Source organism: Psychrobacter sp. K31L, assembly GCF_017942195.1.
Taxonomy (GTDB): Bacteria; Pseudomonadota; Gammaproteobacteria; order Pseudomonadales; family Moraxellaceae; genus Psychrobacter; species Psychrobacter glaciei.
In genome coordinates this window covers 173,015-230,685 of record NZ_JAGKSC010000004.1, presented here as the reverse complement: position 1 = coordinate 230,685, position 57,671 = coordinate 173,015, and the positions used below count along the sequence as shown (strand labels likewise).

General features: G+C 43.4%; 53 protein-coding genes and 2 tRNA genes (1 of these 55 cut by a window edge). 26 read left to right on the top strand and 29 right to left on the bottom strand.

Annotated elements, in window-relative coordinates:
* Positions 1-70: 70 nt before the first annotated feature.
* From mpl to erpA, 5 genes are all read right to left on the bottom strand, one after another.
* On the bottom strand, positions 71-1,576 hold the full coding sequence (mpl, locus tag J5X94_RS08630; protein WP_210540963.1) for a UDP-N-acetylmuramate:L-alanyl-gamma-D-glutamyl-meso-diaminopimelate ligase: 1,506 nt from the start codon (positions 1,574-1,576) through the stop codon (positions 71-73).
* 371 nt (positions 1,577-1,947) lie between these two features.
* Positions 1,948-2,586, bottom strand: coding sequence for a copper resistance protein NlpE N-terminal domain-containing protein (locus J5X94_RS08625; protein WP_210540962.1), 639 nt, complete (start codon positions 2,584-2,586; stop codon positions 1,948-1,950).
* A gap of 504 nt (positions 2,587-3,090) precedes the next feature.
* The gene (locus J5X94_RS08620; protein ID WP_010197670.1) at positions 3,091-3,618 is read right to left on the bottom strand and encodes a disulfide bond formation protein B; all 528 of its coding nucleotides are present in this window, start codon (positions 3,616-3,618) and stop codon (positions 3,091-3,093) included.
* 58 nt (positions 3,619-3,676) lie between these two features.
* Complete coding sequence (gene gshA / locus J5X94_RS08615) at positions 3,677-5,251, bottom strand: glutamate--cysteine ligase (protein WP_210540961.1); 1,575 nt, start codon at positions 5,249-5,251, stop codon at positions 3,677-3,679.
* A gap of 322 nt (positions 5,252-5,573) precedes the next feature.
* A complete protein-coding gene (gene erpA / locus J5X94_RS08610) occupies positions 5,574-5,954 on the bottom strand; it encodes an iron-sulfur cluster insertion protein ErpA (protein ID WP_227669969.1) in 381 nt (126 codons plus the stop codon).
* A gap of 418 nt (positions 5,955-6,372) precedes the next feature.
* On the opposite strand from erpA, the gene J5X94_RS08605 reads away from it, so the two are divergent.
* Positions 6,373-8,394, top strand: a complete 2,022-nt coding sequence (locus J5X94_RS08605; protein WP_210540960.1) for an ABC-F family ATP-binding cassette domain-containing protein — start codon at positions 6,373-6,375, stop codon at positions 8,392-8,394.
* Between the two features lie 99 nt (positions 8,395-8,493).
* On the opposite strand, the gene J5X94_RS08600 is transcribed toward J5X94_RS08605, so the two are convergent.
* A complete protein-coding gene (locus J5X94_RS08600) occupies positions 8,494-8,856 on the bottom strand; it encodes a septal ring lytic transglycosylase RlpA family protein (RefSeq protein ID WP_189583719.1) in 363 nt (120 codons plus the stop codon).
* Positions 8,857-9,349: 493 nt separating this feature from the next.
* Here J5X94_RS08600 and J5X94_RS08595 point away from each other — a divergent pair, with 493 nt between their 5' ends.
* The 3 genes from J5X94_RS08595 (at position 9,350) to J5X94_RS08585 (ending at position 11,134) form a co-directional block, all read left to right on the top strand.
* Complete coding sequence (locus J5X94_RS08595; protein ID WP_210540959.1) at positions 9,350-9,622, top strand: hypothetical protein; 273 nt, start codon at positions 9,350-9,352, stop codon at positions 9,620-9,622.
* 72 nt (positions 9,623-9,694) lie between these two features.
* The gene (locus tag J5X94_RS08590; protein ID WP_210540958.1) at positions 9,695-10,717 is read left to right on the top strand and encodes a DnaJ C-terminal domain-containing protein; all 1,023 of its coding nucleotides are present in this window, start codon (positions 9,695-9,697) and stop codon (positions 10,715-10,717) included.
* An 84-nt stretch (positions 10,718-10,801) separates the two neighbouring features.
* Positions 10,802-11,134 carry a chaperone modulator CbpM gene (locus J5X94_RS08585; protein ID WP_201589179.1) on the top strand — a complete coding sequence of 111 codons (333 nt, stop codon included), beginning with the start codon at positions 10,802-10,804 and terminating at the stop codon, positions 11,132-11,134.
* A gap of 74 nt (positions 11,135-11,208) precedes the next feature.
* Here the strand turns inward: J5X94_RS08585 and sstT are convergent, their stop codons facing one another.
* From sstT to J5X94_RS08565, 4 genes are all read right to left on the bottom strand, one after another.
* The gene (gene sstT / locus J5X94_RS08580; RefSeq protein WP_189583694.1) at positions 11,209-12,411 is read right to left on the bottom strand and encodes a serine/threonine transporter SstT; all 1,203 of its coding nucleotides are present in this window, start codon (positions 12,409-12,411) and stop codon (positions 11,209-11,211) included.
* Between the two features lie 325 nt (positions 12,412-12,736).
* A complete protein-coding gene (locus J5X94_RS08575; protein WP_210540957.1) occupies positions 12,737-13,213 on the bottom strand; it encodes a DNA polymerase III subunit chi in 477 nt (158 codons plus the stop codon).
* 36 nt (positions 13,214-13,249) lie between these two features.
* Entirely contained in the window at positions 13,250-14,899 is a 1,650-nt protein-coding gene (locus tag J5X94_RS08570) for a leucyl aminopeptidase (protein WP_210540956.1), read from the bottom strand.
* A 317-nt stretch (positions 14,900-15,216) separates the two neighbouring features.
* Positions 15,217-15,822 (bottom strand): cysteine hydrolase family protein, encoded by a 606-nt coding sequence (locus J5X94_RS08565; RefSeq protein ID WP_210540955.1) that lies wholly within the window; start codon positions 15,820-15,822, stop codon positions 15,217-15,219.
* Between the two features lie 514 nt (positions 15,823-16,336).
* On the opposite strand from J5X94_RS08565, the gene J5X94_RS08560 reads away from it, so the two are divergent.
* The gene (locus J5X94_RS08560; protein WP_210540954.1) at positions 16,337-17,620 is read left to right on the top strand and encodes an LPS export ABC transporter permease LptF; all 1,284 of its coding nucleotides are present in this window, start codon (positions 16,337-16,339) and stop codon (positions 17,618-17,620) included.
* Positions 17,617-18,843 (top strand): LPS export ABC transporter permease LptG, encoded by a 1,227-nt coding sequence (gene lptG / locus J5X94_RS08555; RefSeq protein WP_210540953.1) that lies wholly within the window; start codon positions 17,617-17,619, stop codon positions 18,841-18,843. Before J5X94_RS08560 ends, lptG begins: the two co-directional genes overlap by 4 nt.
* A gap of 185 nt (positions 18,844-19,028) precedes the next feature.
* Here the strand turns inward: lptG and J5X94_RS08550 are convergent, their stop codons facing one another.
* Positions 19,029-19,637 carry a class I SAM-dependent methyltransferase gene (locus tag J5X94_RS08550; protein WP_210540952.1) on the bottom strand — a complete coding sequence of 203 codons (609 nt, stop codon included), beginning with the start codon at positions 19,635-19,637 and terminating at the stop codon, positions 19,029-19,031.
* A gap of 368 nt (positions 19,638-20,005) precedes the next feature.
* Between J5X94_RS08550 and J5X94_RS08545 the strand changes: the two genes are divergently transcribed.
* The 3 genes from J5X94_RS08545 (at position 20,006) to J5X94_RS08535 (ending at position 21,954) form a co-directional block, all read left to right on the top strand.
* Positions 20,006-20,368, top strand: a complete 363-nt coding sequence (locus tag J5X94_RS08545) for a helix-turn-helix domain-containing protein (RefSeq protein ID WP_210540951.1) — start codon at positions 20,006-20,008, stop codon at positions 20,366-20,368.
* A complete protein-coding gene (locus J5X94_RS08540) occupies positions 20,368-20,913 on the top strand; it encodes an ImmA/IrrE family metallo-endopeptidase (RefSeq protein WP_210540950.1) in 546 nt (181 codons plus the stop codon). The genes J5X94_RS08545 and J5X94_RS08540 overlap by 1 nt, the downstream gene beginning before the upstream one ends.
* Positions 20,914-21,063: 150 nt before the next feature.
* Positions 21,064-21,954 (top strand): hypothetical protein, encoded by an 891-nt coding sequence (locus tag J5X94_RS08535; protein ID WP_210540949.1) that lies wholly within the window; start codon positions 21,064-21,066, stop codon positions 21,952-21,954.
* A gap of 245 nt (positions 21,955-22,199) precedes the next feature.
* On the opposite strand, the gene J5X94_RS08530 is transcribed toward J5X94_RS08535, so the two are convergent.
* The 8 genes from J5X94_RS08530 to recN form a co-directional block, all read right to left on the bottom strand.
* Positions 22,200-22,544, bottom strand: a complete 345-nt coding sequence (locus J5X94_RS08530; RefSeq protein ID WP_210540948.1) for a DUF3817 domain-containing protein — start codon at positions 22,542-22,544, stop codon at positions 22,200-22,202.
* Positions 22,545-22,588: 44 nt separating this feature from the next.
* On the bottom strand, positions 22,589-23,527 hold the full coding sequence (gene xerD, locus J5X94_RS08525) for a site-specific tyrosine recombinase XerD (protein ID WP_210540947.1): 939 nt from the start codon (positions 23,525-23,527) through the stop codon (positions 22,589-22,591).
* Positions 23,528-23,565: 38 nt separating this feature from the next.
* Complete coding sequence (locus J5X94_RS08520; protein WP_210540946.1) at positions 23,566-24,786, bottom strand: methyltransferase; 1,221 nt, start codon at positions 24,784-24,786, stop codon at positions 23,566-23,568.
* A 111-nt stretch (positions 24,787-24,897) separates the two neighbouring features.
* On the bottom strand, positions 24,898-25,224 hold the full coding sequence (gene tusA / locus J5X94_RS08515; protein ID WP_025652600.1) for a sulfurtransferase TusA: 327 nt from the start codon (positions 25,222-25,224) through the stop codon (positions 24,898-24,900).
* Between the two features lie 82 nt (positions 25,225-25,306).
* Positions 25,307-25,783 carry a hypothetical protein gene (locus tag J5X94_RS08510; protein WP_025652599.1) on the bottom strand — a complete coding sequence of 159 codons (477 nt, stop codon included), beginning with the start codon at positions 25,781-25,783 and terminating at the stop codon, positions 25,307-25,309.
* A 78-nt stretch (positions 25,784-25,861) separates the two neighbouring features.
* Positions 25,862-26,392 (bottom strand): Holliday junction resolvase RuvX, encoded by a 531-nt coding sequence (gene ruvX / locus J5X94_RS08505; RefSeq protein WP_374189988.1) that lies wholly within the window; start codon positions 26,390-26,392, stop codon positions 25,862-25,864.
* Positions 26,393-26,432: 40 nt separating this feature from the next.
* A complete protein-coding gene (locus J5X94_RS08500) occupies positions 26,433-26,996 on the bottom strand; it encodes a YqgE/AlgH family protein (protein WP_025652597.1) in 564 nt (187 codons plus the stop codon).
* Positions 26,997-27,271: 275 nt separating this feature from the next.
* A complete protein-coding gene (gene recN, locus J5X94_RS08495) occupies positions 27,272-28,960 on the bottom strand; it encodes a DNA repair protein RecN (RefSeq protein WP_210540945.1) in 1,689 nt (562 codons plus the stop codon).
* 629 nt (positions 28,961-29,589) lie between these two features.
* Between recN and J5X94_RS08490 the strand changes: the two genes are divergently transcribed.
* Both J5X94_RS08490 and rlmB read left to right on the top strand, forming a co-directional pair.
* Positions 29,590-29,925 carry a pyrimidine/purine nucleoside phosphorylase gene (locus J5X94_RS08490; RefSeq protein WP_010197725.1) on the top strand — a complete coding sequence of 112 codons (336 nt, stop codon included), beginning with the start codon at positions 29,590-29,592 and terminating at the stop codon, positions 29,923-29,925.
* A 200-nt stretch (positions 29,926-30,125) separates the two neighbouring features.
* Complete coding sequence (gene rlmB / locus J5X94_RS08485) at positions 30,126-30,896, top strand: 23S rRNA (guanosine(2251)-2'-O)-methyltransferase RlmB (protein WP_210540944.1); 771 nt, start codon at positions 30,126-30,128, stop codon at positions 30,894-30,896.
* Here rlmB and coaE read toward each other — a convergent pair.
* The 4 genes from coaE to pilB all read right to left on the bottom strand — a co-directional run bounded on the left by coaE (position 30,859) and on the right by pilB (position 35,704).
* On the bottom strand, positions 30,859-31,551 hold the full coding sequence (gene coaE / locus J5X94_RS08480) for a dephospho-CoA kinase (RefSeq protein ID WP_025652594.1): 693 nt from the start codon (positions 31,549-31,551) through the stop codon (positions 30,859-30,861). The two genes, rlmB and coaE, sit on opposite strands and share 38 nt — an antisense overlap.
* 60 nt (positions 31,552-31,611) lie before the next feature.
* Entirely contained in the window at positions 31,612-32,511 is a 900-nt protein-coding gene (locus tag J5X94_RS08475; protein WP_210540943.1) for a prepilin peptidase, read from the bottom strand.
* 25 nt (positions 32,512-32,536) lie between these two features.
* Positions 32,537-33,760: a type II secretion system F family protein gene (locus J5X94_RS08470; RefSeq protein WP_210540942.1), complete on the bottom strand. Its 1,224-nt coding sequence runs from the start codon at positions 33,758-33,760 to the stop codon at positions 32,537-32,539.
* Between the two features lie 237 nt (positions 33,761-33,997).
* Complete coding sequence (gene pilB, locus J5X94_RS08465) at positions 33,998-35,704, bottom strand: type IV-A pilus assembly ATPase PilB (RefSeq protein ID WP_210540941.1); 1,707 nt, start codon at positions 35,702-35,704, stop codon at positions 33,998-34,000.
* A 463-nt stretch (positions 35,705-36,167) separates the two neighbouring features.
* Here pilB and tpiA point away from each other — a divergent pair, with 463 nt between their 5' ends.
* The 14 genes from tpiA (at position 36,168) to pnp (ending at position 49,966) form a co-directional block, all read left to right on the top strand.
* Positions 36,168-36,968 (top strand): triose-phosphate isomerase, encoded by an 801-nt coding sequence (gene tpiA, locus J5X94_RS08460; RefSeq protein ID WP_210540940.1) that lies wholly within the window; start codon positions 36,168-36,170, stop codon positions 36,966-36,968.
* A 214-nt stretch (positions 36,969-37,182) separates the two neighbouring features.
* A complete protein-coding gene (secG, locus tag J5X94_RS08455) occupies positions 37,183-37,491 on the top strand; it encodes a preprotein translocase subunit SecG (protein ID WP_010197739.1) in 309 nt (102 codons plus the stop codon).
* 142 nt (positions 37,492-37,633) lie between these two features.
* Positions 37,634-37,717 (top strand) — tRNA-Leu (locus tag J5X94_RS08450).
* Between the two features lie 126 nt (positions 37,718-37,843).
* Positions 37,844-37,920: transfer RNA gene (locus J5X94_RS08445), tRNA-Met, on the top strand.
* Positions 37,921-38,369: 449 nt separating this feature from the next.
* Complete coding sequence (gene rimP, locus J5X94_RS08440; protein ID WP_010197742.1) at positions 38,370-38,870, top strand: ribosome maturation factor RimP; 501 nt, start codon at positions 38,370-38,372, stop codon at positions 38,868-38,870.
* A 141-nt stretch (positions 38,871-39,011) separates the two neighbouring features.
* Complete coding sequence (gene nusA / locus J5X94_RS08435; protein WP_010197744.1) at positions 39,012-40,496, top strand: transcription termination factor NusA; 1,485 nt, start codon at positions 39,012-39,014, stop codon at positions 40,494-40,496.
* Between the two features lie 164 nt (positions 40,497-40,660).
* A complete protein-coding gene (infB, locus tag J5X94_RS08430; RefSeq protein ID WP_010197746.1) occupies positions 40,661-43,384 on the top strand; it encodes a translation initiation factor IF-2 in 2,724 nt (907 codons plus the stop codon).
* Positions 43,385-43,587: 203 nt separating this feature from the next.
* Entirely contained in the window at positions 43,588-43,998 is a 411-nt protein-coding gene (locus tag J5X94_RS08425; RefSeq protein ID WP_010197749.1) for a ribosome-binding factor A, read from the top strand.
* Positions 43,998-45,053 carry a tRNA pseudouridine(55) synthase TruB gene (gene truB / locus J5X94_RS08420; RefSeq protein ID WP_210540939.1) on the top strand — a complete coding sequence of 352 codons (1,056 nt, stop codon included), beginning with the start codon at positions 43,998-44,000 and terminating at the stop codon, positions 45,051-45,053. Before J5X94_RS08425 ends, truB begins: the two co-directional genes overlap by 1 nt.
* A 391-nt stretch (positions 45,054-45,444) precedes the next feature.
* The gene (locus J5X94_RS08415) at positions 45,445-45,969 is read left to right on the top strand and encodes a type 1 glutamine amidotransferase domain-containing protein (protein ID WP_210540938.1); all 525 of its coding nucleotides are present in this window, start codon (positions 45,445-45,447) and stop codon (positions 45,967-45,969) included.
* An 81-nt stretch (positions 45,970-46,050) separates the two neighbouring features.
* Entirely contained in the window at positions 46,051-46,212 is a 162-nt protein-coding gene (locus tag J5X94_RS08410; protein WP_194620586.1) for a hypothetical protein, read from the top strand.
* 108 nt (positions 46,213-46,320) lie between these two features.
* Complete coding sequence (locus tag J5X94_RS08405) at positions 46,321-46,497, top strand: hypothetical protein (RefSeq protein ID WP_010197755.1); 177 nt, start codon at positions 46,321-46,323, stop codon at positions 46,495-46,497.
* Positions 46,498-46,915: 418 nt separating this feature from the next.
* Positions 46,916-47,182 (top strand): 30S ribosomal protein S15, encoded by a 267-nt coding sequence (gene rpsO / locus J5X94_RS08400; protein WP_010197757.1) that lies wholly within the window; start codon positions 46,916-46,918, stop codon positions 47,180-47,182.
* 669 nt (positions 47,183-47,851) lie between these two features.
* Positions 47,852-49,966 carry a polyribonucleotide nucleotidyltransferase gene (gene pnp, locus J5X94_RS08395; protein ID WP_210541051.1) on the top strand — a complete coding sequence of 705 codons (2,115 nt, stop codon included), beginning with the start codon at positions 47,852-47,854 and terminating at the stop codon, positions 49,964-49,966.
* Positions 49,967-50,464: 498 nt separating this feature from the next.
* On the opposite strand, the gene J5X94_RS08390 is transcribed toward pnp, so the two are convergent.
* The 6 genes from J5X94_RS08390 to J5X94_RS08365 all read right to left on the bottom strand — a co-directional run bounded on the left by J5X94_RS08390 (position 50,465) and on the right by J5X94_RS08365 (position 56,151).
* On the bottom strand, positions 50,465-51,088 hold the full coding sequence (locus tag J5X94_RS08390) for a hypothetical protein (RefSeq protein ID WP_210540937.1): 624 nt from the start codon (positions 51,086-51,088) through the stop codon (positions 50,465-50,467).
* Between the two features lie 206 nt (positions 51,089-51,294).
* Positions 51,295-52,215, bottom strand: coding sequence for a haloalkane dehalogenase (locus J5X94_RS08385; RefSeq protein ID WP_210540936.1), 921 nt, complete (start codon positions 52,213-52,215; stop codon positions 51,295-51,297).
* A 143-nt stretch (positions 52,216-52,358) separates the two neighbouring features.
* Entirely contained in the window at positions 52,359-52,931 is a 573-nt protein-coding gene (locus J5X94_RS08380; protein WP_210540935.1) for a hypothetical protein, read from the bottom strand.
* 26 nt (positions 52,932-52,957) lie between these two features.
* The gene (locus J5X94_RS08375) at positions 52,958-53,539 is read right to left on the bottom strand and encodes a hypothetical protein (protein WP_210540934.1); all 582 of its coding nucleotides are present in this window, start codon (positions 53,537-53,539) and stop codon (positions 52,958-52,960) included.
* Between the two features lie 158 nt (positions 53,540-53,697).
* Complete coding sequence (locus J5X94_RS08370) at positions 53,698-53,955, bottom strand: YheV family putative metal-binding protein (protein ID WP_010200725.1); 258 nt, start codon at positions 53,953-53,955, stop codon at positions 53,698-53,700.
* Complete coding sequence (locus tag J5X94_RS08365; protein WP_210540933.1) at positions 53,956-56,151, bottom strand: M3 family metallopeptidase; 2,196 nt, start codon at positions 56,149-56,151, stop codon at positions 53,956-53,958.
* Positions 56,152-56,605: 454 nt separating this feature from the next.
* Between J5X94_RS08365 and J5X94_RS08360 the strand changes: the two genes are divergently transcribed.
* Positions 56,606-57,671 carry the 5' portion of a hypothetical protein gene (locus J5X94_RS08360; protein WP_210540932.1) on the top strand. The gene runs 47 nt beyond the window's last position, so only the first 1,066 of its 1,113 coding nucleotides appear in the window; the start codon lies at positions 56,606-56,608; its stop codon lies off the right edge, out of view.

The following is a 57,671-nucleotide window of genomic DNA, read 5'->3' as shown; positions in this document are numbered from 1 at the left end:
TTAGCACATTGATACATCTTACATAGCCTTGTTACGTGGCCTTGTTACGTGGCCTTTTTACATAGCTTTTTTACGTAGCCTTGTTATGTAGCGTAGTTAATAAGCGTTGATGAATACCTTCAAAACCACCATTAGACATAATCACAATGGCATCACCAGCTGTTGCATGCGTGTCGATATGTTCGATAATGGCATCGACCCTAGAGAGCACTTGTTGGTTGCCCATAGTAGAGTTTGTAGCAGTGGCCTTATCAATGACGTCTTTTAGACCCCATTCTAGTCCTGTCGGCTCATACCATAGGGTATAGTCGGCGAGAGCCGCGGACTCAGCCAAGCTGTCTTGATGAATGCCCATTTTCATGGTGTTACTACGTGGCTCAATGATGGCCCAAATACGTCTGTTCGCCAGTTTCTTTTTGGCACCATCTAACGTAGTGGTAATGGCAGTAGGGTGATGGGCGAAATCATCAAAGACTAAGATGTCATTTACCTCACCGATCAGCTCCATGCGACGTTTAATACCAGCAAAGGCAGACAATGCAGCACAAGCCGTTTTGACACACACACCAACATTATAAGCTGCCGCAACAGCCACCAGCGCATTATTCACGTTATGAATGCCGCTCATCGACCAGTCGACGACTCCCGTGGCGTCTTTATCAGCAGCGTCAGCAACAAAACTTACGCTAAACTGACCACCATCTTCGCTGATAAGCTCAGCCTGCCACTCGCTGTTATTGTCTAAATGCTCATCTTCTACATTGATAGTGTTTGCTGCTGAATCGAGCACGGTGGTTCGCCAAACGGGTGTCCAAACGCCTTTTGCCAATGTATCCTCTAAGCTAGCAGTCGCCGCGGGCATAATAATTTTACCAGTGCTCGGAATCATGCGCACCATATGATGAAATTGGGTCTGAATAGCATTGAGATCCGCAAAAATATCCGCATGGTCAAATTCAAGGTTATTTAAAATAGCCGTACGCGGGCGGTAATGAACGAACTTTGAACGCTTATCAAAAAATGCAGAGTCATACTCATCTGCTTCAATGACAAAATAGCCAGTATTTGCCGAATCGTCATTATCAATTTTGTCAGCACCCAAATAACTGCTGTGAGCGAAGACCTGCTGTAAACGCTCATCAGTGGTATCGACAAGTGGCACACCGCCGATTAAAAACCCAGTGTCGATACCTGCATAATGTAATATCCAAGCGAGCATGGTCGTCGTCGTGGTTTTGCCATGAGTACCAGCAACGGCTATCACATGACGCGATTGCAATACCTGCTCAGATAAAAACTGCGGCCCTGAAGTATAGCGTAGACCCGTGTCCAGCATATACTCGATGACATCCATGCCGCGCTTCATGGCATTACCAACGACGACCAAATCTGGCGCTGGTTGCAAATGCGCCACCAGATAGCCTTGCTCAATGGTCACGCCCGCGTTTTCAAGTTGGGTGGACATCGGCGGATAGACATTGGCATCTGAGCCTGTGACCGTATGTCCAAGCTCGCGCGCCAGCAAGGCCAACGAGCCCATAAAAGTACCACAAATACCAAGAATATGAATATGCATAGACGTTCCGTGCGAGCTTAAATGAAAAGAATAAAAATACAGTATTATCCCAAAAGTTACCGATATCAACCGTGGCTTTTTAGGACACACTTAACCTAAATGTCGCTATTACTGGTTATATTGCTGTAGCAAGAACTAAAAGTAATCGCCAACCAATCAGGAGGGCAGACAAGGGCTTATTGTAAAGTAAACACTGTTGGATGACCAATAAAAAACGCCTGATAGATAGGCGTCATTCAACGGATGGTTTGGCTTACTTAGCATCATTGGATGCCGCGATATTAGGGTGTGTTTGATCCTTCGACGATGGTATTGAAAGCGCCTATTTATGGCTGTTCAACATGCCCTAAATATTTTGTGCCGCTGCTTTTTTATTTGCGTGACAGCGTGTAGTCGTTGTCAGGTTTTTTATACTCATCTATCATCACCAAATGGTTGTCTTGGATATGGTAAGTTTCGATATTTTTGCTTTCATAAACAATCGTAATCGTATCATTGTCTTGTCTATAGATACCCGACTCAAGCAGTGGCTGGCGCGGCGGCTCAGCATTGTTATAGAGGCTCTTTTTTAGTACTGAGCCATCAGCAAACAAGTTCAGAGTAATGTCGATATTGTCGCAAGACGAGCAAGGAACCATACCACCATAATCGCCCATCAATGTAGCTTGTAGCGCACTATCATTATTTGACTCTGAAATCATCGGTGCGCTACGTGCATGCGTGTCACCAGTGGGCTGTGCGGCGCTAATAAGGGATTGTCCAGTATCTGCATTAGCCAGCGCATCAGCGTTCGCTTGCTCATTGTCTTGCGAGTCATCGGCGACCCCTTGCAGATCAGAGCGCTCCGCATTATCGACGGGGGCAACTTTAGTGCTCACCCCTTTATTAGTCGTAGACGAAGAACTGTCGCAACCGAGAAGTAGCAAACAGATGGGCACCGCTAACAGCAGTCGACCAGAGCGTTTTATGGTTTTAGAAGTAGTAGAGAAAATAGACGTAAGATATATCATGGCATACCAAAAACAGTTTTTAATATAGATTCTAGAAACGTTACGAGTATTGTCAGTTAAGATCGATTTCGCGCTATTATCAGGGACAAAAGCGGACAAGCTTACCGAGACTAAATCAGCATTAGGCGCTGATAGTATGCGTTTATCGGTTGGTATCGATCAATGATAGGGTTAAGCTTATTGGACATGGTGCTTATTAGGCAATGGCTTGCAGTTAATGACAGGATAGCCAAAGCATATCCTTATGCCAACTGTGCACATAAGCTGTCATACAATATCAAAGCATCACAGATGCCTATGTGGACTTTTTGTTATCAAGCGGTATGATAAAGAGGATAAGTGGGATGAAGGGGCAGTGAATGCAGTGAACAAGGGCGTTTAGAATTAGTAATGACGATAAAGAAAGAATAAAAAAATGGCAAACCTCTATATCTAGAGAGTTGCCATTTTATGAAAAGATAAAGGGTTACCGTTTTATTGAACCGTCAATCGCTTCAGTTATCATTAAGCACGACGAACAGCTGCGGTAGGGCGGATGATACGCCACAATATCAGTACGTGTACGATTAATAGAATACTAAAAAGAATCAGTGATTGCTCAGGAATACTTAAGCCCATAAGTGTCCAGTCGACAGAGGCGCATTCGCCAGAGCCTGCAAAAACTTCTTTAAACACTTGCAGAATAGGAAGGGTGTCCATCCAATAGTTCAGACCTGGACCACACGAAGGGACTTGATCGGCAGGTAGATGTTGTAACCAGACATGACGCGCAGCAACCGCAGTCGCCCAGCCAATACCTGCTAAGCTACCAAGCCATAATATGAGTCTTACCACTTTAGATTTTGGATTAAACAGTGCTGATATTAAGGCAAAACCGCCCATTACTATGAGGCCAACACGTTGAAAAATACAAAGTGGGCAAGGTGATAGACCCAGATGGCGCTGTAAATAGAACAGCGCAAAACTCATTCCTATCACTGCCATTAATACTAAAAATACTTGCAAGTTACGGTAAGTGGTTAGCTGTTGCATTGGTCGAATACTCTTATAATATAATCAATAAAACACTATCAACAATAACAAAGGTTAATTAGCGGTACTGTTGTAAGAAGTCCATAAAGTCTTCTGTTTCAGCCACTTCAATCTCTGCTTGCTGTAGTATTGATTTTTCAGCCAATACTTCATATTTGGCTTGCGTATTGGGGCTAAGGGTTTGCTGCAATAGAGAATCACGATGCTGCTGCGCTAGGGTAAAGCCCAGCTGCCATAAACTGCCTAGACGTTTGCTATCAGAGTTTACTTGCGCCGATATGGTCGACTCAGAATGTCCCGCTTTGCCTTGCATCAACGCCACCGCCGCACGGTAATCATTGCCACCATAATGCGCATCGAGTAGGGCTGCTAGTGGTTGCATACGACCTAAGTGCATCAGCATCCAGCTTTCTAGTGACTGCTCCGCACCATTGTTAATGATGTGCAAATTGTCACGGCGACCTTCATTGACCACGCGCTCAAGATTGATGGCCAAAGCTTCTTCCTCTTCAGGCATCAATTCAGGCGAATCATTCAGTAAGCAATACAGCGCCATCACTTCTAAGAAACAAGCGCTAGATAGACGGATACCGATATCGCTATACGGATCAAGATCGATGGCGCGGAACTCGACGTAAGCAATCCCGCGACGCTCAAGTGCCTCGGTAGGGGTCTCGCCACTCATCGCAATTTGTTTAGGACGTATCGGGCTATAGTATTCATTTTCTATTTGCAGAATATGATTATTAATCTGGATAGGATTGCCATCAGCGTCATTTAAACCAAGCTTCTCAAAGCTCTCATGTGGCGTTTGAATCGCACGGCGCAGTCCAGCGACATATTCTGGTAGATAGTTATAGCGGATATCGAGGTGTTCTTGCACACTATTGGTATAGCCAAGCTTGCCCATACGCAGGCTAGTGGCGGCAGGCTTATAATAGGTTGAATCGTTCAGCAGCTCCAAATCGTGCTCGCGCCCTGATATAAAGCAAGGACACACACTTGGACTGGCACCTAGCAAATACAACACGAGACTGGTCAAACGCTTAAAGTTGCGAATAAGCCCTAAATATTTCTCGTTCTTGAAATCTGTCAACGTTTGGGTTGGGGTGGCGGGTGCTTTCGCTTGCCACGCTTCAAACAGACCATCACCGAAAGATAAGTTGTAATGTAGACCAGCGATGGTCTGCATGCGGCGACCATAACGGATGCCTAGACCACTGCGATATAGGGTTTTCAGCTTACCAGTGTTAGAGCTGCCATAATTCGCCAATGGGATATCTTCATCTTTGGACGACAGCATACATGGCATAGACAGTGGCCACATCAGCTCACCCTCAGGCATACCTTGATACACCAATACGTGCAGCTGACGCAGCATGTTTAGCGTCTCTTTTGGGGTGGCTTTTGGGTCGGTGATGAGCTCAAGCAAGCTCTCTGAATAATCAGTGGTGATAAACGGATGGGTGAGTTTTGAGCCCAATTTGGCTGGATGCGGGGTCTGTGCCAAAAAACCGTCAGGCTTAACGCGTAAGCCCTCTTTTTCGATACCGCGGAGCATACCCGTTAAATGCTGAGTATCAAACCAATTGGGGATTTCAAAGCTAACAAAGCTAGGCACAAAATTACTCATAATAGTCATCTATTGTTATTTGTTATGGCGGCTCAAAACACGACTGGTGTATGACCATCAAAGAGGTGGGTATTTAGGTTGATAATGACGTCAGTTTAGCTCAAAGCGACCCTGAAAACCACGGACAATTACAAATACAATAAGCTTTAGGCGAAGTGATTTGTCTGGATTTCGGCACTTTTTTTTAGGAAAACTGGTCAAGAATACAGCTTGGTTATTACTACTAGGTCTTTATAAAAAAAGCATCTACCCGAGAGATAGATGCTTCGACTGTCAGACTCTAGGCTGCTTAACATTAACATAGCGCTACAGTCTATTCAGATTAAATAGAGAATGACGAACCACAGCCGCAAGTCGTGGTTGCATTTGGATTGGTCACGACAAAGCGTGCGCCTTCTAATCCTTCGGTATAGTCAACGGTAGAGCCTTGCAGATACTGATAACTTAGCGAATCGACAACCAAGGTCACATCGTCATTGTCAAAGTTGGCATCATCTTCATTCAACTCATTGGCAAAGTTGAAACCGTAAGAAAAACCTGAGCAGCCACCGCCAGTCACATAGACGCGTAGCATAAGATCGCTATCACCTTCTTCTTCACGTAGGCGACGTACTTTTTGTGCGGCACTATCAGTTAGGCTTAATATCGTTGGATCTACTGGCTGGCTTGAGCTTGGGCTAAATTGGTTGGCTGATTCGTTCATATCTACCTCAGTTGCTAGGATCAAATGCGGTCGTCGTCCTGTTTGGGTTTGCAACTAACATCGTTGCAAATAAAGATACGCGCGGCGTTTGATTCGATTGGGTGCTGTCATTATGGCAAAGTCGTTGCAATATTATAAGGTTGGTATTTGGGCTACTACTATATTAATAGTCTGCTGGCATTAATCTTTTGGCAGTATATCATAATGGGGGTGACGATTCGTTTGTCAAGAGTGACAGTCGTCAACGCGGGTTTTATGACAGGGTTTTTTAGCATAATAACTGATTGGTTTTGAAATAGTTATTTAATCGTTTGCCTATAAGGCAAGCGTTTGAAATAATAGCCGCCAGTCAGCATGCCAGATGTGTGTTTTTCTTATTGCCTTATATTTTATATTACTGTTGAGATGAAGAAATTATATGATCGAATTTAAAGACGTTGGTGTTCGCCGTGATGGTCGTGAATTGTTTGCAGGTGCAAGCTTCCAGCTCCATCCGGGCCACAAAGTTGGCTTAACAGGCAACAACGGCACTGGTAAATCGACCTTGTTTGCTTTACTGCTGACTCGAATGGGCACTGGCGATACCGAGGTCACACTTGATAGGGGCGAAGTGAGCATCCCTGATAGCTGGCATGTGGCGCATATGGCACAGGAAGTTGGTGCAAGTAGCCAGTCTGCGATTGATTATGTATTGAGCGGTGATGAGCAATGGTATGAGATTAATGCCTCTTTGAATGATTTGAGTAGTGTTAGTGATGAGCAGATTGGGGTGTTGCATCAGCAGTTCGACGAAATTGATGGGTATCGCACACCGACCAAAGCCGCGCAAATCATGGCAGGTCTTGGTTTTAATACGAGCCAGCATGAGCTACCGGTAGAAGGGTTTTCGGGCGGCTGGCGTATGCGTTTGAACCTTGCCAAAACCCTGATGAGCCGTGCTGATCTTATGTTACTCGATGAGCCAACCAACCATTTGGATTTGGATGCGATCCTTTGGCTAGAAACGTGGATCAATGCGTTTACCGGTCTAGTGATCGTCATCTCGCATGACCAAGCATTTTTGGATGCGACGGTTGGTCATATTCTTCATGTAGAACAACAAAAAATCACCCTTTATACGGGTAATTATCAGCAGTTTATTCGTACTCGTCATGAGCGTATGGCGCAGCAGCAGCAAGCATTTGAAAAACAAGAAGCAACCAAGGCGCATTTGGATGACTTTATTCGTCGTTTCCGTGCCAAAGCCAGTAAAGCCAAGCAAGCCCAAAGCCGTATCAAGCAACTTGAACGTATGGCTGAGCTGTCACCAATGATGGCGGACAACCCGTTCTCGTTCCGCTTTTATGAGCCAGCAAATATGAGCTCACCACTGATTGAGCTGACCAAAGCAGATATTGGTTATAGCGACGTACCACTGCTGCATAATGCCAATGTGCAGGTGACGCCGGATACGCGTCTCGGCTTACTAGGCATGAATGGCGCAGGTAAATCAACACTTATTAAGGCATTGGTGGGCGAGCTTGGCGTATTAACAGGAACGTATCGTGTCTCTGATACCCTTAAACTTGGTTATTTTAACCAGCATCAAATGGATATTCTTGATGCAAAGGCAACCCCAATAGAGATGTTGCGTCGTCTAGCAGGCAAAACGTCTGATGCGATGCTACGTTCGTTTTTGGGTAGTTTTGACTTCCGTGGAGAGCGCATTGATACCCCAAGTGAATTATTCTCTGGTGGTGAGCGTGCGCGTTTGACGCTAGCATTAATTGTTTGGCAACGTCCGAACGTCCTCGTCCTTGATGAGCCAACCAACCATTTAGACTTACAAATGCGCCAAGCGTTGACCATCGCGCTACAGGGCTTTGAAGGGGCAGTGGTACTGGTTTCGCATGATCGCGAATTGATTGCGAATGTCTGTGATGATCTGTTCTTGGTACATGATGGTATTATCGAAGAGTTTGATGGTGACATCAGCGACTATGGCAAGTGGCTGGCAGAAAAGCGTAAACAAGAGAATGCACCAGATAAAAACACTGGCAAGAAAAAAAGTAAAAAAGAGAGCAAGAAGTTTGTTTCACGTGAAACAACTGACAGTCAAGTGAGTAGTAAAGCGTCTAATGCACCTTCAAAAAACAAAGCCGCTGAGCCTACGCTTAGTAAAGAAGAGCAGCGCAAACTGGCCGCCGAACAACGTAAGTTGACCGCACCAATTCGCCGTGAAATTGAAAATACAGAGAAAGCACTGGCTAAAATTGATGTGCAGTTAATTGCTCTAGAAGAAAAATTGGCCAACACGGATCTCTATGAAGACAGCCGAAAGTCCGATTTATTGGTGTTGCTCAATGAGCAAACCGCGCTACAGCAGCAGCACAGCGACCATGAAGAAAAGCTATTGCTAGCGATGACCACGCTAGAGGAAATGGAAGCAAATGCTCGTTAAGCAATATGGTTAGCACAATTAACGGCTTATTATATGGTCGCTAATTGATAAAATCAGACATAAAAAAGGGAGAGCGTTAGCTCTCCCTTTTTCATTACATTATTCCTTACGGTATCTACCATCACCATAAGAGAGTATCTTCATACTGGTCGTACAAAGTTGACAGTCTATCTTACCAGCAGCGGCTTTAGATAAATCAAGAATGCGTCCTCGGATGAAAGGTCCTCTATCCGTAATTTTTACTATCACGCTCTGCTTTGTCTTTCTATTGGTCACTTGTACCTTCGTACCGAATGGCAACGTTCTGTGCGCCGCAGTCAAGGAGTTCATGTTGAAGATACTGCCACTGGCTGTGCGCTTACCATGAAACTTATTACCATAATAGCTGGTGTTACCGGCAAAAACGGTGGTAGTCAGCAGTAGTGATAAAGTGATAACTAAAGACTTGATGAAATAAGACATTTAATACCTTTAAATGATTTATAAAATAGACAGATAAGCTTGCCTATATTATTCATACTCCCTATGAGTATAAACATTATATTCATTTTACAATACATAGCTTGTCATATCCTTACCGTTCTGTAAAAGAACGCTAGAGGTCACATATACACATATCGAAAATTAAGAAAATGGACCGTTAAAGTCCAAAATAAAGCACGAAATCCAAAGAAAAACTATTGTGTTGTAGACGATGTTAGCAGTGATTTAAGCAACGTCTTTATAGTGGTTAGGCCTTACGAAATAGCGGCTGTGGCTGAATTTTCCATCGATTTACTGAAATAACTTAGCGCTGTTGTGTTTTTAATAAAAATTGAACATAAGTTGATGTAAATAAAAATTGCTAGATTCTTACATTTTTGTAAAGCGTACAACTTGAATATTATTCTAGGGCGTATCTTCACTTCAAAAATGGTATGTTGAATAAGTTGCGATGGTTTTAGTCGCTGCTGCCATGATTTTTTTTGGCGAGCGTTTCAGCAGTTTCCATGGCGAGATGTGTGCGATTAGAGAGAATTTTAGATTTTATGATATTGAGTTTTTGGAGACGGCATTATTTGCACAAGATATGCTATGTTTGAAGAATGAGCAGTCAGATAAGGTGCCATCTGCATTGAGTAATAAAACCATGCCAATCAAAGTGACATTATGGCAACAGTTGTCAAAGAATAATAATGCCAAAATCGTCGTGACATCTACCAATATAATGACGCAGGCGAAAAATTAAATATTCATTCATTATCCCCATATTATGTATTAACTGAATTTATTAGAAATAAATACGATAAGGAAAAACAATATGGCAGAGAAAAATTACTATGACATTTTAGGGGTCAAAAAAGACGCCTCAGACGCCGATATCAAGAAAAAATACCGTAAGCTTGTCCGTCAATTCCATCCTGATGTCAGTGACGATCCAGACGCTGACAATAAGATTGCTGTGATTAATAACGCCTATGAGACCATCCGCGATAAAGACAAGCGTGCTGAATACGATGCGATGCTAAACAATCCGTTTGCTGGTCAAGGTGGCACTAGTGGTTTTGGTGGTCAATCAGCAGGCGGCGGGCAGGGCGGTTTCCGCTGGGAAGACATCAAAGACCAGTTTGGTGAGGGTGAAGCGTTTGGCGATGGTAGCTTTCGCTTTGATGATATCTTTTCTGCATTTGGTCGCGGTGCGCGTGGTTCAGCGAATGGGCAGGCAGGTGGTCGCTCTCAAAATGGTGGCTTTGACCAATTTGGTGGCGGTTTTGGAACGCAAGATAGCAAGGGTCAAGACCAACATGCAGAGATTACCGTTGATTTGTCTTCGGTGTATAGCGGTGACGACTACAGTATTAAATTAAACGTTCCGGTTCGTCAGCCTAATGGCAGTGTCGATTACGAAAATAAAACCCTCAAAATTAAAATTCCTAAAGGCATCACTGATGGCAAACAAATTCGTTTGACAGGTCAAGGTGCGGCTGGCGGCGGTAATGGTAAAAACGGTGATTTATTTTTAAAAGTGAAAATCCGTCATGCAGACAATATTCGTATCGAAGGTGTTGATGTTTATCAAACCGTCAACATCGCACCATGGGAAGCCGCGTTGGGTGAAAAAATCAACCTCACGACACCAGCAGGTACGCTTGGTGTGACGATTCCTAAAAATAGCAAATCCGGTAGCAACTTGCGCTTAAAAGGTAAGGGCATCCCTGCCAAGCAAGCGGGCGATTTGTATTTAACTTTAAACATCGTCAACCCTGATATCAGTACCGAAACCGCTACCCAAGCTTATGAGCAGCTGAAACAAGCTTTTTCTGATACCAATATCAGTCGTTAATGACCGCCAAGAAATACTTAAATCGAAGCAGAGATAAAGACCATACGATAACAATAAAATAAAGAGCAAACGAGGATAATCGCTATGAAACACTCGCCTGAATTTACCGATATTATCATGAGCTTAGATGAGCTAGTATCGGCCTGTGGCCAAGAGCGCCAATGGGTTATCGAATTGATTGAAGAAAACATCATCGAATACGATGTGCCAGAACGCCAGCAGTTTACTGGCTATCAGCTAACGATTGTGCGCCGTGCGTCACGTTTGAGTCGTGACTTTGAAGCCAGCGTGCCAGCGATTGGTTTGATACTAGAGCTATTAGGTGAGGTGGAGCAACTCCGCCAATTAAAACATCAGCTGGATATGCAAGCACCCGTCATTGAAGTGGATATTGAACACTCAAAGCAGCCGCATTAGCAGTAAAGATCAGACAACAAAAAAGGGCCTTGATAGACCCTTTTTTATTGCCAGAATGAATAACGGGCTAAAACTTAACGAGAATACGTCGGATCTGCTGCTGCTGTGAATAGCACGTCGGTTGACGAGTTCAGCGCTGTTTCTGCCGAATCTTGTATCACCCCAATGATAAAGCCAATTGCCACCACTTGCATGGCGATTTCGTTTGGAATGCTAAACAAGCTCGCCGCCAATGGAATCAGTAGTAACGAACCACCAGCGACACCAGATGCACCGCAAGCACTAATCGTTGCCACCAAACTTAGCAGAAGCGCTGAAGCAAACGTCACTTCGATACCCAAGGTATGCGCCGCTGCAAGCGTTAAGACGTTGATCGTAATCGCCGCGCCTGCCATATTAATGGTCGCACCCAGTGGAATCGTCACCGAATAAGTATCTTCATGCAGACCCAGTTTACGAGCAAGGTTCATGTTGACGGGAATGTTGGCAGCCGAACTACGCGTAAAGAAAGCCGTAATTCCTGACTCACGCAGGCAAGTGAAGACCAGCGGGTAAGGGTTTTTGCCAGTCTTAACAAGGACGATAATAGGGTTGGCGACCAAGGCGATAAATAGCATACAACCGACCAGCACCATCAAAATACGCGCATAACCAGCCAACGCGCCAAAGCCTGTCTCCGCGACGGTATTGGCAACCAAGCCTAAGATACCAAAAGGCGCTAAGGCAATGACCCATTTCACGACTTGTGAGATGGCATCCGCGAAATCACCGACGACAGTACGAGCCGTATCGCTGGCTTGACGCAGTGCAAAGCCAATGATGATTGCCCATGCCAAGATACCAATATAGTTGGCTTCAGCAATGGCGCTGATAGGATTGGCCACCAAATTCATCAGCAGATTGGTCAACACTTCTTTCAAGTTCGCTGGTGGTACTTGCTCGATAGTAGCATTCACCAACGTCAGCTCGGTCGGGAATAAGAAGCTTGCGCCCACCGCAGTCAGGGCGGCCAAAAAAGTGCCGAACATATACATAATGAGCACGGGCTTAACGAAGACTTCATTGCCGCTACGATGCTGACTAATCGCTGCGATAACCAAAGTAAATACCAGTATCGGCGCAACCGCTTTTAGTGCACCCACAAATAGCGTCCCTAATAAGCCTAGTGCTATACCAGTATCTGGTGCTAGCCAACCAATCAATACGCCTAATATCAAACCAATAATAATGAGCGGCACCAGCCCTATACGCTGGTACATCGCAATTAGTGAACGCATCTATACATCCTCGATTTAGTCAATACTCCAAATTATTTATAAATGATGACCGCATTAACCTTGCTTAAAATACGCAGTGTACGCTCGGTTACTTGGTCGCCATTTTGAAATAATTCGACTGTAAATAAGACGTTTATAGTGAAAACAGAAAAATAATCGAAGGATGGTAGCATTTTTTAGGATAAGAGCCTACCTTTACCACCAACCGACATAGGCGGGACAGGTGAAGGTAGAGACTTAATATGAGAAAAATTGACGTGGATTCTCTGATGAGAAATCGTGCTTTTCGTGAGAAATGAGGAGGTGTTAGGGCGCAGGCTGCAACTTAAACTTTAAAATGCGTCAGCTCATAGCCTAGTTGTTGATAAGCCTTATACTTGTTCCGACCTTCTTGAACACTGGTCGCGTCAGGTTTAATCAACTCAAGAATACGGGTAGGTTGGGCATTGCTGGTTGCTTGCATAAAAGCATTGACGGGCTGTGCTGTTGTATTAATAACGATACCGTTGAAATCTGCTGGCATATAGCCGCCAAGCAATACAGGTGCTAATCGTTTGTTAATATCAACCTCAGAATCATCGCCTTCAGTATTGTTAGCTAAAAGGCATTGATGCGGTATAAAGCTTGTCGCTTCTTGTGCCCATAGCGCCTCATCAAGCGTCGATGATAATTCTGCGTCATCACCTACAAGAATGAGCAGCGATTGGCTGCTTTTATTGAGTGCCGTTTGGGTCAACTGACAAATAAAGCCCAAGAAATCTTGGGCTTTACTGTCGCTTAATACATAAAAGCTAACTTTCATAAACTGATTTTCATAAGTTGGTTGTTCATCAACGGATTAGACCATATTCGCGCTGTTTTTTAAGTATTGCATAAATAGCGGTACAGGGCGACCAGTCGCTGCTTTATCTTTGCCCGAGTTCCATGCCGTACCAGCGATGTCTAAATGCGCCCATGCTTGACCTTCTTCGACGAAGCGCGACAAGAAACAGGCAGCAGTTACAGCACCTGCACCTTTACCACCGATGTTTTGCATGTCAGCGATAGGCGAGTCGATCTGTGCTTGATACTCGTCATCCAACGGCATATGCCAGATGAGATCGCCAGATAGGTTGCTGGCATTTTCTAAATCAAACAAGACGTCTTCATCATTACTAAAGACAGCCGAGCGGACATGACCCAGTGCAACCACGCAAGCGCCGGTCAATGTAGCGACATCAATGATAGTTTTTGGTTGATAACGCTGTACGTAGCATAAAGTATCTGCCAATACTAAGCGACCTTCCGCATCGGTATTTAATATTTCAACGGACTTACCATTCATGGCTTTTACGATATCGCCTGGGCGCGTGGCATCACCTGATGGCATGTTTTCTGCACAAGCGAGAGCACCAACGACGTTGATCGGTAGACGCGCTTCACATAGTGCTTTAATTGTACCGAGTACAGAAGCTGAACCACCCATATCAAATTTCATCTCATCCATTGCCGCACCGGGCTTGATTGAGATACCACCTGAATCAAACGTGACGCCTTTACCGACTAATACGATAGGCGCGTCATCATTTGCTGCTTGCACAGTGTCATCGTTCTTTTTAGAGGCTTTTTTGTTAGCAGTCTTGGTGGGTAGTTTATCAGTCAATGCTTTTAAGCCACTAACTTTGGCACTGCTAGTCGTGGATTTACCAGCGTCGGCGCTAAAGTTTGACTTACCGCGATACTCCATGAGTACCAGCTTGCCTTCTTTGGTGGAGCCTTGCGCGACTGCTAAGAAGCAATTCATGCCCAGCGCTGACATCTCGTCTTCACCCAGTACCGTGACTGTTAATAGGTCAGGGTAGGTTGCTGCTAGCTCTTGGGCTTTTTCTGCCATGTAAGCTGGGAAGCAGATGTTACCTGGTTCATTGGCTACATCGCGAGTCAAGCTTTGACCAGCGAATACTGACTCTGCGAATTCTAATGCTGGCTGTAGTGATTCGTCAGCTAGTAGATAAATATCAGTTAGCGCAGGCGTGCTTTGCTCAGATTTGTATTTGTCAAAACGATAGGTAGCGGCCAACAGATTGAGGGCAAACTGACCAAATTGGTTTTCTTCAAGCGTGTCGCCTAACGCAACGGTGATAGAGGCTACCCGTTTTTGTGTGCTGCTATAGATGGTTTGAGTGATTTTTTGCAAGACTGTATTGTTGAGCTTATCGACGTTGCCAACACCGACCAATAATAGCTGGATAGGGTTTTGCTTAGTGGTTTTTTTATCACCCGCTAGCGCATAATCAACTACCGTTTCGCCAGCTTTACCGTTGAAGTGCGAGACTTCGATCAATTGCTCGATACGAGTGCTATAGTCTGCCAACACCGATTCAGCAAGGATGTTTTTTTTGTCATCGACTAGGACGACTAGGCAGGCCTCGTCTTTGTTTTTGGCTTCTTTTTTTAGAATTTTTTGAGTATGAGTTTTTGGCAGGTGCTGAGATAATTTAATATTCATATAGTTATCCTTATTAGAGTTATAAATTTAGGAGGGCAAATCAGTGATGAAGACAGTATCAGCATTTTACTACTCTTATGTCGTCTCACTATTTTTTAAATTGCTTATTATTGTAGTGTAGCATATCAGCGAATCGCTGCGCAGTCGGCAAGGGTTAGGTAATGTTTTCGTTTAAATTTGCTGCGCTATCTTGCTAAGGCGTATGGGACGTTCTACGACGAGTCTACCAGTAGCTGAAAACGAGCTGGAAACAAGCTAAAAGTAGGCAACCGCCATACTATCGAATGTATGACGATTACGTATAGTGACATTAACCATTAATCATTAACCAAGTCATCAGTCGCAACCAAAGCCGCAAATCTATCTTGTAAGGCCGCCATGGCAGTATCGTGCATCACTTCAGCGCTGATGTCTTCTCTTTTAACACTAGGAAGTGCGCGAGTGGCACAGGCATCATGGCAAACAAAATTATCAAAGCCTAAATCAAACGCCGCTCTGACGCTAGAGCTGACACACATATGACTCATAAAGCCTGCAAAAATAATTTGTTTTTTTCCGGTCGCTGAGATAAGTGCTTGAAGCTGAGTGTCATGAAAGGCATTAGGGTGCTTTTTGGTGATTATTTTTTCGCCATCCATTGGTTTTAGCTCGTCCACAATAGCGACGTTAGCAGACAATGGGTTAAAAACATTGCCATTGTCTTCGCCATGATGAGCGATATGAAAGATAGGAACGTCTTGTTTACGGGCTTTATCAAGCAATAGGCGCGCGTTTGCAGTGGCTTTGCTGCCTGCTTGACCTAATGGCATGGCGCCATCGACATATTCGTTTTGATAATCAATAAAGACGACAGCGCAGTTTGACCAATCAAGGGTATCAAATTCGCCACCAGCCAGCTCAAGTAGGGTAGAGGGATTAGACATTTTATTTATGCTCCAATAATTGTGGTAGAGGTGAGTATTGACAATCAATCAGTCTAGCAATTAATGCTACTCATATTTGTGACTTGATACGAATGACAAACAAACCTTTCTAAAAGCAAAAACACTGGCTAATTAAATTGACGCAATACCGCAGCCAGTCATGTCTTATCATTTATGCGATTTATTGACTACTGGTAACGTCTACCAGTGTTTATTCATGCTGAATCATGTGTCATCAGCAAGGCTTGGGTGATTTTTTAGCACACATTTCACAGTCATTTTTTATCAAAATATGCTAGCATTAGCGGTTACGTTTATCGCTTATCTTTATATCATTTGACTTATAAGTGGCACCATTACGTTGATGTCTATTTAAGTGTTTGTCTGTCTAGGCATTTGAGTAGCATTACGCTGGTCATACCATACTATTGCGCTTGCCTCTGTCAGTCAGCACGCGATACACCGTCCACATATCCACTGTTAAAGAGTACCTATTGTGATATTACGCCGCTACATGACCCAACAAGTTGCCTCAACCACCGCTTTGGTATTGGGGTTTTTGGTGGTTATGATGCTTGGTGGCCGTCTGATACGTTACTTTGGCATTGCCGCAGAAGGCAATCTAGATATCAGCTTATTATTTACCATCATTGGTTATAACTTGCCGTACTTTTTAGAGCTGATTTTGCCCTTGGCTTTTTTTATTGCTCTAATGCTGGTGTTTGGGCGCTTATATGTCGATCAAGAAATGGCGGTTATCAATGCCAGTGGTGTCTCACGCGGCAAGCTGGCTCGGCTGATGACTCCTTTGATACTGGCCTTATTCGTTGGCGAGGCTGCATTATCAGTCGTCGGCAAGCCGTGGGGTGTACGCTCATCTGAAGCTATTTGGCAGCAGCAAGCCTTTACCAGTGCCTTTGATTTGATTCGCCCCAATGAGTTTATCAGTAGTGGCAATTATCATCTTTATGTTGGCAGCCTTAGCGACGACAAAAAACAGCTACAAGATGTGATACTCATTCAGTCTGAGCCAAAAGCTAAAGGTAGCAACGCCAAAGCGGCTGCCATGGATGTCGATAATACGATTGATCCTGAAACCGCAGAACAATTAGCGATTCCAGACGTGCCACAAGCGTTGATAAGCAAGGGCGATAAAAACATCAGTAAAGACACCATTACTTTGGCCAAAAGAGCTGAGCAAGTACAGACAGGTGACAAGGGCGTGACCCAATTGGATTTATTCCAAGGGCGTCGTTACGAGGTCGGTGCGGGCAGCTTGAAGTATAATCAAGTCGGCTTTGATCGCTATCGCATTACCTTGACGGAATCCTCACAAGATGTGATCACCGAAGACAATATCGAAACCCAAGCAATCGGACCGTTATGGCAAGCGGCAACTGGCAGTGCCCAGTTCGGTGGTGAAAATGCGCTGCGTGCGGCACAGGGTGAGCTTGGCTACCGTTTTGCTTTGCCGTGGCTGATGATTATTGCACCGATGCTCGCTGTCCCACTGGCGCAAGTACGTCCGCGCCAAGGTCGTTGGTTACGCCTATTTCCTTCGATTCTATTGTTTGTCAGCTGTGCGCTGGGTATCATTTCACTCAAAAACGCTGTGAGCAAAGGCAGTGTGAGCGTTTGGGCGTATGCTTGGCTGATTTTAGGATTTATGGTATTGGCACTTTATATGAATTGGGGTAGCCGTGTGCAGCACCGATTGCGCTTTCGCAAACCAGAGAATGGGTCTCTAACAGTTGCCGATCATCAAAGCAGTGGCTCACAAGGAGGGCAGTCCTCATGAGTGCTTTATTCTCTAAATCTCCCAATGCTGACTCGCAAAACGTGAATGCTCAGTTTGCCAAAAAATCTGCCAATCTAAAAGTCCTTAGCCGTTACGTCAAACTGAATGCTTTGCTAGCAATCGTCGGAGCGGTTATAGGTCTGTGGGCATTACAACTGGTATTTTCTTATTTGTCTGAGCTGGATTCGTTAGATGATAGCTATACAATGGGTGAGGCGATTAAATATATCTTTTATCGCTCACCTTATTTTTTAGAGCAGTTTATCCCGACGGGTGCATTGCTCGGTGCGGTTGTGGGCTTGGGTTTACTCGCCAATAAAAGCGAGTTGGTCGTCATGCGCGCCGCTGGCGTCAGCGTTTATCGCATCGTTGGCTGGGTATTACAGCCCGCTTTGATTTTTGTACTGCTCGCATTGCTCATCAATCAGTTTGTTTTGCCGCACTCTAATCAATTGGCAAAAGAGATCAACGATGAAGACAGTACCTCGTTGGTCACATCGGTGCGCGGCTACTGGACAGTACAACCACGTTTTGAGAATACAAAATCTGGTCGTACCAAGCCGGATGGTAGCGATATTTTGTATATCGATTATGCCGATGTGCAAGGCAATATCGGCGAGGTCAAACGTTGGCATTTAGACAATAATGGCAATCTACAGACGGCTGTTCACGCTGAGGGCGGGCAGTATATCGGTCGCGAACCTCTGGATACGGTCAGTAGCGAGCCGAGTGAGCAGTATCGTTACGAGTGGGCGTTGAATAACATGACCAAGCTGATGATTAATCAAGGCTTTGAGAGTAGCCAAGCGATCTCGCCGTCAGATACCTTAAGCCTACCCTTTGCCCCTGAGTCTGTGTATTTACTCACCCGCAAAGCCGAAGATCTGTCATTGACCCAGTTGTACGAGCATCGTCAATTTATGCGCCAACAAGGTCAACGCTCTTTGAGTCATGAGTTAGCATTTTGGCAAAAATTGCTATCACCATTATCGATATTGTCGTTGGTGATCGTCGCCTGCTCATTTGTCTTTGGCTCATTGCGTACGCATAGCTTGGGCTTGCGTATCGTGGTGGCATTATTGTTTGGCTTGCTGTTTAGTTACGTGCAAGACTTGGTTGGCTTTGTCTCATTGGCGACTGGATTTTCGCCATTATTGATGGTGCTATTGCCTATTATCGCTAGTGCGATATTGGGTGGATATTTGCTTAAACGGCAGATGTAGCGAGATATCATTTGCCATAAAAAAGCCCGCCAAAACTATATGTTTTAGCGGGCTTTTTATTTGTGTCATGTTCAAAAATTTATATCATTTACAAAAATTAGAGTAGCAAGGAAAAAGAGTACAAGTACTACGCATTGTAGGCTAAGCGATTTTGACACAGCTAATCGTATTTTTGGCGTTTGGTATTAGTCTTTGGTCGCCATTGTAATCGTATAGGTTTTGCCTTGCTTGACCTTGTCGCTATTGCCAAACACTTCGGTAAATGAGCGTTTCACGAATTGGCGCAAACCATTGATTGTTACCACATAAAAGCGACCACCTTTACGCATACGGGCATATGCATCGAGGAAGTACAAATAATGCTGCTCTTTGCCCACTTTGGCTGGCAAGTTCGACATCACGAGGCTAAAGTCTTTGTCTTTTGCCACGTGATTGAAGCCGTTTGATAAATGTACATCGACATTTTTCAGACCATTTTTCTCACAATTTAGGCGCGCATATTCTACCGCCATAAAGTCTTTATCAATCAACGTATGCAGACCGTTTGGACATTCACGCGCTGCCGTCATACCAAGCACGCCATAGCCACAGCCCAAATCGATTGAATCATCATCCACTTGAAAATCCACATAATCAAGCAGCATCAAGCTACCATCATCGAGCTTTTGCGGTGAAAAAATACCCCATGTGGTCGAAAAATCAAACGGCTTGCCCAGTACATCTTGGCGAAAGTTAATGTCTTCGCGCCAATGTTGGGCACTTTTCAACAGGTCAGCAGGGGGTCTATGGCTCATAGGATTCTCGAATAATGGATAAGTAAAAGGCGGTGCGTTGTTCAGCTATGCAGCGTGCACGTTATACGCGTATTGTAACGAGAAAAGGGCGGGTTTGCAGCTATGGATTGATAGAATTGTATTATCAGGATTGTGAGAGACATCAATTTGAACTTTCACTCGTATTTATAAGTTTGAATTTAAGTAAACTATTATCTTTTAATTCCATATCAGCATTGATAAAAATTAGCTAATTACAGAATATTCTATCAGGAACAATAGATAACAAATATAAAATTACATTTTTTAGATATTATATTTGCAATTAATTAACCTTTAGGTTAATATATTTTCACTGAAGTAAATAAGTTGCTAAAGAAGAGGTGATTATGGCAAGTTTATCGGAGTTCGGTAAAACGCTAAGAAAATTACGTATAGACCGCGAAATTATGCTTAAAACAATGGCAGATGAAATAGGTGTTACATCTGCATATCTTTCAGCTGTTGAAACTGGTAAAAAATCTACTAATCCATCTTTAATTAATAAAATTTCTAACTACTTACAACTAGACGAAGAAAAATCGTGGGAACTAACGGAAGCAGCGAGTAAGTCTAAAAATGATATAACCGTCAAACCTATAAACGATTACCAAGCTGAGTTAGCACTCATGTTTGCTAGAAAAATGGAAAATAACAGCATTGATTTACAAGCTTTTGAAAACTTCTTGAGGAATGAGGCTAAGGGGGATTAATGCTAAATCATAAAACATACAAGAACAGAGGTGTTAGAGTTAGTCCTCGCAGTAAAGAAGATATCAAAGGATTAGCAAATGCTTTTAGAGATGTTTACGCACAGATTACTTTGCACCAAAGATTAGACTTACTTAAGCTTATAGAAGTAATTCTTCCAAGAATGACAAATCTAAAATTCGAATTTATTCTTATCGAAAAAGAAGAAATGGGAGAAGTTGAAGCAGCAATGTCACCTGATAGAATGAAAATGTATATTAGGAATGATATTTACGAGCGTCTACATCAAGATGATGCCCGTGCTAGATTTACTATTGCACATGAAATAGGTCACTTCGTATTACACGACGAAGTGGCCTTAACTCGTTCTAGTCAAGGTAAGCATGAACCATTTCGGGATTCAGAGTGGCAAGCGGATTGTTTTGCAGCAGAATTACTTGCACCTATAGAAGCTTGCAAAGAGTACTTAAAGATTGAGGATATTATGAATAACTTTGGTATCAGTTACAGTTGCGCGCTGATAAGGTTTAATGAAACAAAAAACTGATGCACCAATTAAGATACACCAGTTTTGTACTGAGAAGCCAAGGCAGTACAAATGACCTAAGTTTTCAGTGTTTTCTAGATGTGAGAGTCAGAATTATACTGGATTTTTAGGACTTATACAATTCTTGGCACTAAATGAAGTGAGAATTTTATGAAGTTCAGCGATTATTTTAATTTACAGCCAGTTCAGGGTAGCTTTGAGTTTTTCGACATTGATATAGAGGTAGATACGAAAAACTTTGTTGATCCTTATTATATCGTTAGAGATAAAAGTCTTTTAGGAATACAGATGACTAGGAGTATCACAGGCTTTATGCATCAACTTCTATTGCATGTAAGAAGTGATGACTTACAACAATCTTATAAACTGTGTAGCAAATTCGGTGAAACTAAAGGAACACGTCTCGGATATTCGGTGAAACGTCGGGATGGTCATGGGGCGGGAAAAAGTTTATCACAGAAATTCGTGGACAGTCTGTTTGCTTCCAGAGCTGTAACTTCTGGAGTAATTAAACACTTAGAAGAATCTAGTTTGGTTTGTGAGGGCATTGGCAAAGATATTATTTCTGATATTACTATTAGTTTAGTTAAGCTTCAATTGATAGAGTTTACAAACAAGGTTTGTCAGAAATATAGCATACCAGTAAAAACCGTCTCAGAAAAAATTACTTACTACTGTAATATTAATAATGAATGGAAGTCCAAAAATTTTGAACTACCACACGTTATCGATAATGGTGTAGAGTCTTACTTAATTCTAATCCCAGAGAAAATCGTTCCTGAAAAAGTATCTTATAATCATAGTTTGTTCTACAGTAATATCGCTATCCCAATTTATAAAGAAATAGCTATCAAAGAAAAACGTCCTTACGTTGCAGAACTAAAGTCTGGTGAAAAAAAGGTTTATAGTAAAGATATTAGAAGTGACTTGAGGTTTAAAGGGAAGAAGTCAGATATGATTGATTTTATCAATGATAATCCTGAAACTTTGATGAAGTATCGCCAGCAGGTAGCTGATTATAGGTATCGCAAAGATATTTAGAGAGCTACTATTTTATATAGCAAAAGAGTCTTTATCCTAGGATAAAGACTCTTTTGTATTTCTAGTATATCGAATGATAACTTGCATGCAGTTTAGCCGTCGCCAAATATAGTCAATCTACTATAAAAGCGTTAACCTCGCTTTAGGTATTAAATATACATCTACACTCGGTTGCCTTGTACCACTTTTAAATTGAACCGACTATAGATATAGTTATCCAAAGTATCTCTGAATTTAAAATTTTTTCAATCTTGCTTTCCCAGCCTCTTTTTCAACACATAATCAAACACAAACGGCCCAAATGGCAAAAATGAGCCAAGCACACCTGCAGGCATTACCCACAGCGGCATTTTTATTTTGCTGGTTGCAATCAGTAGCATCAAAATATAGGCAATAAACAATGCCCCATGCGCCATACCTACATATTTCACTGCTTCAGGAATACCTAGCATGTATTTTAGTGGCATGGCGATACCAAGCAATAATAGAAAAGAAGTGCCTTCTAAGTAACCCATGATGGTCAGGTTTTTAAGGGCAGAATTTTGCCCTTTTGTTAGGGTAGGCAGAGTAGATGGCTGAGCTTGCAACACGTTTTATTCCTTTTACAATCATCAATAAATAGTCAGTTTTAATTTTAACCGCGCGGATGATGCTCCGCATGCAATTTTTGCAATCTTGCCGTCGCCACATGGGTATATATCTGCGTGGTAGACAAATCACTATGCCCAAGCAACAACTGCACGCTACGTAAGTCCGCACCATGATTAAGTAGATGCGTGGCAAAGGCATGGCGAAGGGTATGCGGCGATAGTTCTTTATCGATACTGGCGACTTTGGCATACTTTTTGAGCAAATACCAAAAGTTCTGCCGCGTCATATAGCCACCTTGCGCAGTCAAAAACACCGCTTGGCAATTGCCAGATTTCAAATGCGCTATTAGGTCTCCACGAGCATGCGTCAGATAGTCTTCTAGCGCATCGCTGGCATATTCACCTAATGGCACCAGTCGGGTTTTATTGCCTTTACCAGTAATTTGTAGCCAGCCTGAATTTAGATTCACTTGTTCCAGTGACAGATTAATCAACTCACTGACACGCAGACCGCAGGCATAGAGCACTTCTAGCATGGCTTTATCACGCAGTCCGAGCGCCGTGCTGGTATCAGGAGATGCTAGGAGATTATCAACATCGCCCTCGCTCAAATCCTTTGGTAATGGACGCCCAAGCTTTGGACTTTTAATACGCTCACAAGGATTATCTTCACGCAGATTGCTTGCGATCATCCATAGATAAAACTGCCGCAAGCTTGAGAGCATACGCGCTTGGGTACGTGGCGTTTTGCCCTCGATGGTAATAGTAGATAAACAGTGCAGCACGTCATCGGCTTGCCATCTAGTCAAAGCGGCTTTATTGGTTAGCTCGCAAGAGCGCAGGTCGCGCACATAGGCATTACGCGTCCGCGTGGCTAGACCACGAGCCAGCATCGCTTGACGAAACTCGGTGATATAAGTAGGTTCATCATCAACGGCTAGCGCTTTAGGTTGGCGCTGTTGTACAGCACGGTCGCGGCTCATAATTTGATACTCAATGATTAATTATCAATTATTAAAGATTAGGCAGGTACTAAACACCATAATGAGGTAATTTCCGCACTACGCGCCGCATATAGAGGATCAGACTTATCTTGGCTGCGACCATGCTTAGGTTTTGTATCGAGGCGGTATTTTACTTTTAAATCGCTATCTGCAAACCAACCTAATAATTCCTCACGAGTACGCAGCTGCAAATGCTCAGCCAAATCTGACAGAATTAACCAGACTTCTCCTTGCTCAGCTAAATGAGTTTTCGCGCTCTGCAAAAATCCACGCAGCATGGCGCTATTGGCATCATAAACGGCATATTCGAGGGGCGAGCTAGGCTTGGCAGGTAACCAAGGCGGATTACAGACAATTAAATTAGCGAGTGGCGCATCAGTCGGATACAAATCAGCTTGCTGCAACTGTACGTTAGTGAGTTTTAATCGCGTAAAATTTTCGCTAGCGCAGGCTAAAGCCCGTGGATTTAAATCGGTAGCAATCACCTGATTTACACCGCGCTGCGCTAAGATAATGGCAAGCAAGCCTGTGCCTGTGCCGATGTCATAAGCGATCTCATGAATGGTCGGCAGCGTCGCATCGAGCAGTAGCTGCACATACTCATGGCGGGTTGGTGCAAAAACGCCATAATGCGGGTAAATCGATAGACCTAAGCTTTCAACTGGCACGCCTTTTTCGCGCCACTGCGCTGCACCTAACGCCCCTTGCAAGTCACGAAATGAAAGTACACATGATTCATCAGCCGCGTTGTCTAACTGGCCAAAAGCTGCTGTACAGGCCGCGCTGACATCAGGGGCGCGACGCAGATGGCTGACATAATTGGCATCAAGCTCTAGTAGCAAACGACTTAATATACGCGCACGCTGTGCTTGCATTTGCCGTTGTTGATGAAACAAGTTAGGTAGTTCTTTAGAGTTGACCGAATCAGACTCTGCGTTAGACTTAGCAGATTTATTAGCCGCTTTCTTTATTTTGCGCTGCTCAGAGCGCTCATTGGTACGCTCGATACGTCGGTTGAGCGCTTGTAGCAATTGCTTGGCATTATGAAAGTCGCCGCGCCACAGCAGTGACGTGCCTTCGCAAGCCAAGCGGTACGCCTCATCTGCGGTTGTTTTGTCATCGACCAATACAATACGCGCAGGCGCTGCATGATTGCTCTCCGATAACCAGCGGGCACGACGTAAGGTTTCATTGCCATTTTCGTGCCACTGTACGTACTGCTGTTGGGTTGCTAACACGTTATCTACCTTTAATTTGTGAATGATATGTTTTGTACAAAGCAAAGATATCTTTGTGTTTTTGATGCTCTTAAATTATTAGTGCAAGGTCAACCGCATGCGTTCAAGCTTTCAAGCGCTCTTTTTCTTCACCAAATAACGATAAAGCGTGGCGCTGATAGGCGCGTTGTCATCGCTCACAATAGTGATTTCATCGGGATCGACATTTAAAGGTACATTTTCAGCAAGGGTTTCTTGCTGGACAAGCTCATGCCCTAAATGACGGCAAAAATTAGGAATATCGCGAGTGGTGGCTGGATCAGTGGCGAGGATCTCAATCACCTCGCCCGCATCAGCCTTACGGATGGTTCGATGCAGCATCATCACTGGCTCAGGGCAAATAAGCCCTTGGGTATCTAGATAATGTTGAATCGTGCTATCAGATATTGAAGTAGTCATAGTCGTCGTTTTAAATTAATAAAGTATGGTTAAAAAAGTTCTTTGCTAGCTATTGCTTAGCGTTATTTTCTGTTCAGCTGTTTTACACTTCTTCGGCGATTTCGGCTTCCTCAGCGTCTAAAAAGTTAAAAAAACGCTTAAAGCTCACCTTAAACAAAAATGCCACGCCAAGCCAGCAGGACAGCCCTAACCAAGCGGTATCGGCAAATAATAGCCCGCCAAGTAATATCACCGTGGATACGCCAATACTCATGGCAATCATCGACGGTTGGTTTAAGCGATAACGATAAATAACCAACGCATCGTAAATGGTAATGGGAATGGTCAACGCCACTAAAACGTAGGGCAAGTTATAGAAGAGTTGATAAAGCAGCTGATTGTCATGAAAGGCTTTGATACTGGCAATGGTACCAAAGACCATAAAGGCGAAGATAGCGGCATAAATAAGATAAATCGCTATTTGATTCGCTCGCTGAGCGCCTTTGATACGAGCAATCGCAAGCGGCGCAAAGCCATGTTGCGATTTGTTTTGCAGAGACTGGTCTGAGACAGTGGTCATAATAATCAGGCATTTATCCGTGTAGAGTGACGATATGTCAAAAATTAGCGCTATTGTAACAGCAAGCTAGTCGCTAATTTAGTCTGCTTTGATGGCATCGATGGCGATACTGCTACTGGGATCAGCAAAATAAGTCGACATCAGGATACAAGCAGAGATGTCATCGATGGGGTCGCGCTCATGCTTAATCCAGCCATTATCCCACGCGATCTCACGCGCCGCCACTGAAGTTAGGCGTTCATCGCAGAGGCTTACTACAACTGGCAGGTGCTGTTCCATGACTCGATGCGCTAGGCGACGGGCAAATTTGTGCGCGCGCTTCGACAGCATTGAGCTGCTACCATCCATATTAAGCGGCAACCCCACCACCACTTTTGTCACGCCCCATACCTTGATAATACCCAGTAGATTATCCCAATCAGGCTGGCCATTATTCATCGCTAAGATATCAAAAGCACGCGCGGTTTCGGTGATAGTGTTACCTAGCGCCATGCCCATTTTTTTGACGCCATAATCAAGCGCCAAAATAAGATGCGGCTTAATAACTGGTTCCACCATAGTCGTATCGGCAGTTTCGATTTCAGTGCTAGTTTCAGACTCTACCATCATTATGCATACTTCCTATTTTCATACTTATTGAGCTTCTGACTCAAGCGTGACCAATATCGCTACTTAAATAGTCAAAATTAACCCCAATCTTATCGGCAGCGATTTGCCAGCGTTCTTCAAATGGCGTATTAAACAATAAATTCAGATCAGCAGGACAGACGAGCCAGTCGCCACTAGCAAGCTCTTGATCGAGCTGTTTTTTGCCCCAGCTGGCATGACCTAAGCACAGCTGATAATGACCAACGCCTTGACCGGCGGCGATACGCTTCAGGATATCTTGACTGGTAGTGATACAGACGTTTTCTGAGATGGCAAAAGACGATGCCCATTCTGGTTGACCTGTATGCAGGACAAAGCCGACCTCGGGATACATTGGACCACCTTCTAATGCCACATCTTCCATCACTTGCGGATCGGTTACCTCAATGTCTAAATCCTCTAGCAGTTTGCCCACGCGCGACTGCTCTAATGGACGATTGACCATCAGACCGAGGGCGCCATGTTTGTCATGACGACAGATATAAATCAGCGCCTGCTCAAACCGTGGGTCTGAAAGCTCGGGTGCCGCGATTAAGAAATGATGGGTCAAATTGGCTTTAGACATAGCAACAAACGCAACCTAATAATAAAGGTGAAATAATAGAGAAGACACACCACTATATGGTGATAATGAGGGGGAAATCAACCGAGGCCAACAATCGCCATACGTTAGCCAGCAGTTATCTTTTTATAAATGATGGATACTTATAATCAAAATATCCTAAAAACGCTATGGTATTGCTGATATCAATTTTTTGCAGCCTCTGTCTGCGTAGGCACAGCAAGCAAGCAAGCAAGAAAAATTGATATCAGCAGTGCGCGATGTATCGATATGACTTTTCACTGACTATATTTTACATCAGACAATAGACTACGGGCATGATCACGGGTGACGTCAGTGATGGTCACACCGCCCGACATACGAGCCAACTCATCGACTTGCGCGCTGTCAGTCAATATTAACAGCTCACTTTCAGTCTGTTCGTCATGGTGTTTTTGTACCAAGATATGCTGATGCGCTTGCGCTGCGACTTGCGCCTGATGGGTAATGGCAAGTAGTTGCTGCGTCTGCCCAAGCTCGCGTAAGAGCTCACCGACCACTTGTGCGGTGCCGCCACTGATACCGACATCGACTTCATCAAATACTAGCATTGGCTTGGCGGCATTATTATCGGCATTGGTCGCTTGCAATACTTGCATGACCAGCGCCATCCGCGACAGCTCACCGCCTGAGGCAATCTTATGTAGCGGCTGCATCGGCATACCAACGTTGGCGCTAAATAATAAGTCAATATCATAGCAGCCTTGCGCACTATATTGGCTTGGATCGGTCTTCTTAGTAAAGACAAAATCGCAGCGGGCGTTGGGCAGGGCAAGCGGTTTTAATTGCTTAATCAGCTGCTTACTGACAGTTGGCGCCGCTTTTGTTCTTTCTTTATTTAGTTGGGTTGCTAGGGCGAGATAGTCCTGCCATGCTTGTTCAATTTGCGCTGCCATGGCATCACTGCTTGGCTCGTTTTCAAGCTGCTCTAATTGCGCTTCCCAGCCTTTGGCCTCATCGATTAAGTCGCTTGCTGGCAAGCTATGTTTACGTGACAAGCGGTGACCTAAGCTGATTAAATTGTCTAATGCTTGCAAGCGCTCAGGGTCAGGCAGTTGCTGTTCGGCATAATCTGAGAGTAGAGCGGTCACCTCAGTGATTTGCTGCTGTGCTAAATGTAGCTGCTCGGAAGCTTGCTCAAAGGTTTGACTAACCCCCAGCTGATGATCACAGAGCTTGATGGCCTGTCCTAATAAGGTCATGACGTCAGGCTCATCGGTATCATTGTCGAGTAGATGAAGACCGTGACTGGCTTCCGTCATCAAGGCTTCAATATTGGATAGCTCTTCGTGCTCCGCTTCGACTTCCGCATAATCAACCGCCAGTAATGGGGCAATATCAGCCAGCTGACTTTGCAATAGTTGGATTCTATCTTGACGCTGAGCTTCGCGGCTGGCAATGTCATCCGCACGGCGTTTAAGCTGCTGATAAGCTTGATAGCTGCTAGCCGTTTGTGCCGCTAGTGGCGTGATTTGTGCCATCTCATCGAGCCATTGCACCACAAACTGCGGCTTAAGCAACGCTTGCTGAGCATGTTGGCTATGGATATTAACCAGTAATGCACCCAAACTTTTAAGCTCTGCCAAGCTCACTGGCGTGCCATTGAGCCATGCTTTGGAGCGCCCTGTGTTGCTCAATTGACGACGAATCAATACTTCCGGCTCTTCTAGCGCTCGCTCATTTTTGGCAAACCATTCAGCAACAACATTGTTATTTTCCACATCGAACTGCGCATAAATATCCGCATTTGCAGCGCCATGTCTGACCATCGCACTGTCTGCACGCTCGCCTGCACATAAGGATAGCGCATCTAGTAATAGCGACTTACCAGCCCCTGTCTCACCAGTAATGACATTAAAGCCTTCAGCCACACTCAGCTCATGCTGAGCAATCAATGCAAACTGATGTAAAGTTAATGATACAAGCATCAACGCCTCTCATGACAGACAATCAACCTCACATAAAAGCATGGGAGGTCATATCTAAAATAGGGTAAATAAAGAAGTAAAATGGTAGGGGTAATAGTACTAAATAGACAATAGCCATTGGTAAATAGTATGGTGTCAAACGCTATTAAATACAAATTTTAAAGTCGTCAAATACTGCGAACTAACTAGGAAAGACTATCATAAAAATTCAATAAGCCTATGATAAAAAAGCAGTTAACCGTCTTAATAATCGCCTTAATAGCTATCATAAGCGTGATAATGAGCGACTGTCATAATAAGTTGTTATCATTAAACAGCAATCGTCATAATGGGGCGCAACGTATATACACTATAGGCATCAGTCGATGGCTGCAAAGCGAATGGTTAAGAATTATTCAGCCTAAAAACGCAACAAAATTTTCATTGGTCCTGTAACAAACTTTATAGATATAATGTGGTAGCATAATCTCACATAATGATAAACTCTTACCACTAGATTTTTAGCCATTGTGCGACATAGCGTGTTTTTACTATAGTGCAAAATGCGTAGTACAACCTAGGTAGAGTAAGCAGTTCAATACGTTACTTATTTTTTAGTTTGGCAATAATTATTTGATAAGGAAGCCACTATGACAGCGGCGCAATTTACCAGTGTGACAGTCAATGCCCAAGCCACGATATCTTATGATGGTCGTTGCTCAAGCCATACCATTATGTTCGAGGATGGTCGGCACAAAACATTAGGTGTGATTTTACCTTGCGACAATTTGGTCGAGCATTATCACTTCAGTACCAATACCTCCGAGCGTATCGAAATTATCAGCGGCGAGTGTGAAGTCAAAATAAATGGTGATGAAGAGTTCAGCTACTATCGCGCGGGACAATCATTCGTCGTTGAAGGCAACAGTGGCTTTAACTTACGCACAGAGGAAATCGTGCAGTATATCTGTCATTTAGAAGGTTGATACTATTACCAGTTAAAGGTTCCAAAAGACAGTTTATAGCGGCTTAGCCCTCAAAAAGAAATAAATCTTGCGATAAGGTTTATTTCTTTTTTTTGGTGACATTATTTTGTTTAAGCCCTTGATTAATTGCTACAATTATCGTCATATCTCCCTTTTCTATCGCAGTGTGCGATAGCCACCTTATAACCGGCAGTCCTATTATGGCAAAACCCATTTATTTCTATGGCATTCATGCTATTGATGCGTTACTCGAACATCGTCCTCTTGATGGCCTTAGCTTGTTTGTACAGCAAGGGCGCGAGAGCGACAGTCATGTCAAAGCGATTATGGCGCAGGCAGCAGATAATGGCATCAGCATTCAACCGACGCAAAAAGACAAGCTCACGCAACTGTGTGGTAGCCCGCAGCATCAAGGTGTGGTGCTGAATGCACGACCGTTAGGTTTCGCTGATGAAGGCTTGCTTGATATTGTCATCGGCCGTGAACAGTGTCTGCTATTGGTTTTGGATCAAATCACCGATGCGCATAACTTTGGTGCGTGCTTGCGTACCGCCGTTGCCATGGGTGTTGATGCGGTGGTTTGTCCAAAACATCATGCGGCGAGCCTCACGCCTACGGTTGCGAAAGTGTCGGTAGGGGCAGCAGAGATGATGCCTATTATTAGCGTTACCAATTTGGCACGCACGCTGACGCAAATCAAAAATGCCGGCGTCTTTGTATTCGGTACAGCACTCAATGCAGAGGCGAAGCCGATACATGAGGCAGACTTGACAGGTAAAACAGCTATTATTATGGGGTCAGAAGGAGAGGGCATGCGCCGCCTGACGACGGAGAGCTGTGATGAGCTGGTTTATATTCCGATGTCAGGCAATGAGCATGGCAACTTACAAAGCTTAAATGTAAGCGTTGCCACGGGCATGGCGCTATATGAAGTTAATCGGCAGCGTACTTTAGCTGCTGGGCAAGCGTAAGATAGCTCTGATGTAGTGGCTCTAATTTTAGGTAGAGATCAGCCAAATTACCATCATTAAGTACGACATCATCAGCGTGCTGATTCCGCTCTTCGCGGCTTAGCTGATTGACCATGATGGCTTTAATCTTTTGTACGCTTTGTTCATCTCGCTGGCTGGCACGGGTCAGCTGGGTGTCCACCGCCGCATCCATGACCAAAATACGCTGGCATAAATTGGCCAGCCCTGCTTCCGCCGCTTCAATGAGTAGTGGCGCTGACAATACCACATAAGGTGAGGTGCTTTCGGCCAGCTGTAGTTTTGCCGCCTCACGTATCGCTGGATGGGTAATCGCTTCTAGCTCAATCAGTGCTTCTGGATAAGTAAAAACATGCGTTCTTACCGCTGCCCGATCCATATCTCCTTTTTCATTCACTACCCAATCACCAAACTTCTTCTGGATTTTGCGTAGCGTTGCGCTGCCTTTGGCAACGACTTGATGGGCAATGACATCGGCATCAATAATATCAATGCCTTGCTCAGCGAACCAATCACTGGCGGCAGATTTACCACTACCGATGCCCCCGGTTAGACCTACTACTAGCGTCTTGCTTTTCTTTTGCAGGCTTTGTGGTTGATGAGAATAAGGCGAAGCTGTTGTGGCATATTTTGACATAATAATGACTTATCTAACGGATAGAATGGCAGTAATAAACTGAGAAAATAGTTTGTGACCCTAAGTATACATGCCCAAGTACCAACTGACGATATCTGAGCCATATAATAAAGCAACAATACCAGCCACTGCGATATAAGGACCAAAGGCAAAAGGCTTACTCTCACCTTGTTTTTTCATCAAAATCAGGCCAACGATTGAGCCGAGTAGGGAAGACAATAAAATAATTAATGGTAACATCATGGGCCCAAGCCAAGCACCCAGTACTGCTAGGAGCTTAAAGTCACCTTGTCCCATGCCATGTTTTTTGGTGATAAGGAAGAATACTTTGACCACTATCCATAGTGATAAAAATCCAAACAATAAACCCCAAATAGACTGAGTTGGCGAGACAAACCAGCTTTGCGAATTGACGGCCAACCCTAAGCCCGCTAAAGGAAAGGTTAGGCGATCTGGTAGTAGTTGGGTATCAAAATCAATACCGGTTAACGCAACCAATGTCCATACTAAAACTAAGGCTGATAATCCAGCGGCACTGACCCCAAACTGATAGATGACCAATATTGACAGCAATGCAGTCACTAGCTCAACTACAGGGTAACGCAGGCCGATATTGGCTTTACAGTCTGAGCAGCGCCCTCGTAACACTAGCCAGCTTATTAAGGGTATGTTTTCGTACCACTTTATTTTGTGCGCGCAGTGAGGACAGCGTGACGCTGGTCGACTCAACGTAATAGGGATATCCGCTGCGACGATATCGGTCAATGGTATGGTATGCTCTTGCGGCATGTCTGCTTGTTGAGACATAAATTCACTGCATTCTTGACGCCAGCTATAGACCATCATCAGCGGCATACGGTGAATCACCACATTTAAAAAACTGCCCACACAAAGGCCCAACAGACCAAATACGACTAACGCTACCGTCATATTACTTTGTAGTAATTCTATAAATTGCATTAAGTAGCTGTCCTTTCCGTCATCTTTAACCTACTACTGAGCCCATTTGGAAAATTGGCAAGTACATCGCAACCACCAAGCCACCGACCAGCACACCCAACACAGCCATAATCATAGGCTCCATTAAGCTGGTCAAGCCATCAACTGCATTATCGACTTCGTTTTCATAATAGATCGCTACTTTGTCTAACATTTCTTCTAAACTACCAGACTCTTCACCGATACTCACCATTTGAATGGCCATACTTGGAAATAGATTGGTAGAGCGTATCGAGAATTGTAATTGTTGCCCAGTAGATACATCATTTTTAATTTGCTGCGTGGCATTATAAAAAACGACGTTATTAGTGGCGCCAGCAGTCGAATCTAGCGCATCAATAAGAGGTACACCAGCCGCAAAGGTAGTAGATAGGGTACGAGCGAAACGCGCGATAATGGCTTGATAAGCAATGTTGCCAAATATTGGTATTTTTAAGACTGCACGGTCTAAAAAGTCTCGGAATTTTTTAGAGCGTTTTTTGGCTTCTGAAAAACCAATAATCGCCCCACCAATGAGAATAATCAAAACAAACCACCACGCTTGCATCCACTCTGACATGCCAACGACCATTTGGGTAAAAGCAGGCAGCTCTGCGCCAAAAGATTCGAATAAGTCTGAGAATACAGGGACTACTTTGATTAGCAAAATCATGGTAACGATAACGGCGACAACGATGACCGCGATAGGATATTTCACCGCTTTTTTGATTTTAGCTTTTAGTAGCTCACTTTTTTCTTTATAAGTAGCAACCCGTTCTAGCATGGTCTCAAGCGCACCTGATTGCTCACCAGAATCGACAAGCGAGCAAAAAAGATCGTCAAAATAGCGAGGATGCTTACGCAGGGCAGAGGCAAAAGTCCCGCCAGCTTCGATATCGGCTTTTATTTTTAAAACCAACTCTTTCATACTGGGATTATCAAGGGAGTCCGCGACAATCTCAAAGGACTGGGTCAATGGCACGCCGGCTTTCATCATGGTTGCCAATTGGCGGGCAAAGATGGCAATATCGATAGGTTTGATGGGTTTTTTAAAGGTATAAAGTGGCTTCGGTTTTTTCTTAATACCTTTGACGGTGATGCCTTGTTTACGCAGAGTAGCTTTTGCCAGCTCTAAGCTACGACTGGTCGTTTCACCTTTTACTTTTTGTCCGCGTCGATTTACCCCGTCATAGACAAAGTCTAACAGCATGTCGGTCTTTGCTTTTGCCATGATACTACCCTCAAAATTTGTCTAATATAAATATTGCAAAGATGTACAACGATGCCAGACTTATTACACAAACATGGCATACTTTATTTTAACGTAAAAAACCAGTATAACTCTGTTTTATTTTTAAGTACATCTGAGTGGATATTATTGCTCATTTATAAAAGCCAATCTATTAAATCTAAAAGCTATCGACACTGAAATTTCTACCACCGTTATTTCTACTTTTAGCATTTACGATTATTCAGAGGTAACACGCATCATTTCTTGAATACTGGTCACGCCTTGCAATACTTTCAAAATACCAGAACGGCGCAAGTCTCGAAAACCATTTTTGAGAGCGGCATCTTTGATATCTATCGCGTTGCCATCTTCCATGATAATCCGCGAAATATCAGGGCTGACTTTCATCACCTCATAGATACCCACACGGCCTTTATAGCCTTCGCGGCATTCGTTACAGCCTACCGGTTCATAGATCACATTGCCTGGGTTGTCTAAATCGGTGTCATTAAAGCCAAGCTCAAGCAAGCTTTGCCGTGGGACGTTAATGGGTTTTTTACAGTTTTTACATAAGCGCCTTGCTAGGCGCTGGGCGATGACCAAGTTTACTGACGTGGCAATGTTAAAGGAAGCCACACCCATATTGCGTAGGCGGGTCAACGTCTCTGGTGCTGAGTTAGTATGGAGAGTCGAAAGTACCATGTGTCCCGTTTGCGCGGCTTTAATTGCAATCTCTGCCGTCTCAAGGTCACGAATCTCACCCACCATGACGATATCAGGATCTTGACGCAAGAATGACTTCAGAGCATTGGCAAAGGTCAGACCAACCTTAGCGTTCACATTGACCTGATTAATGCCTTCGAGGTTAATCTCGACTGGATCTTCGGCAGTGGAGATATTTGTTGCACCTGTGTTTAAAATATTGATACCGGTATAGAGTGAGACAGTCTTACCGGAACCCGTCGGTCCGGTAATCAGCAGCATACCTTGCGGTTTATGCAAAGCTTCCAAAAACATTTCTTGTTGGTCAGGCTCATAACCAAGGGCTTCGATGCCGAGCATAGCGGATGACGGGTCCAAAATACGCAACACAAGTTTTTCACCAAACAGGGTCGGTAATGAGTTGACCCGGAAATCGATGGCTTTATTTTTAGATATTTTAAGCTTGATGCGCCCATCTTGTGGTATGCGGCGCTCTGAGATGTCCATCTGTGACATTACTTTTAGCCGCGCTGCGATTTTGCTGGCAAGCTGCACTGGTGGACTGGCCATTTTTTGCATGACACCGTCGACACGAAAACGGACACGAAAGGTTTTTTCATACGGCTCAAAATGTAAATCTGAGGCACCCATACGGATGGCATCGACCAGCATTTTATTGACAAATTTTACGACAGGGGCTTCATCGACACTGTCGCTAAGCTCAGTTTCACCCTCTTCCTCACCATCATCAAAACCTACATTTAAGTCACTGTCCGAAAAACTATCAAAACTTTGCATGGTATCGGCATAAAGACTTTCAATGCGTTTTTTGAGCTTATCTTCTTCGACGACGACGGTTTCGATAGAGAGGCGAGAGTTAAAGGCAATCGCATCAATGGCATCTATACGGGTTGGGTCGCTTAAGGCGACAAATAAGCGCTGCCCACGTTTAAAGAGAGGCAAGGCATTAAACTTACGCACGATTTTTTCATCGACCAAGTCTTTTGGAATGACATCCAAACTGATCGCGTCAAGATCAAAGAGTGGATCACCAAAAGCTTGAGACAGCATTTGTGCTAGCTGATAAGCATTGGCCAATTTATTGTCTACCAAATAAGGCACGAGTCCGATCTGCTGCTGCTGTGATTCCGTCTGCGCAGTTTTCATATGCGCTTCGCTCACGACACCTTCGCTAATCAGCTGCTGAGCTAAACCACCATATTTATTGGCTGTGATAGACATAATAACCTCTCTTTGATATCGAATGTTTTGCTAAAACCCGCTTGCTCGGTATTGATGGTTTTCATGAGTAGCCCTTTATCACTAATTATCGCTAACGCTTGTTATAACCGTTTGAGATAAATAATTTTAAGCTGCTGTCATTTTTTAGTATTAATAATACTGTGTGGAATTGATATTGTTTTAACGGTTATATTTTTTAAAAGCTATATATAGAACATGGCACTATATAAATATGGAACTATATATAAGGTATGTCGCTATTTAGAGTATTTCACCCTTAACTTAGACCATAAGGCATTAATCTACAGAGCGCCATAACTGAGTAAAATACAATGAAAACAGGATGGCCATAAAAGCCATTCTGCTGCAGGTCGCACTATACTATAGCACTTGTGAAATATTTGTTATACTGGCGCGCATATAAGCCAAATTGGCAGGAATACATGAGACAAGGTAGATGAGTATGCAAGCTTGGGTAATTGGCAATTGGAAGCAGAATCCAGCAACGAGCCACGACGTCAATGCGCTACTAGACAACTTATTAACTGCAGTTAATACTGAAGAGCAAGTGGTCAAAAATAGCTGCAGGTTAATGGTGGCTCCCAGTTGTATTCACTTAGCTGCTGTCAGCGCCCGCTTAAAAGATACCTCAGTGCTGTGTGCCGCGCAAGATATTAGTGCGCATAGCGCGAACACTGGTGCGTATACGGGGGATTGTTCTGCGCAGCAAGTTGCTGATGCTGGCGCAACTTGGACGATACTTGGTCACTCTGAGCGCCGTCAATACCATCAAGAGACTCATGAAAGCTTGCTGCAAAAGCTGACTCATGCGTTGACGCAAAATTTGGGCGTAGTATTTTGTATTGGTGAAACCCAAGCACAATATGACGATAAGCAAACACTGGCGGTCATTGATACTCAATTATCGGTTGTAAAGGATTTACTCGCGCAGCAGCCCGAGCTTGCTGCTTCATTATCTGAGCGCTTAATCATTGCCTACGAGCCAGTATGGGCGATTGGGACGGGCAAAGTGCCAACAGTAGCAGAGGTTAGCACCACGCATCAACATATTAAGCAAACCGTCACAGGCTTTGCTGAGTCGTTAGAAGCAATGACTGTACTATATGGTGGTAGCGTCAATGTTGATAACGCCGATAGTTTTGCGGCAGATCCCATGATAGATGGCGCATTGGTTGGTGGTGCTTCATTAAAAGCAGACAGTTTTCTGATGATTGCCGACGCTTTTAGTCGCGCGCTTGGTTAGGGTAAGGTGATAAAACAGCGATTTAATCGCTAACTTGTCTAAAAAATGTCTTTATCAGTTGGCAAAAGTAGGTTTAACAGTGCCCTTGCAATCGTGTACAATGCGCCTTATTTATATAATCGATTTGGCAGCATTACAGCTTAGTTGCTACCACTATTAACTTTAAGATTTATTTTCCGTTATCTGTCGTCATTACGCGGCAAAAGAGGCCACCATGTTTACGTTTATATTAGCCCTGCATATTATCGTGGCGATTGCCATGATCGGCTTGATCTTGATACAGCATGGTAAAGGGGCAGATGCTGGGGCTTCTTTTGGTGCTGGCTCGTCAGGTACGGTATTTGGTGCCGCAGGAACTGCCAACTTTTTAACACGTGCGACTGCAGTATTGACAGTCATATTTTTTATCACCAGTATGACCCTTGCTGTTCATGCACGTAAGCAGGCAGAAGATCAGTTTCGTTTAGATGTTCCTGTTTCAGCTCCGCAAACGCCGCGCCCATTAACGCAAAATCCTGAGTAAGTGTCTTTTAAGTAGGCAGTGCTTGCTATTTTGGCACGTTAGATTTACAATGCCTTTCTGTTTTCGCAAGACCTTATCTATTGATGCCTACCTTAAGCATTATTTACAGTAGATTAAACGTTAGAGAACAGAGTAGCAAAATGCGATTGTGGTGGAATGGTAGACACGCCATCTTGAGGGGGTGGTGGCGAAAGCTGTGGGGGTTCAAGTCCCCCCAATCGCACCAAGTTTTATAGACGTAGCATATAGCGTCAGGTTGGATTTTTTAGTAGAGAATACTTAATTTAGAATTTACTTAAAAAAAGTATTGACACTTCTACGAAACCTCCCTATAATATGCGTTCTAGATTGATGCGGGGTGGAGCAGTCTGGTAGCTCGTCGGGCTCATAACCCGAAGGTCGTTGGTTCAAATCCAGCCCCCGCTACCACTTTTTATACTGATGTTTTGTACACTAAATTTGTCAGTGCCGATTAGCCCACCATTATGTTTGTGGGTTTTTTTGTATCTGTGAGTCAGGGTTGTCGCGGTATCTGCCCTACTTATGCTAAGCTCTATGCCCATAGAGTACGATACTTACTATTCATCTACTTACCGCCACTTGCGTGACTATTTGCAAGCGACGCTGCCTTTTACTTCATACTCTTTTATTGATCATTTTGCTTTATACATAATAAGCACATTCATCAGCTGAGCTTGATGTTCCTAGGTAATGTCCTTATATATAGTAGATGTCAACCGAATATAATACTGAGCTAGTGCTATTATATAATAGATAAAACACCTAACGATTGCTGTGAGCCGCGCAAATAAAAAAGTAATAAATAATGTGGTTCATTAAGTACGACAGATAAGTAAATAGGAAGATATAAATAAATTATGAAGCTTTCGACTAAAGTTGCAGAACTAACTACTATTATTGCCCCTGCGGTAGCTGCATGTGATGTGGCGCTGTGGGGCGTAGAGTTTACCCCACAAGGCAATCGCTCGTTATTGCGTATTTACATTGAGGCTTTACCTGAAGAAAAAGCACAGGATAAGCAGGTAAGTATCGAAAACTGTGCGGCGGTTAACCATCAGGTAAGCGGCATCCTAGAGGTGCATGATCCTATTGCTGGTGAGTTCATTTTAGAAGTCTCCTCACCTGGTTTTGATCGGGCGTTCTTTTCAGATGACCAAATGTATGATTACGTCGGTCAGACTGTGAGCTTGCGCTTGATACAAGCCATTGGTGAAGGCGATAAAAAACGCCGCAAAGCAACAGGTACTTTAGACAGTATCGATGCAACGTCTTTAAAGTTGACGTCTACCGATGGTGAACAGTTTGAGATTGCCTTGAGTAACATTGATAAAGCCAACTTGATTTATGAAGATGTCTAATTTCAATATTCCATGGTAACGCAATTCAGTATTAATCAATATTTTGACCCCTAAATAGGGCGTGACTGACGATGACAACACAACGTCAATATGCCAATTATAAAATTTAAGTCAATTATAAAATGATAGGACAGGTATAGCATGAGTCGTGAAATCTTAACGGTAGTAGAAACTGTCAGTAATGAAAAGGGCTTAAATCCTGAAGATATCTTTGAAGCCATAGAAGACGCTTTGGTGGTATCAACCAAGAAAAAAGTCTATACCGAACAGCCAGAAGTAGAGGTGCGGGTATCAATTGATCGTGCAACTGGCGATTATGATACGTACCGTTATTGGACAGTGGTTGCCGATGAAGACCATGAAATGCCAGCCTGTCAGCTTGCTATTACCGACCTTGATCAAGAAGAATGGTCAATTGGTGATATTAAAGAAGAACAGATTGAATCCATTGAGTTTGGTCGTATTGCTGCCACGCAAGCCAAGCAAGTTATCATTCAAAAAATACGTGAAGCTGAGCGTGCGCTAGTAGCAGACGCTTTTGAACCACGTGTTGGTGAAATGATGTATGGCGAAGTAAAAAAACAAACACGCGATGGCTATATTATTGATTTGGGTGATAACGCTGAAGGCTACCTATCACGTGATCAGATGCTACCACGTGAGCAATTACGAGCGAAATCTCGTATCAACGCCATTTTATATCATGTAAACCGTGAAAATCGTGGTGCCCAGTTATTATTGTCACGCACTCATCCTGAAATGCTCTCGGCATTGATGCAAAAAGAAGTGCCTGAGATTGCAGAACAAATCATTGAAATCCGTAACGTTGCTCGTCTGCCAGGTACTCGTGCTAAAATAGCCGTCAAAACCAACGATCACCGCATTGATCCGGTTGGCGCTTGTATCGGTATGCGTGGTACGCGTATTCAAGCGGTTCAGCAAGAGTTGGATGGTGAGCGTATTGATGTGGTGGTTTGGTCAGATGATCCGGCTCAATTCATCATTAGCTCTTTAGAGCCAGCAGATGTTAGTAGTATCATCCTAGATGAAGACATGCAGACCGCTGATATTATCTTTAGCACCAACGATCAGTTGGCGCGTGCGATTGGCTCACAAGGTCAAAATGTACGTTTGGCCTCTGAATTAACGGGCTATAAGCTTAATATGATGCTCGAAGAAGAGTATCAGCAGCGTCAACAAAACGAATCGAAAGCGTTCATTGAATTGTTTTATGAGCGTTTAGAAGTCGATAAAGATTTAGCTCAAGCGCTTGTCGATATTGGCTTTACCAGTATCGAAGAAGTGGCTTATGTGCCAGTTGAGACTTTCTATGACATCGAAGGTTTAGACGACGAAGCGATTGACATGATTCAAGAGCGTGCTAAAGAAGTCGTCATCGCTGATGAGCTAGTCAAACAACAAAACATGAAAGAGCCAAGTCAAGAGTTACAAGATCTTGAAGGAATGACCGTCAGTTGGGCTTATAAAATGGCTCAAAAAGACATCATTACTGTTGATGACTTGGCAGAACAAGCCGTCTTCGATCTCGAAGATATCGAAGGATTAGATACTGAAACCGCAGGAAAACTCATCATGAAAGCTCGGGAATCTTGGTTCAATGAATAAGCGGTAACTGCATATCGCTGTCTTTTAGTGATATGCTATCGATAATAAAGTGCTGGTATAAAGTCGCATAATACATGCAACCTAACCACCAGCCTTAACCCAATCATTTGTAGCCAACAACTGAATTGAACATATAGCAAATAATAGACAGTAGGTGATAATAAATGGCAGATAAGACCGTCAAAGAACTGGCAGATATGGTAGGCAAAACCGCAAGTGCTGTAAAACAGCAACTGGTAGATGCTGGACTGCCTGCTCGCGCAGAGGATGACCTAGTCACCGAGCTTGAGCAAGAGAAGTTGGTGACGTATTTAAAGCAAAGTCATGGTCAGCAAGATAAGCGTCGTATTAGTCTCAAGTCTAAAACAACGAGCACCGCGCGTGTGACCGGCTCTTCAGGTAAATCTAAGAGTGTCAATGTGGAAGTGCGTAAAAAGAAAGTATTCGAAAAGCCTGATCCAGAAAAAATGGCTGAAGAGTTGGCTGCGCGTGAGCAAGCGATGATTGAGTCGCAAGAACGTGCTGCTAAGGACGCTGAAGAGCGTGCTGCTACTAAGAAAAAATCTGAAGAGCGTCAAGCAGCAACCTTAGCTGCGATGCGTGCCAGCTTAGGCTCTAGCAAAAAATCAGACGATAAGAATGACGACATTTCTACTTCAGTTGTTGTGAAAAAAGGCGGCAAGACTACTATTGAAGTCAAGCCTAAAGAACAGCCGAAGAAAAAAGTTGCTGCTACAAAACCTAAAGTTGAAACAGCAGCTGAGCGTAAAGCTCGTGAAGTACGTGAAAAAGAAGAAAATCGTCTACGCGAAATTGAGACAGAAACACGCCGTGTTCAAGCTGAAGAAGCGCAAAAGCGCACACTTGAGCAAATGCGTAAAATGGCTGGTAAATATACGGACCAGCCTGCTGCTGAAGTTCGCAAAGATGAGCCATTGGCTGAAGGTCTAGTCGGTGACGCATTAGAAGAATCATTTGAAAAAGAACGTCGTGAAATCAAGCGCGGTGCAAGTAGCACTGGTGCTCGTGGTCGTCGTCGTAAAAATCAAGATGAGCGTGAGATCAAAAACCGTAAAAATGGTTTACGTTCAACGCAAGCGTCACAGCATAAGTTTGAAAAACCTGTTGAAAAAATTGTCTATGATGTCGAGATCAGTGAGCAAATTACCGTTGCAGATCTTGCCCAGCGTATGGCAGTTAAAGCCCGTGAAGTCACTAAACTACTCATGAAAATGGGTGAGATGGCTCGTGAGTCAGATACGATTGATCAAGCGACAGCCAGTCTGATTGTTGAAGAAATGGGTCATAACCCAGTACCAGTTAGTGATACTAAGGTTGAAGACGATCTACAATCTGCAGTCAATGAACGCAGCAGTAACGTGCAAACACGTCCACCAGTCGTAACTATTATGGGTCATGTCGACCATGGTAAGACTTCATTGCTAGATAAAATTCGTGAAACGAAAGTAGCGAATGGCGAAGCAGGTGGTATCACTCAGCATATCGGTGCTTATCATGTAAAAACCGGTCGCGGTGTGATTACTTTCTTAGATACCCCAGGTCACGCAGCCTTTAGTGCTATGCGTTCACGTGGTGCGCAAGCGACTGATATCGTTGTACTGGTTGTCGCAGCTGATGATGGCATGATGCCGCAAACGGAAGAAGCTATCGACCATGCACGTGCTGCTGGTACGCCGCTTATCGTTGCCATCAACAAAATGGATAAGCCGGGCGCTGATCCTGATCGCGTACTCAATGAGTTGACTGCCAAAGAAGTCGTCTCAGAAGAGTGGGGTGGCGATACACCAATGGCGCGTATCTCAGCCAAAACGGGTGAAGGTATTGATGAGCTATTAGAATATATCAGCATCCAAGCAGAACTGATGGAATTAGAAGCGCCGTTAGATGGTGCTGCGCAAGGTGTGGTGATTGAGTCAAGACTTGAAAAAGGTCGTGGTCCTGTCGTTAGTGTTCTAGTCAAAAAAGGCACACTAAAACAAGGCGACTTGGTTCTAGCGGGCGAGCATTATGGTAAAGTCCGTGCGATGACTGATGAACATGGTCAGCGTATTCAGTCAGCGGGTCCTTCTATCCCTGTAGAGATTTTAGGATTACCTGAAACACCTGCAGCTGGTAGCGAATTCCTAGTCGTTACAGATGAGAAAAAAGCCCGTGAAGTGGCTGATTTCAGAACCAATCGCGAGCGTGAACGTCAACTTGAACGTCAGAACGCCATGCGCTTAGAGAGCATGTTCGATCAGATGGAACAAGGCAATGTGTCATTCTTGAACATTGTATTGAAAACTGATGTCCGTGGTTCGCTCGAAGCATTACTATCGGCACTGAATGAGCTGTCAACTGATGAAGTAAAAGTTCGCGTCATCAGTTCAGGTGTTGGTCCTATCTCTGAGTCTGATGTAACGCTTGCAGAATCTAGCGAAGCGGTATTATTAGGCTTCAACGTTCGTGCAGATGCGACCGCACGTCGCAAAGCGGATGCAGCCAACATGGATATTCGCTATTACAGTGTTATCTATGGCTTGATTGATGATGTAAAAGCAGCCATGAGTGGAATGCTTGCGCCTGAACATCGTGAGAAAATCCTGGGTGTTGCTGATGTTCGAGAAGTATTCCGTTCTAGTAAGTTCGGTGCAGCTGCCGGTTGTATGGTGGTTGAAGGTACAATCTATCGCAATAAGCCTATCCGTGTACTGCGTGATGACCAAGTTATCTTTACTGGTCAGCTGCAATCATTACGTCGCTATAAAGAAGACGTTAATGAAGTACGTACTGGGATGGAGTGTGGCCTAGCCGTTCGTGGTTATGATGTCGAAGCTGGTGATAAGATCGAAGTCTTTGAAATTCAAGAGTTCGAACGTACTATCTAAAGTCACCGCTCGATAGTAAGGTCTCTAATCATGCAAGATGCTTAATCAGCTGAGCATATTAGTATCTCCTTCATATCTAGCTGTACTTAGGCCTAGCAGGTACATCCTGCTAGGCCTTTTTTAACAAATATCAGCCCTTAAATGTATTAATAAGCAAACGGGCTAATCCATAAAAATAGGCCATATCAAATTAAGGTAACAATATGAACCAACGTTTACAGCGCTTATCCGATCAAATTCAGCGTGAGCTTGCTGTTCTTATTCGTGACGCAGTCAATGACCCGCGTCTGACTGGTTTTGTCACTATCTCTAGTGTCAAGGTCAGCCCAGACTTAGGGTATGCGGACGTTTATGTCACCATCATGGAGCCAGAGCTTAATGACGCGATGACCAAAACCAACCACGAAGAAAGCATCAAAGTTCTGAATAAAGCGGCAGGTTTTTTGCGTACCGAATTGAGCCATAGTCTCAAAACGCGTACGACACCACGTCTGCGCTTTCATTATGATGAAGTAACGGCTCGTGGCAACTATATGATGGACTTGATCAGTCAAGCAGTCATCAAAACTGAGCAGAATGAAGATGAAGTCGATAGCAAAGAAAATGATGATTAATGACAATGACTAGTCAACAAACAACGGATAAACAAAAAGTCTCCGGCGTTATCTTAGTTGATAAGCCGCAAGGTATGACGTCACAGCAAGTAGTCTCAAAAGTGAAGTATTTGTTTAAGTCTCCTGCACATGACAGCAAAAAAGCTGGTCATACAGGTACGCTTGATCCCATGGCCACTGGTCTATTGCCTATTTGTATGGGTGAGGCCACGAAGTTTAGCCATTATCAACTTGATGCCGACAAATCTTACCAAGCGACGATATTGCTTGGTAGCCAGACAGATACTGGCGATGCTGATGGTCAAATCGTTGGACAGGTATCTATTCCAACTTTTGATCAATCAATATTGGACAAGGTTGCTCAACAGTTTTTGGGGGCTCAGCAGCAAATACCACCGATGTATTCTGCTTTAAAAAAGGACGGTAAAAAGCTTTATGAGTATGCCCGTGCTGGTATCGAAGTAGAGCGAGCGCCAAGAGATATCGTGATTAAGGCTATTGATTTAAAAGCTATTGATAACGAGCAGATTCAATTGACGGTGACTTGTACCAAAGGTACTTATGTGCGCGTATTGGCAGAAGATATTGCCAAGATAATGGGCACATTAGGGCATTTAATCGCATTGCGCCGTATGCAGGTCGGAAAGTTTAGCATAGTGGAATCGATTTCTTTATCAGCGTTAGAGGCGCTATCGTTAGATGAGAGACAGGCACAGCTCCTTGCTATTGATGCGTGTGTCAATATCGAGGCTGAGCTTACATTGACTGCTGAACAGTATACCCGTGTCCATATGGGGCAACGATTGAATGTCTTTGAGCAGCTTACTGATGATTTGCGCGATTATATTTCAACCAGTATTAGCCATCAGTCTTCTGTTTCAGAAAGCAATGACACCCCACTAGATAGCGATGTTGTTAGTAGTGACGATGAACAACCATTGCTCCACGAGATAGCGGTAGATATACGCTTGCTAGATGAGCAAGGGGAGTTTATTGGATTGGGCGCTGTTAGTCTCAATGGCCGACTACAACCTAAGAAATTAATCCAACGGTAGGGTTATATTTTCTAAGCTTTTCATGGTTCGTATGTTTCATGTGGCTATGAGCCAATTAATCCTCTTTAAACTTACTAACAGTTTACACTAATCACATATCCTCACATTTTATTGCAGGTTTCACCTATGGTGAAGCCTGTTTTTTTTGTACATTAGATAAGTCAGCTAGGGAAGGCTGGAAGAGATAATCAATGTGATAAAAATAAAAAATACACTAATAAGAAAAATTTAAAATAATAAAAAATGCTTAGGGAATAGCTTTAACAAGGAAAGTTTTACTGCTGAAGTCTCAACACTAAATAAAAACAAAGAAGTACTCATAACAAAAAAAACAGATAGATCAATAATAAAATTTATATATAGAATCACAAATATAAAGACAAGGAATATCATGAAAACGATCGCTTTCTTACTACACAATAATTTTGAACAAGCAGAGTATGAAGATGTTAATAACCAACTAAAAGAAAAAGGTTATAACACATTGCTTATTACTACTAACGAAGACAAAAAGGTTCAAGCGATGAATCAGGATGTCAATAAAGGTGACACTTTCACCGCTGACATCTTTGCAAGTGAGGCTAAAGTTGATGATTATGACGCGCTAGTAGTGCCAGGCGGTACTGTAAATGCAGATACCATTCGAGGCAATAAAGAAGCTCACAGTATAATCAATGCAATTAATGAAGCAAATAAACCGTTGGCGGTCATCTGCCATGCACCTTGGGTACTTATTAACACAGGTATCGCAAAAGGTAAGACCTTAACGGCGTACCACTCATTGCAAACAGATTTGGAAAATTCAGGAGCAAATTTCGTTGATAAAATCGTGCAAATTGACGGTAACTTAATTACTTCGCGTAATCCAGATGATATCGAAAATTTCGTTGATGCTATCGATAAAGCCTTGTCTTAATTGGCTTTATAAGATATTAACGATGAACATATAACATTAATCTACCAATAACTATAACCAACCATGATCGAGGAAAATATTATGTCAAACTCTAACCCAAACGATACCAAACTTGAGCAACAACGTTCTGAATCAGCAACTGCAGCTCTTAAAAGCCAAACCGAAAATAACCATACTGAAGAGTCAGAAGCAGCGGCAGATCGCATTGCGGACAATTTAGAAAATGCTAAAGAAGACAAGTAGAGTATTTAAAGTGTCACTCATAGCTGGGTGACGCTATTACATTTTTTTAGCTTGGTATCAATAATTATAAAACTAAATAGTTCAGAAAATAATAACTTAGGAGCTAATATGAGTAATTCACCGAATAATATGGATGAGCAAGAAAAAGAGATTGAAAAGCTTGCAGAAGATATCAACCCTAGCGAACATGCCACTCCGGATAGTTTAGCGGAAGTCACTACGGCAGCACCTCTTGCTGATGATGAGCTAGGTGGCAATGCTACTGAGAGCGATGTGAAAAAGTAATACGCTAGAATTTTGTAATGTCTATCAATGTAGTTGCTGTGCTTGCAACGGCTGTAAATGTACCTTAGATTATCTTATTGGCAATTCGTCTTGCCATGAAACTATTATGAAAAACTGCTGCTAGTTCAGCAGTTTTTTGGTATAATAGCCGTCACATTTGAATTAAGCTTTTAGATAAAGCAGGTTGCTGAGCTCACTGTTCAAAGCAGATGACTGAGTTAAGCAATATTCCGCTGATATCTGGCTTATTTTCAAGTGGTTTTTTATAATACATTGAGCTTGTCGTACACTAGGTCAACTCTAGTAATGCAGGGTTGTCCTGAATGGCGTACAAGTTACTTTATTTACTATTCTATAGCTTTTAAGATGGCTTAAATTTGAGTGCATCTTGGAGCTTTTAGCATTGCCGGAGATATTTATGCTAACTAATACTGATCGCGAACAAATCATTTCTCAATACCAGCGCGGCGAAAACGACACTGGTTCTCCAGAAGTTCAAGTAGCTTTGCTAAGTGCACGTATTAACGATTTGCAGAACCATTTTAAAGCGCACAAAGCTGATAATCATAGCCGTCGTGGTCTTATCCGTATGGTTAACACGCGTCGTAAATTGCTTGATTACCTAAAAGGTAAAGATCTTGGTCGCTATACCACTCTTATTAGCCAGTTGGGTCTACGTCGTTAATTTAACGACAATAGTACGAGCGATCGCTAAAATAACAAATGCCATCCTGTGGCGCTATTTTGAATTTTTTGCTAAATCGCTTGGAACTTGCTTGTTGCTATCGATAAAATAGATTTTTCTAAAACGGTGTGGAATAGTTTCACACCGTTTTTTTATGCTTGTTAATATAGATGAATAATCTCAAATATTTTCACGCTATAGTTTTAGAATTTTTTGTAAAACTAAGAGTTAACTCAATGCTGATTTGAGTCGTATCTAGGGAAGACTATAAACAACAGCCCTGTTTTGCAATTAATTGGTCAATGGCTAGAAATCACTGTAAAATAATGCTTGGTCAGTTTTATGCCATTGCTACTATCTGTAGTAGCACCTTAGCAAAGATAGAAAAACATCATATATGTATGGCTGCTGCTTGGCATAAGCTTTGACTATATTGATGAAAAAACGAATTTGAACGACTAAAAATATGTAATAGTACGATGTCTACTGTAGACAAATGCATAAGATAGGCAGGTGACACTATCAGTCTCATCGATAGGACTTGCAGATAAGAGACTTGTTCCTCAGGAGCTAGAGACAAAGAATTTTAATGACAAATATCAGCGCGCTTATGACGTTGATATTATTTTCGTCAGTCAACATTAGGAAAATTATATGACAAATCCGACAATGTTCAATACTGTTAAACGTGAATTCCAATATGGCAGCCAGCAGGTTGTTATCGAGACAGGGCGTATCGCTCGTCAAGCCAACTCTATTTTAGTTCACATGGGTGGTGTTACTGTCCTAGTGGCTGCCGTTGTTAAGTCTGATGCGAAAGAAGGCCAAAACTTCTTTCCATTGACTGTCAACTATCAAGAAAAAATGTACGCAGCGGGTAAAATCCCAGGTGCTTATGGCAAACGTGAAGGCCGTGCGAGCGAGTTTGAAACATTAACGTCGCGCTTGATTGACCGTCCGATTCGTCCGCTATTCCCTGAAGGTTATGTGAATGAAATTCAGATTACTGCGACGGTTGTATCGTCAGATAAGACTCAATCAGCAGATATCGCTGCATTAATTGGTGCTTCAGCGGCACTGGCTATCTCTGACGCGCCATTCAATGGTCCAGTCGCAGCTGCCCGTGTTGGCTTCATTAATGGCGAGTACGTACTGAACCCAACAATCGAGCAGCTCAAAGAGAGTGATCTTGATTTGGTTGTGGCTGGTACTAAGTCTGCCGTATTGATGGTTGAATCAGAAGCAGCAGAGCTTTCAGAAGATCAGATGCTAGGTGCAGTACTTTACGGTCATCAACAGCAGCAAATCGTTATTGATAACATTGCGTCAATGGCTGAAGAAATTGGTACTGCTAAGCAGCAATATAGCGCTCCTGAGCGTGATCAAGCACTTACTAGCAGCATGAAAAAGCAGTTTGGCGAGCAAGTTGCTGACGCTTATACGATTACTGATAAGCAAGCGCGCTACACTAAGCTTGATGAAATTAAGCAATCAATTATTGATACGCTTGCTGGTGATGCTGAGTCAGAAGCCTATGCTGATACGGTATCTGAGCTCAAAGAAATCTATAACGATCTTAAGTATCGTACGGTTCGCGACAATATCTTGTCAGGTAAGCCACGTATCGATGGTCGTGACCCTGAAACCGTTCGTGCGCTTGATGTGCAAGTTGGTGTATTGCCATATACGCATGGTTCAGCATTGTTCACACGTGGTGAGACGCAAGCATTGGTTACAACTACATTGGGTAACAGTCGTGATGTCAACATGATTGATTCACTAGGTGGCACTATCCGTGACCATTTCATGCTGCATTACAACTTCCCGCATTTCTCAGTCGGTGAAACGGGTCGTGAAGGTATTCCAAAACGTCGTGAAATCGGTCATGGCCGTTTAGCACGTCGCGGTGTACAAGCAATGCTTCCAGATAGCGAACGCTTCCCGTATGTCATCCGTGTGGTGTCAGAGATTACTGAATCAAATGGTTCATCTTCTATGGCGTCTGTTTGTGGTGCAAGTTTGGCATTGATGGATGCAGGCGTACCAATTAAAGCCCCAGTTGCTGGTATCGCGATGGGTCTGGTTAAAGAAGGTGAGCGTTTCGCTGTACTATCAGACATCTTAGGTGATGAAGATCATCTTGGCGATATGGACTTTAAAGTTGCTGGTTCTAAAGACGGTATTACTGCACTTCAGATGGACATCAAAATCGAAGGTATTACGCCTGACATCATGGAGCAAGCGCTTAAGCAAGCCCATGCCGGTCGTATCCATATCCTAGATGCGATGAATAAAGTATTGCCTGAGAGCCGTACTGAAATCAACGCGCATGCCCCTAACTATGCGGTTATCGAAATTAATCCGGATAAAATCCGTGACGTAATCGGTAAAGGCGGCGCGATGATTCGTCAGCTAACTGAAGAAACTGGTGCAGTTATCGATATCGATGATGGTGGCACGATTCGTATCTTTGGTGAAAACAAAGCAGCGACCAAAGCAGCTATCGGTAAAATCGAAGCATTGACTGCTGAAGTTGAAGTTGGCAAAACTTATGAAGGTACGGTTGCTCGTATCGTTGACTTCGGTGCGTTCGTTAACGTCTTGCCAAACACTGATGGTTTAGTGCATATCTCACAAATCGCAGAAGAGCGCGTTGAGAATGTATCAGATTATTTAAAAGAAGGTCAAACCGTTAAGGTACTCGTACAAGACGTGGATAACCGTGGTCGCATTAAGTTGACTATGAAAGGTGTTGAGCAGGGTTCAACCTCACCTGCTGAATAAGTAGTTTCGCTTGGTATAAAAAACCGCTTTGGGCTGTTAGTTAATAACACTCAAGGCGGTTTTTTTTGTGGCTAAATAAGTGTTTACATTTATATAGTCAGTGAAAAGTAATACCGATACATCACGCACTGCTGATATCAATTTTGCTTGCTGTGCTTGTGTAGACAGAGGCTACAAAAAATTAATATCAGCAGTATCGTAGCGTTTTGAGGGTATTTTGACTATATAGTCAAATCCATATAAATCCGCTATATCGTCATCCTCGCTAAGCATACTAATGTATAACTTGCGCTCGGTTTCCTTGTATCGAAATTATTTGAATTCAACTATATCAGGTTGAATGTTGCTGTCTCCATCCAATCTATTCAATGACATTTCATTTTAATAAAATCATATCTAAGCAACTGACAACAAAAAATCCAACGCCAAACGCTCATTTCAAACGTTCAACATTGGATTGATAAAACTCTAGAATAATTGTCTAATTAACCAGAGTAACTATTCTTGATCTAACTTGTCGATCATACCTTGATATTTTTCTTTTTTAGCAGCGATCTTTTTGCGTTTTTCTTCAGCCGTCGCGACCAAATTTTTGGCGACGTCTAAGCTCTTATCAAAGGCCGCTAATTCAAGATCTACCGCATCCAATAGTTTGCCAAGCATCATAGCCGTCGCTTTTTCAGAGACATCCTGAGTCATACCACTAGCATCAGATTTAAAGTCGTCTTTCAGCTTTGACGCCCACTGATAAATGCCTGCCATGGTAATGCTAGATTTATCCTCTTGATCAGCATTATCTTTTTTGCTGGTCTTGTCTTTTTGATTAGACTTGCTGTCTTCGGTGTTTTTGTCAGACTGATCGTCTTTATCGTCACTATTAGATTTGTCATCTTGATTAGATTTCTGATTTTTATCAGAATCTTTATTCTTACTTGATTTATCTGACGTACCATTTTTAGCAGTACTATCGTCTGTAGCTTCCTCGTAGTCATGCTCAGCGTTGTACGCTTCAAAGTCGCCGTCCTCAAATACCACGGTATCCTCTCTGACCACTTCTACGCCAGTCACTGCTTTATTGTTGGTAGATTTTTTTGAATTCTCAGCATTATTGTTGTTTGACATAGCTTGTTATCCTTATTTAAATTTGAATGTAATAAGTTTTTATAGTGGTTGCCTATAAAATGGATACTAAGCTAAGCGCATTTTTTTATCAATATATGGATATAAATATACCGTTTAATGCCTACAGGAAGATACAAGCCATGGTTTAAAGCATTAAACGGTAACAATTGAGCTGCATGTAATAACGAAGAAAATATTAAATTTTCTTAATCATTATTAATAGGGTTGTCAGCAATAAACTGAGCCAGTAGCTCAGCCAGTTTTTCGCCTTGGTCTTCTTGTAAGAAATGACCACCGTTAATAATAGTGTTATGGTTTTGACCTTTAGTTCCAGGGATAAGTTTTTGCATGATTCGATCACCACCACCAGTGACAGGGTCAGAATCGCTAAACAGGGTAATGAAAGGTTTATTAAACTTGCCAAGCTCGCCCCAGGCCGCACGGTTTTTTGTTGAAGCAGGATCGTCCGGTGTGGTCGGTACTAGTATGGGGAACTGTCTTGCGCCTTCTTTGTACGATTCATCAGGGAAGGGTGCATTATAAGCATCGATTACTGCCTGTGATAGTTCGGTCGTAGTGCCACTATTAATAATGCTACCGACATGAAACTTCGGAGTATCTTGTGAGAATTGCTGCCACTTGCGGAAGCTTTCTCCTGGATCGTGATCTCCTGTGGGGAGCATGGTATTGCCAGCTGCTACTCGAGCAAATCTGTCTGGATTTTCTGCCACGAGACGTAGACCAATTAGGCCACCCCAGTCTTGACAAAATAATGTGATATTTGTTAAATCTAACTGATCAAGTACGGATTGCATCCAGTCGACATGGCGCTGGTAAGTATAATCCGTACGGGCGGCAGGTTTATCTGAGCGCCCAAAACCAGGAAGATCTGGCGCGATGACACGATGTCCAGCCGCTGTCAGTATCGGTATTACTTTACGATATAGATAACACCATGAAGGCTCACCATGAAGCAGTAAAACAGGGTCTGCATCTTTGGGACCTTCATCGAGATAATGTACACGCAGCTCACCGCCTTCGCCATCATCGACCATCATATAATGCGGCGAAAAATCGTAATCGGGCAGGTTTTCAAAGCATGAATCGGGGGTTCTAAGTATTTTCATAGGGTATCCTTATCCTGATAATAAATAACCGTGCTTTCTCAAACAGTAAACACTCATTTAGCATAGCATTCAAGCCGTTATCGGTGTCATGTTTTTTGAGTGTTAAAGGTTGTGCTATGCACCAACAAGCATTCTATTTGTTCTTAGATCTCGATACTTTTGGGTACGTGCACATCAATACGCAGCTTAGGAAGGTCTTGTAATTGCTGAATTAGTACAGGCAAGATATCGAGATACCAGTTTAATGGCAGTGAGGTGGCTACGTTAGATTCAGGAGGCGAACTGCCTACAGTACTGTGTAAATGACTATCGATAAGCGGGCGGGCAAATAGGGCAATTCTGCGGATGCCTTGATGGCGAATAAGAGGAATAAGCTGGTGGTGCAAGTCTGTTAAAGCGTCAGTGAGCCAGCGCGACCGCGTCGGATGATAAGGGTGGTCTGAGATAACAAGATTGGCAATATAACTGGGTTGATTGCCATTACTGCTGACGCCAAGGCCAGCCTGTTCTCGTGTTCGTTTGTGGAGTAAACAGCTACCAGCGTTTAGACTACCGTCACGGCACGCGCGACGATAGTGATGGTAGTTATCAGCGAATAGCGTCTTGGTTCGTGCGAGGATAGGGTCGAGCAGGATGCCAGCAGTATTAACTGGTAAGATAAGTAATTGGGCACTGCTATTTAAAATAGGGGCATGCGTCAATTGTAGATTCGCCATTGTCAGCCCTTCAAAAAATAGTATGTTTATTCTACCTTAGCTTGTACTGTACTTTCTGCTTCTAATTGTGCGATTTGTTGTTCGAGCAAGGCAATTTGATCTTCCTTCATATCCGTCAATTTTTTATTCATCACTAATTGTTCAGATGCCAGCTTTTCTTGGGCAGCCCAGCGTTTACGCTCATCTTCTAAGCGATCAATTTCTTCTTTGGCCAGACTATCCGTCTTTGGTAAAGGAGCGCTTAAGATGGTAGCAGGTTTTGGTACTTGACTATTTGAGTTGTCAGCTGTGTCAGCGGCGGTAGCATTCTGATCAAGGACAGTCGCTTCACTCGTTATAGCGTCATCACTATTGACTTCACTATTGACTTCACTGAGGACATTTTCTGCTGGCATAGCAGCAGACTGTGCAGCCTCGTTTTGCTCAGCGATTGATGGTGAGCTGCTGCCAGTTTTGCTAGTCTCAGGTACAGATTGCGCCCAAACTAAATAGCCGATAACAATGAATAGCAGTGCCAATATAATCGCCATCCAGATTCTACGGCGCGATTTAGCGGCTTTCGCTTTTTCACGTTTGCTCAACAAAGGATGCTTTTTTTTATTTTTCATACTACGGTCAATTTATGTCAAAGATATAAGTAGCCATACTATAGCAAACTCAAAATAAAAAACCTATCTATTGCTAGATAGGCTTAAAGTACTGTTAAATAATAAAGCACTTAAAAAACTTTTAAGTATCAGTATCAGTATCAGTATTATTTGTTTGCTTAAGTTTTAAACTTTACCGTACCACTGGTGCCTGTCGCCATCGCATCACGAGCGAGTTGGTCTTCCGCATGATTTTTGGCACTGATAGCATCAGGGTCAGGTCGATGTTCTGCATGGCTACATTTAGTACATTCAATATACTCATCAGGCACAGGCGTCGTAATATTTACCTGTACCACCGCGTCCATCGCCTGACATTTGGGACAGCGGACGCCCGCCAAAAATCGGCGCTTTGGGCGTGACGATTGATAACGCATCTAAATAACCTCGCGATTGCTTTTGGCATTGGCGGCATCGATGTTTTTAACATTGCTAAAACCACTGTGACGCAATAAGGCATCAATACTGGCGCTACGACCACGAAAGTTCTCAAAGTTAGTCTTGGCAGGGAAGCTACCGCCAACCGATAAAATACTCTCACGGAAAGCTTTACCGGTCACTGGATTAAAAACACCTTCTTCTTCAAACCTACTAAAAGCATCTGCAGACAATAGCTCTGCCCATTTATACGAGTAATAGCCAGCCGCATAGCCACCTGCAAAGATATGACTAAAACCATTGGCAAAGCGGTTATAGTCAGGCGTTTGCATGATGGCAATGTCGTTACGAACCGTATTTAAGGTTGCCAAGATACCATCATAATCAAGTGCTGGCGTGTGTGAATGAATCAATAAGTCGAACAGTGAGAACTCGATTTGACGCAGGGTTTGCATGCCGCTTTGGAAGTTTTTTACCGCCAGTAAGGCTGCAAGTTTGTCTTTAGGCAAGGGCTCGCCAGTCTCGACATGACTACTAATCAGCGCAATACCCTCAGCATCCCATGCCCAGTTTTCCATAAATTGACTGGGCAGCTCGACTGCATCCCATTCGACGCCATTAACACCCGCGACATCACCGACGGTCACTTGCGTTAAAAGATGATGTAGCCCATGACCAAACTCATGGAACAAGGTCAGTACTTCATCATGAGTTAATAAGCTTGGTTTGCCATCGAGGGCAGGCGTAAAGTTACCAACCATAAAGCAAACCGGTAGCTGCTGATGGTCTTGCTCGTCATAAGTATAACGCGACTGAAAACCACTCATCCAAGCACCGCCACGCTTACCGCTGCGAGCAAATAAATCAAAATAAAAGCCGCCAAGCAAGTTATCTTCAGCATCAAACAATTGATAGAAGCTTACCTCGTTGTGCCAGCGCGATACAGATGTGCTTTCACTATCTGTCTCATTACTACTTTGCTCTTGTACTTTGATACCGTATAAACGCTCAACAATGGCAAATAAGCCGTTAATCACTTTTGGTAACGGGAAATATGGGCGTATCTCTTCTTGCGATAAACTAAATTCGCTTTGTTTTACTTTCTCAGCGATATAAGCACTGTCCCAAGGCTGCACATCATCAATGCCATAATCTTGCGCATATTTTTGCAGTTGCGCTAAATCCTGCTTAGCAGCTGGAGTGGCTTGCGTGGCCAAATCGCGCAAAAAGGTTTCTACTTCTGCCACGTTATCTGCCATTTTAGACGATAGTGAGACTTCTGCGTAATTGTCAAAACCTAATAGAGTGGCTTTTTGCTCACGTAGTTGTAGGATTTGACCCATGATATCAGCGTTATTCAGCGACTCACCTTTGGCATTGGTATGCGTATCAAATTCTGAGGCACGCGTGACATAAGCACGGTACAACGTCTCACGTAGACTGCGGTCGTCAGCATGAGTCATGACCGCAAGGTAAACGGGGATATTCAAACTTGCTACGTAATAAGGGGTCGGCAACGCATCGATATCTGCTTGCGTGAGGGCGCCGCTGGCAAGCTCACGGGCTTTATACTGTTCGCCCGCGTCTGCCAATAGTGCCAAACCACTTTCGGTTAAGCCCGCCAATTGCGCTTGTTTAAGTGGTAAGGCGTAAGCTTGGGTAGCATCCAATATATTGTCTGAGAACGTCGCTGATAAAGTTGAGAGTTCACTTTGAGTCGCAGCGAATTGTTCTTGCTCAGCTTTAGGTAGCGCCACACCTGACATCTCAAAGCTTCTAAGCGCGAGCTCAATGGCACGAGCGCGCGCAGGCTCAAGCGCTGTAAAGAACGCTTTATCATTCACGATAGCTTGATAACGACTAAATAGCGGCTGATGCTGCCCCACACGAGTGCCGTAAGCAGACAGCTTAGGCAGTAGCTCATGATGCACATGACGAATCTCATCATTGCTCATCACGCTATTGAGATGTGACAAAATACCCCAACTGCGATCTAATGCCAGATTGATATGATCAAAATTCATCACATCGCTCAGAGCTTGCTCAGCAGGACTGTGGTTGCTGTCAGTATGGTCTGTCATTGCATCTAAAAAAGCATTGGCATCGTCTATCGCGCTAATGACTTGGCTTTGTAATGCACTTGGTGAAACATTGGCAAAATCGACAAGACGTAAATCTGGAGAAATGGGTGTCATAAAGGTATCCGATATCTGATATTAGTGAATAAATTATTATTGGTTAAATAGGGTTTGGTATAAGTGATTTGCGTGATGTAACACACAGAGTATAAAAGGCTGTCAGTTACTTTTTTATTTTGCGGTCTTATACCTATATTATATAAAAGATGGGTTCATTTAATGAAAATGCAACCTACTCACTGACAATACAGAAAGTAAAGCGACGAGAGGGTCGATATTAAATATGTTTAAATGAGATAAACCTGCCTTTTATAACAACATAGATTGTTCTACTTACAAAGCGCTATCATTTGCTTGCAAATTGACCCTACAGCAAGTGAGGTTTGACTGTTAGCATCAAGGGAATGGAATAAAAATATCAAACCCTATTGATAAACGATTTATAGAAAAAATGACTCATAGAAAAATTAACAACGTTGAAAGTAAATGATAATAAAACAAGGAGCAGTATATGAAAGCGACTCTTAAAAGTTTACGTGAAACTAAAGCCAATCCAGCGGTCAGTATCTTTGTTAAGACACATCGAGCGCATCCAGCCAATGAGCAAGATCCAATCGCTCTAAAAAATCAGCTAAAAGTCGTAGAAGATCGCTTAACCAAAGAATACGACAAGAGTACGTCGACAACTATCTTAGACAAGATTTATGCTAAGACCAGCGAGTTAAACCACAACTATAATCTTGATACCTTAGCCATATTTGCCAGTACTGACGATGTACAAGTGATCCGTATGCCCATCGATACCACAGAGCGGGTTGTGATTTCAGACAGTTTTGCCACTCGTGACCTAGTTCGTGATATGGCAAGTGCCGTTCACTACTATACAGTCGTGCTGACCCGTGATAAGGCTCGCCTGATCGAAGCATCAAATGATCGTGTCATCAGAGAGTTTGATAAAGATGACGATGCACAAAACAATATGGAAAGCATCGCATTCCCTGTCGAAAATAATGGTCTGCATACGACAAGTGACGGTGGCTCTGATCGTTCTGCAAGTAATGAAAGCAGTCATTTAAAAGAATACTTTAACCAAGTCGATAAGAGCGTACAAGAGCTGTGGGGCGAGCATAAAATGCCTCTCGTTATCGTTGGCGATGCGAAAAATATCGGTTACTACAAAGAAGTCTGTGATCGTCCAGAAAACATCATTGCCACGGTATCAAACGCCACCAATCTAGAAGATGGCAGTGCACAGCATATCGTCGATAGTGTACAAGAAGCTGTAGAAGAATATCGTACATCATTACATCATGCTGCTTTGGGCGAGATTGACAAAGCCCGCGGTGCCAATATGTTGCAGACGGATTTACAAGAAGTCTATCGCAGTGCTTTTCAAGGGGCGGGCGAGACCCTTTATGTACGCCGTGGCTATATACAATCTGCCAAAATTGATGAAAAAGCGCAGACTCTAAGTATTGCTAATGATGCTACCGCAGAAGGTGTCACTGATGATGCGATTGGCGAAATCATTGAGCATGTGATTCATAATGGCGGTGAGGCTGTGTTTATGCCGCAAG

What these genes read in the sequence shown, in the direction of transcription:
- J5X94_RS08575 (WP_210540957.1), bottom strand. Translation starts at nt 13,213, where the DNA reads ATGAAAGTTAGCTTTTATGTATTAAGCGACAGTAAAGCCCAAGATTTC.
- pnp (WP_210541051.1), top strand. Translation starts at nt 47,852, where the DNA reads ATGTTCAATACTGTTAAACGTGAATTCCAATATGGCAGCCAGCAGGTT.
- recN (WP_210540945.1), bottom strand. Translation starts at nt 28,960, where the DNA reads ATGCTTGTATCATTAACTTTACATCAGTTTGCATTGATTGCTCAGCAT.
- J5X94_RS08490 (WP_010197725.1), top strand. Translation starts at nt 29,590, where the DNA reads ATGACAGCGGCGCAATTTACCAGTGTGACAGTCAATGCCCAAGCCACG.
- J5X94_RS08405 (WP_010197755.1), top strand. Translation starts at nt 46,321, where the DNA reads ATGAGTAATTCACCGAATAATATGGATGAGCAAGAAAAAGAGATTGAA.
- J5X94_RS08560 (WP_210540954.1), top strand. Translation starts at nt 16,337, where the DNA reads ATGACCCAACAAGTTGCCTCAACCACCGCTTTGGTATTGGGGTTTTTG.
- J5X94_RS08410 (WP_194620586.1), top strand. Translation starts at nt 46,051, where the DNA reads ATGTCAAACTCTAACCCAAACGATACCAAACTTGAGCAACAACGTTCT.
- J5X94_RS08470 (WP_210540942.1), bottom strand. Translation starts at nt 33,760, where the DNA reads ATGGCAAAAGCAAAGACCGACATGCTGTTAGACTTTGTCTATGACGGG.
- xerD (WP_210540947.1), bottom strand. Translation starts at nt 23,527, where the DNA reads ATGAGCCGCGACCGTGCTGTACAACAGCGCCAACCTAAAGCGCTAGCC.
- J5X94_RS08375 (WP_210540934.1), bottom strand. Translation starts at nt 53,539, where the DNA reads ATGAAAAATAAAAAAAAGCATCCTTTGTTGAGCAAACGTGAAAAAGCG.
- secG (WP_010197739.1), top strand. Translation starts at nt 37,183, where the DNA reads ATGTTTACGTTTATATTAGCCCTGCATATTATCGTGGCGATTGCCATG.
- J5X94_RS08385 (WP_210540936.1), bottom strand. Translation starts at nt 52,215, where the DNA reads ATGAAAATACTTAGAACCCCCGATTCATGCTTTGAAAACCTGCCCGAT.
- rimP (WP_010197742.1), top strand. Translation starts at nt 38,370, where the DNA reads ATGAAGCTTTCGACTAAAGTTGCAGAACTAACTACTATTATTGCCCCT.
- mpl (WP_210540963.1), bottom strand. Translation starts at nt 1,576, where the DNA reads ATGCATATTCATATTCTTGGTATTTGTGGTACTTTTATGGGCTCGTTG.
- J5X94_RS08590 (WP_210540958.1), top strand. Translation starts at nt 9,695, where the DNA reads ATGGCAGAGAAAAATTACTATGACATTTTAGGGGTCAAAAAAGACGCC.
- pilB (WP_210540941.1), bottom strand. Translation starts at nt 35,704, where the DNA reads ATGTCTATCACAGCCAATAAATATGGTGGTTTAGCTCAGCAGCTGATT.
- infB (WP_010197746.1), top strand. Translation starts at nt 40,661, where the DNA reads ATGGCAGATAAGACCGTCAAAGAACTGGCAGATATGGTAGGCAAAACC.
- coaE (WP_025652594.1), bottom strand. Translation starts at nt 31,551, where the DNA reads ATGTCAAAATATGCCACAACAGCTTCGCCTTATTCTCATCAACCACAA.
- J5X94_RS08380 (WP_210540935.1), bottom strand. Translation starts at nt 52,931, where the DNA reads ATGGCGAATCTACAATTGACGCATGCCCCTATTTTAAATAGCAGTGCC.
- sstT (WP_189583694.1), bottom strand. Translation starts at nt 12,411, where the DNA reads ATGCGTTCACTAATTGCGATGTACCAGCGTATAGGGCTGGTGCCGCTC.
- J5X94_RS08510 (WP_025652599.1), bottom strand. Translation starts at nt 25,783, where the DNA reads ATGACCACTGTCTCAGACCAGTCTCTGCAAAACAAATCGCAACATGGC.
- J5X94_RS08500 (WP_025652597.1), bottom strand. Translation starts at nt 26,996, where the DNA reads ATGTCTAAAGCCAATTTGACCCATCATTTCTTAATCGCGGCACCCGAG.
- tusA (WP_025652600.1), bottom strand. Translation starts at nt 25,224, where the DNA reads ATGACTACTTCAATATCTGATAGCACGATTCAACATTATCTAGATACC.
- J5X94_RS08565 (WP_210540955.1), bottom strand. Translation starts at nt 15,822, where the DNA reads ATGTCTAATCCCTCTACCCTACTTGAGCTGGCTGGTGGCGAATTTGAT.
- ruvX (WP_374189988.1), bottom strand. Translation starts at nt 26,392, where the DNA reads ATGATGGTAGAGTCTGAAACTAGCACTGAAATCGAAACTGCCGATACG.
- truB (WP_210540939.1), top strand. Translation starts at nt 43,998, where the DNA reads ATGACAATGACTAGTCAACAAACAACGGATAAACAAAAAGTCTCCGGC.
- nusA (WP_010197744.1), top strand. Translation starts at nt 39,012, where the DNA reads ATGAGTCGTGAAATCTTAACGGTAGTAGAAACTGTCAGTAATGAAAAG.
- J5X94_RS08605 (WP_210540960.1), top strand. Translation starts at nt 6,373, where the DNA reads ATGATCGAATTTAAAGACGTTGGTGTTCGCCGTGATGGTCGTGAATTG.
- J5X94_RS08415 (WP_210540938.1), top strand. Translation starts at nt 45,445, where the DNA reads ATGAAAACGATCGCTTTCTTACTACACAATAATTTTGAACAAGCAGAG.
- J5X94_RS08425 (WP_010197749.1), top strand. Translation starts at nt 43,588, where the DNA reads ATGAACCAACGTTTACAGCGCTTATCCGATCAAATTCAGCGTGAGCTT.
- tpiA (WP_210540940.1), top strand. Translation starts at nt 36,168, where the DNA reads ATGCAAGCTTGGGTAATTGGCAATTGGAAGCAGAATCCAGCAACGAGC.
- J5X94_RS08475 (WP_210540943.1), bottom strand. Translation starts at nt 32,511, where the DNA reads ATGCAATTTATAGAATTACTACAAAGTAATATGACGGTAGCGTTAGTC.
- rlmB (WP_210540944.1), top strand. Translation starts at nt 30,126, where the DNA reads ATGGCAAAACCCATTTATTTCTATGGCATTCATGCTATTGATGCGTTA.
- gshA (WP_210540961.1), bottom strand. Translation starts at nt 5,251, where the DNA reads ATGAGTAATTTTGTGCCTAGCTTTGTTAGCTTTGAAATCCCCAATTGG.
- J5X94_RS08595 (WP_210540959.1), top strand. Translation starts at nt 9,350, where the DNA reads ATGATTTTTTTTGGCGAGCGTTTCAGCAGTTTCCATGGCGAGATGTGT.
- J5X94_RS08600 (WP_189583719.1), bottom strand. Translation starts at nt 8,856, where the DNA reads ATGTCTTATTTCATCAAGTCTTTAGTTATCACTTTATCACTACTGCTG.
- J5X94_RS08540 (WP_210540950.1), top strand. Translation starts at nt 20,368, where the DNA reads ATGCTAAATCATAAAACATACAAGAACAGAGGTGTTAGAGTTAGTCCT.
- J5X94_RS08390 (WP_210540937.1), bottom strand. Translation starts at nt 51,088, where the DNA reads ATGTCAAACAACAATAATGCTGAGAATTCAAAAAAATCTACCAACAAT.
- rpsO (WP_010197757.1), top strand. Translation starts at nt 46,916, where the DNA reads ATGCTAACTAATACTGATCGCGAACAAATCATTTCTCAATACCAGCGC.
- J5X94_RS08585 (WP_201589179.1), top strand. Translation starts at nt 10,802, where the DNA reads ATGAAACACTCGCCTGAATTTACCGATATTATCATGAGCTTAGATGAG.
- J5X94_RS08365 (WP_210540933.1), bottom strand. Translation starts at nt 56,151, where the DNA reads ATGACACCCATTTCTCCAGATTTACGTCTTGTCGATTTTGCCAATGTT.
- J5X94_RS08625 (WP_210540962.1), bottom strand. Translation starts at nt 2,586, where the DNA reads ATGATATATCTTACGTCTATTTTCTCTACTACTTCTAAAACCATAAAA.
- erpA (WP_227669969.1), bottom strand. Translation starts at nt 5,954, where the DNA reads ATGAACGAATCAGCCAACCAATTTAGCCCAAGCTCAAGCCAGCCAGTA.
- J5X94_RS08570 (WP_210540956.1), bottom strand. Translation starts at nt 14,899, where the DNA reads ATGAATATTAAATTATCTCAGCACCTGCCAAAAACTCATACTCAAAAA.
- J5X94_RS08550 (WP_210540952.1), bottom strand. Translation starts at nt 19,637, where the DNA reads ATGAGCCATAGACCCCCTGCTGACCTGTTGAAAAGTGCCCAACATTGG.
- lptG (WP_210540953.1), top strand. Translation starts at nt 17,617, where the DNA reads ATGAGTGCTTTATTCTCTAAATCTCCCAATGCTGACTCGCAAAACGTG.
- J5X94_RS08545 (WP_210540951.1), top strand. Translation starts at nt 20,006, where the DNA reads ATGGCAAGTTTATCGGAGTTCGGTAAAACGCTAAGAAAATTACGTATA.
- J5X94_RS08620 (WP_010197670.1), bottom strand. Translation starts at nt 3,618, where the DNA reads ATGCAACAGCTAACCACTTACCGTAACTTGCAAGTATTTTTAGTATTA.
- J5X94_RS08535 (WP_210540949.1), top strand. Translation starts at nt 21,064, where the DNA reads ATGAAGTTCAGCGATTATTTTAATTTACAGCCAGTTCAGGGTAGCTTT.
- J5X94_RS08370 (WP_010200725.1), bottom strand. Translation starts at nt 53,955, where the DNA reads ATGCGTTATCAATCGTCACGCCCAAAGCGCCGATTTTTGGCGGGCGTC.